52 protein-coding genes and 1 pseudogene (2 of these 53 cut by a window edge) are annotated in these 55,370 nt (G+C 74.4%); 26 read left to right on the forward strand and 27 right to left on the reverse strand.

Features of this window, described 5'->3' with window-relative positions; translation table 11 throughout:
* The 5 genes from ACWDD9_RS04485 to ACWDD9_RS04505 all read right to left on the reverse strand — a co-directional run.
* A protein-coding gene (locus tag ACWDD9_RS04485; protein WP_449810776.1) for an AMP-binding protein crosses the window boundary here: on the reverse strand, positions 1-88 show its 5' end (the start). Its footprint begins 1,544 nt before the window's first position; only the first 88 of its 1,632 coding nucleotides appear in the window; its start codon is at positions 86-88; the stop codon falls past the left edge of the window.
* Positions 89-229: 141 nt separating this feature from the next.
* Positions 230-469 (reverse strand): chaplin, encoded by a 240-nt coding sequence (locus tag ACWDD9_RS04490; RefSeq protein WP_082346034.1) that lies wholly within the window; start codon positions 467-469, stop codon positions 230-232.
* A 98-nt stretch (positions 470-567) separates the two neighbouring features.
* A complete protein-coding gene (locus ACWDD9_RS04495; RefSeq protein ID WP_449810777.1) occupies positions 568-933 on the reverse strand; it encodes a hypothetical protein in 366 nt (121 codons plus the stop codon).
* Complete coding sequence (locus ACWDD9_RS04500; RefSeq protein ID WP_449810778.1) at positions 930-3,500, reverse strand: Hsp70 family protein; 2,571 nt, start codon at positions 3,498-3,500, stop codon at positions 930-932. The genes ACWDD9_RS04495 and ACWDD9_RS04500 overlap by 4 nt, the downstream gene beginning before the upstream one ends.
* A gap of 31 nt (positions 3,501-3,531) precedes the next feature.
* Positions 3,532-4,287 carry a nucleotide exchange factor GrpE gene (locus tag ACWDD9_RS04505; RefSeq protein ID WP_449810779.1) on the reverse strand — a complete coding sequence of 252 codons (756 nt, stop codon included), beginning with the start codon at positions 4,285-4,287 and terminating at the stop codon, positions 3,532-3,534.
* Between the two features lie 159 nt (positions 4,288-4,446).
* On the opposite strand from ACWDD9_RS04505, the gene ACWDD9_RS04510 reads away from it, so the two are divergent.
* The gene (locus ACWDD9_RS04510) at positions 4,447-5,667 is read left to right on the forward strand and encodes an RNA-guided endonuclease InsQ/TnpB family protein (protein ID WP_449810780.1); all 1,221 of its coding nucleotides are present in this window, start codon (positions 4,447-4,449) and stop codon (positions 5,665-5,667) included.
* Positions 5,668-5,699: 32 nt separating this feature from the next.
* On the opposite strand, the gene ACWDD9_RS04515 is transcribed toward ACWDD9_RS04510, so the two are convergent.
* Positions 5,700-6,122 (reverse strand): hypothetical protein, encoded by a 423-nt coding sequence (locus ACWDD9_RS04515; RefSeq protein WP_449810781.1) that lies wholly within the window; start codon positions 6,120-6,122, stop codon positions 5,700-5,702.
* A 134-nt stretch (positions 6,123-6,256) separates the two neighbouring features.
* Entirely contained in the window at positions 6,257-10,459 is a 4,203-nt protein-coding gene (locus ACWDD9_RS04520; protein ID WP_449810782.1) for a hypothetical protein, read from the reverse strand.
* Between the two features lie 292 nt (positions 10,460-10,751).
* Between ACWDD9_RS04520 and ACWDD9_RS04525 the strand changes: the two genes are divergently transcribed.
* Positions 10,752-12,560, forward strand: a complete 1,809-nt coding sequence (locus tag ACWDD9_RS04525) for a protein kinase domain-containing protein (protein WP_449810783.1) — start codon at positions 10,752-10,754, stop codon at positions 12,558-12,560.
* A 46-nt stretch (positions 12,561-12,606) separates the two neighbouring features.
* On the opposite strand, the gene ACWDD9_RS04530 is transcribed toward ACWDD9_RS04525, so the two are convergent.
* On the reverse strand, positions 12,607-13,149 hold the full coding sequence (locus tag ACWDD9_RS04530; RefSeq protein WP_449810784.1) for a hypothetical protein: 543 nt from the start codon (positions 13,147-13,149) through the stop codon (positions 12,607-12,609).
* A gap of 173 nt (positions 13,150-13,322) precedes the next feature.
* Complete coding sequence (locus tag ACWDD9_RS04535; RefSeq protein WP_449810785.1) at positions 13,323-15,569, reverse strand: heavy metal translocating P-type ATPase; 2,247 nt, start codon at positions 15,567-15,569, stop codon at positions 13,323-13,325.
* Between the two features lie 272 nt (positions 15,570-15,841).
* Between ACWDD9_RS04535 and ACWDD9_RS04540 the strand changes: the two genes are divergently transcribed.
* Positions 15,842-16,123, forward strand: a complete 282-nt coding sequence (locus tag ACWDD9_RS04540) for a metal-sensitive transcriptional regulator (protein WP_049651130.1) — start codon at positions 15,842-15,844, stop codon at positions 16,121-16,123.
* Between the two features lie 74 nt (positions 16,124-16,197).
* The gene (locus ACWDD9_RS04545; protein ID WP_449810786.1) at positions 16,198-17,097 is read left to right on the forward strand and encodes a hypothetical protein; all 900 of its coding nucleotides are present in this window, start codon (positions 16,198-16,200) and stop codon (positions 17,095-17,097) included.
* A 140-nt stretch (positions 17,098-17,237) separates the two neighbouring features.
* Here the strand turns inward: ACWDD9_RS04545 and ACWDD9_RS04550 are convergent, their stop codons facing one another.
* A complete protein-coding gene (locus tag ACWDD9_RS04550; protein ID WP_449810787.1) occupies positions 17,238-17,939 on the reverse strand; it encodes an NAD(P)-dependent oxidoreductase in 702 nt (233 codons plus the stop codon).
* 123 nt (positions 17,940-18,062) lie between these two features.
* Here ACWDD9_RS04550 and ACWDD9_RS04555 point away from each other — a divergent pair, with 123 nt between their 5' ends.
* Positions 18,063-18,779 carry a TetR/AcrR family transcriptional regulator gene (locus ACWDD9_RS04555; RefSeq protein ID WP_375877140.1) on the forward strand — a complete coding sequence of 239 codons (717 nt, stop codon included), beginning with the start codon at positions 18,063-18,065 and terminating at the stop codon, positions 18,777-18,779.
* Between the two features lie 223 nt (positions 18,780-19,002).
* Here ACWDD9_RS04555 and ACWDD9_RS04560 read toward each other — a convergent pair whose 3' ends face one another.
* The 3 genes from ACWDD9_RS04560 to ACWDD9_RS04570 all read right to left on the reverse strand — a co-directional run bounded on the left by ACWDD9_RS04560 (position 19,003) and on the right by ACWDD9_RS04570 (position 21,519).
* Positions 19,003-19,506 carry an allene oxide cyclase barrel-like domain-containing protein gene (locus ACWDD9_RS04560; RefSeq protein WP_449810788.1) on the reverse strand — a complete coding sequence of 168 codons (504 nt, stop codon included), beginning with the start codon at positions 19,504-19,506 and terminating at the stop codon, positions 19,003-19,005.
* 155 nt (positions 19,507-19,661) lie between these two features.
* Positions 19,662-20,591 (reverse strand): SDR family NAD(P)-dependent oxidoreductase, encoded by a 930-nt coding sequence (locus ACWDD9_RS04565; RefSeq protein WP_387966848.1) that lies wholly within the window; start codon positions 20,589-20,591, stop codon positions 19,662-19,664.
* Between the two features lie 40 nt (positions 20,592-20,631).
* Positions 20,632-21,519 (reverse strand): SDR family NAD(P)-dependent oxidoreductase, encoded by an 888-nt coding sequence (locus ACWDD9_RS04570; protein ID WP_387966847.1) that lies wholly within the window; start codon positions 21,517-21,519, stop codon positions 20,632-20,634.
* 72 nt (positions 21,520-21,591) lie between these two features.
* Here ACWDD9_RS04570 and ACWDD9_RS04575 point away from each other — a divergent pair, with 72 nt between their 5' ends.
* Positions 21,592-22,530, forward strand: a complete 939-nt coding sequence (locus tag ACWDD9_RS04575; protein WP_449810789.1) for a LysR family transcriptional regulator — start codon at positions 21,592-21,594, stop codon at positions 22,528-22,530.
* A 12-nt stretch (positions 22,531-22,542) separates the two neighbouring features.
* Here ACWDD9_RS04575 and ACWDD9_RS04580 read toward each other — a convergent pair whose 3' ends face one another.
* The 3 genes from ACWDD9_RS04580 to ACWDD9_RS04590 all read right to left on the reverse strand — a co-directional run bounded on the left by ACWDD9_RS04580 (position 22,543) and on the right by ACWDD9_RS04590 (position 24,604).
* Complete coding sequence (locus ACWDD9_RS04580; RefSeq protein ID WP_449810790.1) at positions 22,543-22,866, reverse strand: hypothetical protein; 324 nt, start codon at positions 22,864-22,866, stop codon at positions 22,543-22,545.
* 50 nt (positions 22,867-22,916) lie between these two features.
* Entirely contained in the window at positions 22,917-23,081 is a 165-nt protein-coding gene (locus ACWDD9_RS04585; RefSeq protein ID WP_449810791.1) for a hypothetical protein, read from the reverse strand.
* 86 nt (positions 23,082-23,167) lie between these two features.
* Positions 23,168-24,604: an MFS transporter gene (locus tag ACWDD9_RS04590; protein ID WP_449810792.1), complete on the reverse strand. Its 1,437-nt coding sequence runs from the start codon at positions 24,602-24,604 to the stop codon at positions 23,168-23,170.
* A gap of 279 nt (positions 24,605-24,883) precedes the next feature.
* Here ACWDD9_RS04590 and ACWDD9_RS04595 point away from each other — a divergent pair, with 279 nt between their 5' ends.
* Complete coding sequence (locus tag ACWDD9_RS04595) at positions 24,884-25,789, forward strand: NADP-dependent oxidoreductase (RefSeq protein WP_380781831.1); 906 nt, start codon at positions 24,884-24,886, stop codon at positions 25,787-25,789.
* A gap of 105 nt (positions 25,790-25,894) precedes the next feature.
* On the opposite strand, the gene ACWDD9_RS04600 is transcribed toward ACWDD9_RS04595, so the two are convergent.
* Together ACWDD9_RS04600 and ACWDD9_RS04605 are read right to left on the reverse strand one after the other, a co-directional pair.
* Complete coding sequence (locus ACWDD9_RS04600) at positions 25,895-27,028, reverse strand: CU044_5270 family protein (protein WP_449810793.1); 1,134 nt, start codon at positions 27,026-27,028, stop codon at positions 25,895-25,897.
* A complete protein-coding gene (locus ACWDD9_RS04605) occupies positions 27,025-27,672 on the reverse strand; it encodes an RNA polymerase sigma factor (RefSeq protein WP_375877149.1) in 648 nt (215 codons plus the stop codon). Before ACWDD9_RS04605 ends, ACWDD9_RS04600 begins: the two co-directional genes overlap by 4 nt.
* Positions 27,673-27,801: 129 nt before the next feature.
* Here ACWDD9_RS04605 and ACWDD9_RS04610 point away from each other — a divergent pair, with 129 nt between their 5' ends.
* The 4 genes from ACWDD9_RS04610 to ACWDD9_RS04625 all read left to right on the forward strand — a co-directional run bounded on the left by ACWDD9_RS04610 (position 27,802) and on the right by ACWDD9_RS04625 (position 31,122).
* Entirely contained in the window at positions 27,802-29,388 is a 1,587-nt protein-coding gene (locus tag ACWDD9_RS04610) for a serine protease (protein ID WP_449810794.1), read from the forward strand.
* A 177-nt stretch (positions 29,389-29,565) separates the two neighbouring features.
* Positions 29,566-29,919, forward strand: a complete 354-nt coding sequence (locus ACWDD9_RS04615; protein WP_449810795.1) for a hypothetical protein — start codon at positions 29,566-29,568, stop codon at positions 29,917-29,919.
* A gap of 290 nt (positions 29,920-30,209) precedes the next feature.
* Positions 30,210-30,662, forward strand: a complete 453-nt coding sequence (locus ACWDD9_RS04620; protein WP_241852876.1) for a DUF2199 domain-containing protein — start codon at positions 30,210-30,212, stop codon at positions 30,660-30,662.
* Positions 30,663-30,720: 58 nt separating this feature from the next.
* A complete protein-coding gene (locus ACWDD9_RS04625) occupies positions 30,721-31,122 on the forward strand; it encodes a barstar family protein (protein WP_449810796.1) in 402 nt (133 codons plus the stop codon).
* A 91-nt stretch (positions 31,123-31,213) separates the two neighbouring features.
* On the opposite strand, the gene metF is transcribed toward ACWDD9_RS04625, so the two are convergent.
* Positions 31,214-32,146 carry a methylenetetrahydrofolate reductase [NAD(P)H] gene (metF, locus tag ACWDD9_RS04630; RefSeq protein ID WP_082346002.1) on the reverse strand — a complete coding sequence of 311 codons (933 nt, stop codon included), beginning with the start codon at positions 32,144-32,146 and terminating at the stop codon, positions 31,214-31,216.
* Positions 32,147-32,377: 231 nt separating this feature from the next.
* Here metF and ACWDD9_RS04635 point away from each other — a divergent pair, with 231 nt between their 5' ends.
* The 3 genes from ACWDD9_RS04635 (at position 32,378) to ACWDD9_RS04645 (ending at position 33,499) form a co-directional block, all read left to right on the forward strand.
* The gene (locus tag ACWDD9_RS04635; protein WP_049656141.1) at positions 32,378-32,698 is read left to right on the forward strand and encodes a heavy-metal-associated domain-containing protein; all 321 of its coding nucleotides are present in this window, start codon (positions 32,378-32,380) and stop codon (positions 32,696-32,698) included.
* Positions 32,699-32,776: 78 nt separating this feature from the next.
* The gene (locus tag ACWDD9_RS04640; RefSeq protein WP_449810797.1) at positions 32,777-33,097 is read left to right on the forward strand and encodes a metal-sensitive transcriptional regulator; all 321 of its coding nucleotides are present in this window, start codon (positions 32,777-32,779) and stop codon (positions 33,095-33,097) included.
* 99 nt (positions 33,098-33,196) lie between these two features.
* Complete coding sequence (locus ACWDD9_RS04645) at positions 33,197-33,499, forward strand: hypothetical protein (protein ID WP_449810798.1); 303 nt, start codon at positions 33,197-33,199, stop codon at positions 33,497-33,499.
* A 12-nt stretch (positions 33,500-33,511) separates the two neighbouring features.
* Here ACWDD9_RS04645 and ACWDD9_RS04650 read toward each other — a convergent pair whose 3' ends face one another.
* The gene (locus tag ACWDD9_RS04650; RefSeq protein WP_117487089.1) at positions 33,512-34,054 is read right to left on the reverse strand and encodes an MOSC domain-containing protein; all 543 of its coding nucleotides are present in this window, start codon (positions 34,052-34,054) and stop codon (positions 33,512-33,514) included.
* 91 nt (positions 34,055-34,145) lie between these two features.
* The gene (locus tag ACWDD9_RS04655; RefSeq protein WP_449810799.1) at positions 34,146-34,541 is read right to left on the reverse strand and encodes a DUF4345 domain-containing protein; all 396 of its coding nucleotides are present in this window, start codon (positions 34,539-34,541) and stop codon (positions 34,146-34,148) included.
* A gap of 101 nt (positions 34,542-34,642) precedes the next feature.
* Here ACWDD9_RS04655 and ACWDD9_RS04660 point away from each other — a divergent pair, with 101 nt between their 5' ends.
* Both ACWDD9_RS04660 and ACWDD9_RS04665 read left to right on the forward strand, forming a co-directional pair.
* Positions 34,643-35,281 carry a TetR/AcrR family transcriptional regulator gene (locus ACWDD9_RS04660; protein WP_387966834.1) on the forward strand — a complete coding sequence of 213 codons (639 nt, stop codon included), beginning with the start codon at positions 34,643-34,645 and terminating at the stop codon, positions 35,279-35,281.
* 102 nt (positions 35,282-35,383) lie between these two features.
* Positions 35,384-36,631 (forward strand): cytochrome P450, encoded by a 1,248-nt coding sequence (locus ACWDD9_RS04665; RefSeq protein ID WP_449810800.1) that lies wholly within the window; start codon positions 35,384-35,386, stop codon positions 36,629-36,631.
* Positions 36,632-36,732: 101 nt separating this feature from the next.
* On the opposite strand, the gene ACWDD9_RS04670 is transcribed toward ACWDD9_RS04665, so the two are convergent.
* Positions 36,733-37,959: a Dyp-type peroxidase gene (locus ACWDD9_RS04670; protein WP_375875559.1), complete on the reverse strand. Its 1,227-nt coding sequence runs from the start codon at positions 37,957-37,959 to the stop codon at positions 36,733-36,735.
* 40 nt (positions 37,960-37,999) lie between these two features.
* On the opposite strand from ACWDD9_RS04670, the gene ACWDD9_RS04675 reads away from it, so the two are divergent.
* A complete protein-coding gene (locus ACWDD9_RS04675; protein WP_449810801.1) occupies positions 38,000-39,352 on the forward strand; it encodes a right-handed parallel beta-helix repeat-containing protein in 1,353 nt (450 codons plus the stop codon).
* 58 nt (positions 39,353-39,410) lie between these two features.
* Here the strand turns inward: ACWDD9_RS04675 and ACWDD9_RS04680 are convergent, their stop codons facing one another.
* Positions 39,411-41,945, reverse strand: coding sequence for an SdrD B-like domain-containing protein (locus ACWDD9_RS04680; protein WP_449810802.1), 2,535 nt, complete (start codon positions 41,943-41,945; stop codon positions 39,411-39,413).
* Between the two features lie 292 nt (positions 41,946-42,237).
* Between ACWDD9_RS04680 and ACWDD9_RS04685 the strand changes: the two genes are divergently transcribed.
* The 3 genes from ACWDD9_RS04685 to ACWDD9_RS04695 all read left to right on the forward strand — a co-directional run bounded on the left by ACWDD9_RS04685 (position 42,238) and on the right by ACWDD9_RS04695 (position 45,131).
* The gene (locus ACWDD9_RS04685; RefSeq protein ID WP_449810803.1) at positions 42,238-42,972 is read left to right on the forward strand and encodes a sulfite exporter TauE/SafE family protein; all 735 of its coding nucleotides are present in this window, start codon (positions 42,238-42,240) and stop codon (positions 42,970-42,972) included.
* A 177-nt stretch (positions 42,973-43,149) separates the two neighbouring features.
* The gene (locus ACWDD9_RS04690; protein ID WP_449810804.1) at positions 43,150-44,421 is read left to right on the forward strand and encodes an MFS transporter; all 1,272 of its coding nucleotides are present in this window, start codon (positions 43,150-43,152) and stop codon (positions 44,419-44,421) included.
* Between the two features lie 122 nt (positions 44,422-44,543).
* On the forward strand, positions 44,544-45,131 hold the full coding sequence (locus tag ACWDD9_RS04695; RefSeq protein ID WP_074002449.1) for a hypothetical protein: 588 nt from the start codon (positions 44,544-44,546) through the stop codon (positions 45,129-45,131).
* Positions 45,132-45,225: 94 nt separating this feature from the next.
* Here the strand turns inward: ACWDD9_RS04695 and ACWDD9_RS04700 are convergent, their stop codons facing one another.
* On the reverse strand, positions 45,226-46,434 hold the full coding sequence (locus ACWDD9_RS04700) for an MFS transporter (RefSeq protein ID WP_449810805.1): 1,209 nt from the start codon (positions 46,432-46,434) through the stop codon (positions 45,226-45,228).
* 466 nt (positions 46,435-46,900) lie between these two features.
* On the opposite strand from ACWDD9_RS04700, the gene ACWDD9_RS04705 reads away from it, so the two are divergent.
* Both ACWDD9_RS04705 and ACWDD9_RS04710 read left to right on the forward strand, forming a co-directional pair.
* Complete coding sequence (locus tag ACWDD9_RS04705; RefSeq protein ID WP_449810806.1) at positions 46,901-47,119, forward strand: MbtH family protein; 219 nt, start codon at positions 46,901-46,903, stop codon at positions 47,117-47,119.
* Positions 47,120-47,223: 104 nt separating this feature from the next.
* Positions 47,224-48,234, forward strand: a complete 1,011-nt coding sequence (locus ACWDD9_RS04710; RefSeq protein WP_117487099.1) for an ArsR family transcriptional regulator — start codon at positions 47,224-47,226, stop codon at positions 48,232-48,234.
* 68 nt (positions 48,235-48,302) lie between these two features.
* On the opposite strand, the gene ACWDD9_RS04715 is transcribed toward ACWDD9_RS04710, so the two are convergent.
* Genes ACWDD9_RS04715 through ACWDD9_RS04725 form a run of 3 tightly spaced genes read right to left on the reverse strand, consistent with a single transcriptional unit; the run spans position 48,303 to position 51,751 of the window.
* Positions 48,303-48,863, reverse strand: coding sequence for a flavin reductase family protein (locus ACWDD9_RS04715; protein ID WP_380777703.1), 561 nt, complete (start codon positions 48,861-48,863; stop codon positions 48,303-48,305).
* Positions 48,860-50,170, reverse strand: coding sequence for a cation:proton antiporter (locus tag ACWDD9_RS04720; protein WP_449810807.1), 1,311 nt, complete (start codon positions 50,168-50,170; stop codon positions 48,860-48,862). Before ACWDD9_RS04720 ends, ACWDD9_RS04715 begins: the two co-directional genes overlap by 4 nt.
* A gap of 30 nt (positions 50,171-50,200) precedes the next feature.
* Entirely contained in the window at positions 50,201-51,751 is a 1,551-nt protein-coding gene (locus ACWDD9_RS04725) for a tryptophan halogenase family protein (protein ID WP_074002444.1), read from the reverse strand.
* Positions 51,752-52,045: 294 nt separating this feature from the next.
* Here ACWDD9_RS04725 and sbnB point away from each other — a divergent pair, with 294 nt between their 5' ends.
* The 4 genes and pseudogenes from sbnB to ACWDD9_RS04745 all read left to right on the forward strand — a co-directional run.
* Entirely contained in the window at positions 52,046-53,128 is a 1,083-nt protein-coding gene (sbnB, locus tag ACWDD9_RS04730) for a 2,3-diaminopropionate biosynthesis protein SbnB (protein ID WP_449810808.1), read from the forward strand.
* 310 nt (positions 53,129-53,438) lie between these two features.
* Complete coding sequence (locus ACWDD9_RS04735) at positions 53,439-54,239, forward strand: AfsR/SARP family transcriptional regulator (RefSeq protein ID WP_449810809.1); 801 nt, start codon at positions 53,439-53,441, stop codon at positions 54,237-54,239.
* A 13-nt stretch (positions 54,240-54,252) separates the two neighbouring features.
* Positions 54,253-54,636, forward strand: a pseudogene (locus ACWDD9_RS04740) (helix-turn-helix domain-containing protein); the annotation flags it as partial.
* 3 nt (positions 54,637-54,639) lie between these two features.
* Positions 54,640-55,370, forward strand: the 5' portion of a protein-coding gene (locus ACWDD9_RS04745) for a substrate-binding domain-containing protein (RefSeq protein ID WP_234348408.1). Its footprint extends 214 nt past the window's final position; only the first 731 of its 945 coding nucleotides appear in the window; its start codon is at positions 54,640-54,642; the stop codon falls past the right edge of the window.

The following is a 55,370-nucleotide window of genomic DNA, read 5'->3' on the forward strand; positions in this document are numbered from 1 at the left end:
GGTCGAGGTTCTCCCCGATGGTGTCGCCGAGCAGCGGGACGTCCGAGGTGCCGGAGGCGTAGCTGCGCGGGGTCGGCGTGGTCGGCACGGGCGGACTCCCTGGGGACGGCGGTGCGGGACGGGGTCCATGGTCGCGGGCGCCGGCCCCGCGCCGCCACCCCCGAACGGGGGTACGGACACGGCGCTGGGGCCGCCCGTCACGGTCGACGGACGGCCCCAGCGCGCGGGGTCACTTGTTGATGCAGGTGTTGCCGAACGCCGGGTTGAGGAGCCCGATGATGTCGATCGAGTTCCCGCAGACGTTGGCCTCCAGGTTGATCGGGACCTGGATCACGTTGCCGGACAGGATGCCGGGCGAACCGATGGCGGCCCCGTTGGCGGTGGCGTCGCCGGCGGACGCGGTGCCGGCCCCGACGAGGACCGTCACCGCGGCGAGGGCGGTGGCGGCGAAGGTGGTACGCATACGCATTGCGTCACTCCTTGTGAGCAGAGCGGGTCGAAGTGTGACGATCACACCTCGCCCACGATCACAAGGGATGCGCTCCTCCGCACGCCGGATTCGCCCGTCTAGGGCGTGTCGCCCTCCCGACCCACCGGCTCCCCGCCCTCGGGACCGGCGCCACCGAGCGATTCCAGCAGGTCCCGGGCCGGACGCAGGCCCGGCTCGGCCGCCACCGCGCGGTGCAGCAGCCCGAGGGCGAGCGGCCCCTCCCCGGCCGCCAGGGCCTCCAGTGCGCGGTTGTAGTCGATCCGTCCGGCGTAACGCAGCCGGAACAGCACGGACAGGTCCTCCCGGCAGGACGGGCAGCGCAGGGTCACCGGGTCCGCCGGAACCCTGCACAGCGGGCACGGCACCGGCGGGGCCCCAAGGGCCGCGACAGCGCCCCCGGCGCCCGGGACGGGCACGGCGTCCACGGCGTCCACGGCGCTCATCGCGGCCCCGCCTCCTCCGGCCGGACCGGGCCGAGCGACTCCTGGGCCGGCTCGCTGCCCAGCTCCCGCTGCGCCTGCGCGTACAGGGCCAGCAGGTTCGACATGTGGGTGTTCACGTCCGCCATGTTGGGCGCCTCCACGGCCTCGTCCAGGCCGCGCAGCTCGGCCATGATCAGCTGGGCCAGGGCGGGCGAGACCATGCTCTGGGTCACGTAGATGTTGCACATGGTCAGCATCCGCATGGTGTGCCCGAGCGAGTCGCACAGCTCGTCCGCCTTGCGGGCCGAGCGCACCGCGCCGTCCCAGTCGGCGGCCTCCCGGCGCAGCCGCAGCTCGGCGGCCACCGACCGCAGCCGGTCCAGGTCGCTCGGGTCGAGGAGCTTCTCGCAGTAGTGGATGAACAGGCTCAGGTACGCCTCGGAGCCGCGCACCCAGCGCTGGGCCTTGAGCTGCTGCTGGGCCCGCTCCAGCGCCGCGTCCACCGACTGGCCGCGGGTCTGCCCGGCCGCCAGGTCGTCCAGGGTGTCCATCAGCCGCTGCGCCTCGCGCATCTCGGCCTCGGTCAGCTCGCCGCCCCAGCGGTCGGTGAACGACTCGATCTGCCGCTGCTGCTCCTCGACCTGCACCTTCAGCTCCGGGTCGAGGGTGACCCGCTCCAGCTTGACGGTCTTCTCGGCGCCGCCCTGGATCCGCACCGACAGCGTGATGGTGCGGTCCCGGTCGAGGCCGAAGGCGACCTCCACCGGGGTGCGGCCGCCCAGGCCCTCGGGCAGCCGCAGGGTGAGGTGGCCGATCAGCTCGTTCTGCTGGGCGATCTCGTGCTCGCCCTCGTAGACCGCGACCTCCAGCCGCTGCCGGCCGCTGCCGGAGACCACGAACTCCCGGCTGACCGGCGAACTCGTCGGGTAGCTGGTGTTCTTGGGGATGATGACGGCGAGGCGGCCGTCGTTCAGCTCGATGCCGAGGTTCTTCGGGGTGATGTCGAACGGGTTGGTGACCTGCGCCAGTTCGCCGCAGCCCGGGCAGACCTCGCAGCCCGGCGGGTTCACCAGGCCGCAGGAGGCGCAGCGCAGGCCGACGTCCTCGGCGGCGGTGGTGGCCACCCTGGTGTGGCCCGGGGCGGCCGAGTTGAGCGGCTCGCCGCACAGCTCGCAGGCGGTGACGCCGGGGGCGGCCGGGGTGCCGCAGCGCGGGCAGTTGCCGCCGTGCACCACGGCGGTGGCCCGGGTGGCCTGCCGCGGGACCGTCCCGCCGCCGCCCGAACCGTCCAGCTCCTGCTCGCACTTGGGGCAGGAGGCCGCCCCGGCGTCGACCGGGAGGTGGCAGGTCGGGCAGGAGACCCGGTCGCCGCCGAGCAGGCCGGCGGCGCAGTTGGCGCAGTTGGAGGCGGACAGGTCGCCGGGGGCCCGGCACTCGGGGCACTCCACCTCGCCGACCAGCGCGGACTGCACGGCCGCGCCGAGCGCCACGCACTGCATCGGGTTGACGCCGCGCCGGATCCGCCGGGGGCCGAAGACCTCGCCGAGCCGGCGGGCGACCAGCGGGATCGCGGTCGAGCCGCCGACCAGCACCACCTCGTCGATGTCCCCGACGGTCAGGTTGGCCTGCATGATGGCCTTGTGGGTCAGCTCGATGGTGCGCTCGATCCGGGCCTCGATCAGCTCCTCGAAGCGGGCCCGCTCGAACTCCGTCTCCAGCACCAGCTGTCCGGCGCCCAGGCCCGGCAGGATGACCTCGGAGGACTCCTGGTGGGAGAGCTCGATCTTGATGGTCTCGGCGGTCGCGGCGATCTTCGGACGGTCGCGCAGGTCGGGCTGGTACTCCGCGCCGTACTCCTCCCGGATGTCCTCCAGCAGCGCGGTGGTGATCCCCCGGTCGAAGTCGTCGCCGCCGAGCAGGTTGTCGCCCTCGATGCCGAGCACCGAGACCGAGCCGGGCACCAGCAGCAGGATGGAGATGTCGAAGGTGCCGCCGCCGAGGTCGTAGACCAGGACGGTCTTCCCCTCGTCGCCCGCCTCGGAGGTGATGCCGTAGGCGAGGGCGGCGGCGGTCGGCTCGTTGATGATCCGCAGCACGTGCAGGCCGGCCATCCGGCCCGCCTCCTGGGTGGCCGCGACCTGCCGCTCGCCGAAGTACGCGGGAACGGTGATGACGGCGCGGTGGAAGGGCTCGCCGAAGCGCTGCTCGGCGTCCTCCTTGAGGCGGTGCAGGATGATCGCGGAGATCTCGATCGGCGTGTACGAGCGGCCGTTGAACCAGACGTTGACGTCGCCGTCGGTGCCCGCGGTGACCTTGTAGTCCACCTCCTTCAGGGCCGCCTGGACCTGCGGATCCTTGAACTTGCGGCCCATGAAGCGCTTGACCGAGCGGATCACGTTGGCGCCGTCGACGGCGATCCGGCTGCGCGCGGTGGAACCCACCAGCAGCTCACCCTTGCGGCCGCTGCCGACCACGGAGGGCGTCGCCTCCTGGTTCTGCCGGTTGAAGATGATCTCCGGCTCGCCCCGGCGCAGGTGGGCGACCACGGAGTTGGTGGTGCCCAGGTCGATGCCGAGTGTGCGGTACATGTCGTTCCCCTCTTGCCCCTCGTGGTCCTGGCTACTTCTTGCGCTTCATCTGCCTGGCCTGCTCGGCCACGGCCTTGGCCCGGCGGCGGGCCCGGGGCGGGGCCGCCTTGGGCTGGGCCCGGGTGACCGGCGCGGCGGCTTCGGGTGCGTCGTCCGCCTCGGGTGCCTCGGGTGTCTCGGACTTGACGGCCTCGGTGGCTTCCGTTGCCTCGAAGGCTTCGACGGTCTCGACGGTCTCGGCGGCCCCGGACGCCTCCAGCTCGGTGACCGCCGGCTCCGGGTACGGGTCCGGGTGCGGCTCCGACTCCGGTGCGGCGACCACCACTTGGGCCCGGCGCAGCACCTCGTCCCCCCAGAAGAACCCGGTCACCACCGTCCGCACCACCGTCTCCGGCGCCACCCCGGACCGGGCCTCGGTGCCCACGATCTCGGTCAGGTCCGGGTCGGCCGTCATGCCCTCCAGCCGCATCGGCCGCACCCTGGCCTTGGCGAGCTGCCCGAGCAGCCGGCGCCGGGTGGCCTCCAGGCCGGCGCCGCGCCCGAGCGCCACCAGCTCGCGGTCCAGGCCGAGGGCGGCGAGCGCGTCGTCCACCTCGACCAGGATGCCCAGCAGTTCGCGCTGCTCGGCCCGGGCTTCCTGCTTCTGCTCCGTCAGCTTGCTCCCCAGCAGGGACGCCCGGAAGAGCAGTCGGCCGAACGCCTGCTCCAGGTCGACGTCCTCGACGCCGGGCGGGATCTCCAGCGGCCGGTGGCCGTCAACCAGGGCTTCGGCAGGTGCGTCGGTCATCACGACTCCTTCGTGGATACCCCCGACTTTGGCCGAGGGAGGAAATGAAGCTCCCGCGCGGCGGGGCATGGATAGCCGGACCACCGTCAAGGCAGCGCGGAATCCCCGTAGATGACCTTCTGTCACATGGTCACAAACGTGAGTGTTAACGTGTGATCCGTGGCATCCACCCACGTGAAGCGGGCGTTCAAGTACCGCTTCTATCCGACCGATGCACAGGCGGCAGAGCTGTCGCGCACGTTCGGGTGCGTACGCCTGGTCTACAACAAGGCACTTGCCGCCCGCACGGAAGCATGGCTGCTGCACCGGGAACGGGTGAACTACAACACGACGTCGGCGATGCTGACGGCGTGGAAGAAGACCGAGGAGTTCGCATTCCTCTCCGAGGTCTCCTCCGTTCCGCTCCAGCAAGCCCTGCGGCACTTGCAGGGGGCGTTCTCGAACTTCTGGCAGAATCGCGCAAAGTACCCGACGTTCAAGTCCCGGAAGAAGTCCCGGAAGAGTGCCGAGTACACCAGATCCGCGTTCCGGCTCCGGGGCGGACGGCTCACCCTGGCGAAAATGGGGCAGCCGCTCGACATCGTGTGGTCCCGGCCACTCCCCGAGGGGGCTTCGCCGTCCACGGTCACCGTGTCGCAGGACGCGGCCGGCCGCTGGTTCGTCTCCCTGCTGTGCGACGACCGGCCGGTGATGGCCGCCCCGGCGAACGCGGCGGTCGGAATCGACGTCGGTCTCACCAGCCTGGTGACCCTCTCCACCGGGGAGAGGATCACCAACCCGAGGAGCGAACGCAAGGATCGCGGAAGCCTCGCCAAGGCCCAGCGCAACCTTGCCCGCAAGGCCGGGGGCTCGGCGAACCAGGAGAAGGCTCGGCGCAGGGTCGCCCGTGTCCACGCGAAGATCGCCGACCGACGCAGGGACTTCCTGCACAAGCTCACCACCCGACTCGTCCGTGAAAACCAAACGGTCGTGATCGAGGATCTGACGGTCCGCAACATGCTCAAGAACCGCGAGCTCGCCCGTGCCATCAGCGACGCGAGCTGGACCGAGCTGCGGACCATGCTGGAGTACAAGTGCGCCTGGTACGGCCGCGACCTGGTGACCATCGACCGGTGGTTCCCCAGTTCCAAGCTGTGCTCGGCCTGCGGAGTGATCCGCGACACGATGCCACTGAACATCCGAGAGTGGGCATGCGGCTGCGGAGCGTTCCACGACCGGGACGTGAACGCGGCACGCAACATCCTGGCCGCCGGACTGGCGGCAGCAGCCTGTGGAGACGGTGTAAGGCCTCAACGGAGTACTCCGGGCGGGCGGTCGTCGGCGAAGCAGGAAGTAGTCCCGACCATTGCGCGACGCGCAGCGGCTCAGCCGCGAGGCTGAGGGGAACCCCTTCCTTCGGAGGAGGGGGGAAGTCAATCGGGGACCTCGATCTGCGGCAGCACGGACAGGTCCGCCGCGTAGCGGGCGGGGACGGGCGGTTCGGGGTCGGCGCCGCCGGGGGCGGGCTCGGTGAAGTCGGCGGCCAGCTCGGCCCGGTGGAGGGCGGGCAGGGCGGCGGGCGGCAGCGGCGGGCGCTCGATCACCAGCAGCGGCTCGACGAGCGCGGGGGCGAGCAGCTCGGCGGCCTGGTCGACCGGCTCCGGCGGGAGGGGCCGCTGGAGGTCCGCCTCCAGGCGCCTGTCCGGGTTGCGCAGCAGCGCGGCGGCCTCCTGGATCTGCTGCCGGGTGTACCGGCCGGCCCGCATCGCCGGTCCGACGGCGAGGTTGATCTCGCGCACGCCGGCCGTGAGCGGGATGCCCAGGACCTCGTACGGCGACGGTTCGTGCAGTGGCATGGCGGGAGGTCTCTCTCCTCACGGTGGCGGTGGCGGTTCGGTCGGCGGTTCGGGTGACGGCTCGGGGCGACGGGGATCGGCCTGCGGTCTTCGGCGTACGGTCCAGGACGCTCCCGACTGCCGTGCGGTTGCCGTCAGTAGAGCGACCTGATCCGCATCTGCATGGCGTGCAGCTCAGGGTCGTCCGGGCTGTACTCGACGGCCGTGCGGGCCAGCTCCTTGGCCTCGCGCAGTTTCCGGGCGTTGGCCTGCTGGACGGCGAACGAGCCGTAGACGATGCCGAGTTCGCGGCACAGCTTGTCGGTGTCCTCCTGGGTGCCGGACAGTTCGAGCGCCTCCTCCAGCAGCTTGATCGCCGCCCGGTAGCGGCGGGCCTCGTAGTGGCTGATGGCCTTGCCGCGCCAGAGGCTGACCATCAGGCGGCGGATGTCGGTCGAGTCGTCGTAGGACCTGGCCTTCTCGAGCATCGCGGCCTGGTCGGCGAACGGCTTGTCCTGCATCGCGTCCACCACGTGGTTGGCGATCAGCACCGAGACCCGGCGCGGGGCCTCGTGCTCGACCCCGCCCTCCCATTCCGGGTCGGCGCGCAGCGCCTCGGCCATCCACGCGACGGCGCGGCGGTGGTCGTCGGCGAAGGCGGCCGAGCGGGCGAGCTGGCGCAGGACGAAGATCAGGCCGATCCGGTGGTCGGGGTCGGGGTTGAGTTCGACGAGCGCCCGCCAGGCGCCGACGGCCTCCTCCAGTTCCGCGTCGGTGGCGTCGGGGTGGCTGAGCTGGCCGGCCCGGTTGCCGAGGGCGGCCTCCAGGAAGTGCCGGGCGGTCGGGTCCCCGGGGACCAGCTCCAGGCTCTTCTCCAGCAGCCCGAGGGCGCGGGAGTAGTCCTTGTCCTCGTTGTTGATCTTGCGCGCCCACTGGGCGTAGGTGGCGCCGAGGTCGCCCCGCACCTCGGGGTCGTCGGGGGCCAACGCCAGGGCCTTCTCCAGGAGTTCGGCGGCTCCGGCCTGGTCGTCCAGGCTGTTCTTGAGCAGCGCGCGGGCGGCCCGGACCCCGGACTCGGCGGCGATCGCGGCGGCGTCGGCGGGCAGCCGGGCGCCGGGGACGGCCCGGGCGCGGGAGAGGCTGTCCAGGGCCTCGCGCCAGTCCTGGTTGCGGTGGTGCTCGCGGGCCTGGCTGACCAGGGACTCGCCGAGCAGTTCCTGCCAGTCCTCGCCGCGCCGCTGCTCGGGCACCGCGTCCAGGGCGGCGACGGCGGCGGCCTGCCGGCCCTGGAGCTGCAGGTAGCGCTGCGGGCCGAGTTCGCCGAACAGGCCGAGGGCCCGGGTGGGAGCGGGCGCGTCGGGGCCGGCCGGGCGCTGCCGCCAGGGCCGGACGGCCTGCTCGAAGGCCTCGGCCCAGCCGTCCGCTCCCGGCTCGGCGCGCAGCAGCCGGTCGAGGGTCGGGCCGAGCGCGAGGCGGCGGGCCGGGCGGCCGGGCAGGGTGATCCGGACGTCCTCCTGGGCGAGCGCGTCCGCGCAGTGGGTCTCCAGGCCGAGGCGCAGCGTCCAGGCGGTGACCTCGTCCCCGCTGCGCCCGGCGGCCCGGTCCAGGGCGCGCAGGTCGTCGCGGAGGCGGTCGAGCAGTCCGGTACGGGCGGCGGCCAGCCGCTGGGGCTCGGCGGTGCGGCCGGTGGTCCGGGCGGACTCGGCCCACAGCTCGGGCTGGTGCAGGGCGGCGACGAGGCTGCCGATCGTCCAGGCCCAGACCTCCTGGCCAGGGGCGTCGGGACCGTCGGCGGTGTCGGCGGCATCGGCGGTTTCGGCGGCATCGGAGGCACCGGCCGCGAGCCGGTAGCCGGCCAGGCCGAGCGCGTGCAGCACCCGGGGGTGGGCCGGGTCCCTGAGCAGCAGTTCGCGGTAGGCCTCCCAGGCCTCGCGGTGGCGGCCGTCGAGGACGGCCTGGTGCGCCTCGTGCTCGGCGAGCAGGGCGAGCGCGCCGGCCACCCGCTCACGGCCCGGCACCTCGCGCCCCGGCACCCCGTCGCCGGGGACGGGCTGGAGCGCCTGGCGCAGGTCGACGGCGGCCTGGCCGAGCCGACCGGCGGCGAGGGCGGCGCCGGCCCGGCGGACCAGGACGGCCGCGCGGGCCGCCCCGGCCTCGGCGGGCACCCCGGCCAGGGCCTCGTCCAGGCGGCCGAGTTCGGCGCGCAGCAGGGCGAGGTCGGTCCGGACGGGCACGGCGGCGGCGCCGTCGCCGAGCGCCACGGCCCAGCGGGCGAGCACCGGTTCGGCCTGCTCGGGGGTGCCGGCCCGGCGGGCGCAGTCGAGGACGGCGCGCAGCGCGGGGGCGGAGCAGCGGACGCAGCGGGGCGGGGCGGCGGCCTCGGGGGCGTGCTGGTGGTCGGGGCAGGCCTCGCGGCCGCAGCCGCCGCAGGTGCCGGTGGCGGGGCGGTCGCAGAGCGCGCAGTCGCCGGCCGGCTCCGCCGCGGCCGTGCCGGAGGTGAGGAAGTGCCGGTACCAGTCCAGGGCGGCAGCCCAGTTGCCGGCCCGTTCGGCGAGCAGGGCGCGTAGCCGGGCGGTCGCCGGGTCGCCGGCCGGGTCGGGCGGGCCGAGCAGGGCGATCGTCCGGGCCGGGCGGCCGGCCAGCAGGGAGACGGCGGCCAGGTGGTAGCGGTCGCGCGGGCCGTGGTCGGCGTCGAGCAGGGTGGCGATCGGCTCCGGGGTGCCCTCGGCCAGGGCGAGGGCGGCGCGCAGCCGGGCCTGGCGGTGGGTGAGGGCGCCGGGCAGGGTGTCGGCGAGGGCGAGCGCGGCGGCGGCGCGGCGGCGCGGTTCGGCGTGGTCGCGGCCGGTGACCAGCAGGTGGGCGGCCTCGCGCAGGGCGGCTTCGCACAGCGCGGCGCGGTAGCCGGGGGCGTCCGGGTGCTCGGCGGTGGCCTGCTGCCAGAGTTCGCGGGCGGCCGTCGGGTCGGTGTCCAGCCGGGTGCGGGCGAGCCGGTCGCGGGCCAGGGCCCGGCGGGGGCGCAGGTCCTCGTCGTCCAGCGCCTCCCAGCGGGCGAGGGCGCCGGCCGGGTCGCCGGTGCGGGCGAGGGCGAGGCCGTGGTGGAAGGCGGCGACGGCGGTCCAGCGGGTGCCCGGTTCGGTGCCGGCCCGGGTACCGGCTTCGGCCCCGGTGTCGGCCTCGGCGCGCAGGAGCGGCTCGGCCTCCTCGGCCCGACCGGCGGCGAGCAGGGCGGCGCCGAGCCGGACCCGGGCGGGGCGCCAGTCGGGGGCCGCGCCGAGGCCGGCCCGGTAGTCGGCGGCGGCCTCGGCGGGGCGTTCGGCGCGCTCGTGCACCAGGGCGAGGCCGAACCGGGCCGGGGCGAAGCCGGGCCGGACGGTCAGGGCGGCGGTGAACTGCTCCCGGGCCCGCTCGTCGGCGCCGAGCAGCAGGGCGAGCCGGCCGAGGGCGTAGCGGGGGCGGGGGTCGGCCGGGCTCTCGCCGGCGGCGGCCGCGAGGTCGGCCCAGGCCGCCTCGGTGGCGCCGAGGCGCTGGCGGGCCAGCCCGCGGAAGAGCAGGCCCTCGGTGCGCAGGGCCGGGCCGCGCCCCCACGGGGAGGGTTCGCCGGGGCCGCGGCGCAGCGCCTCGTCGAAGGCGGCGACGGCGGGTTCGTCGCGGTGCAGGGTGTAGAGCTGGGCGCCCCAGCGGAACCAGAGTTCGGCGCTGCCGGAGGGGGCCGCGTCGGCGAGCAGGGCCTCGGCCTCGGCGGCCCGGTCGGTGGCGCGCAGCAGGGCGGCCCGGGCGAGCACCGGCCAGTCCCGGCCGGGCAGGGCGGCGAGGGCGCGGGCGGTGGTGTCCTCGCGCTGCTCGGGGGCGCCGTCGCGGCAGCGGCGCTGGAGCCAGTCGACGGTGCGGGCGACGGTCTCGGCCTCCGCGCCGGGCTCGGGGCCGGCGGCGGTGGCCTGGAGGTGGGCGAACAGCGGGCCGAGGTCGCCGTCGGGGGCCCGCAGCCGCTCCTCGGCGAGCAGGCGCAGGCTCCACCGGGGCAGTTGCCGGGCCGGGTCGGCGAGCAGCGGGTAGGCCTCGCGGTGCAGGGCGAGGGTGGCCTCCTGGTCGCCGGTGGGGACGGTGGCCTCGGCCTGGCCGAGCAGGGCGAGGCCGCGCTGCGGGCCCAACTCCCCGGGTGCGTCGGCGAGTCGGCGGGCCAGCCGGGCGTAGCGGCGGCGGGCCTGGGCGTCCCGGCCGGCGGCGAGCCGGGCGGCGGCGGCGGCCAGTTCCCTCGCCACCGTCGCGGCGTCCAGGGCCCGACGGCGGCGGGCCAGCACGACGGCGGCCGCCGCACCGGCCAGCGCCACCACGACCAGCAGCACCGCTAACAGCGCCATGCACCGTCCCCCTGGGTTCGGACACCATCCATCCCATGACCAACTGGCTTCTGGAGATCATGAGTTGACGTCGTGTCGTGATGTTGCTCGGGCGCCATCAGAATAGGCCCTCGATCGGACAGCCGAACAGGAAAGCGCACTATCCTGGGCAGCGCGGCAGCCGTACGACAGCAGCACAGCAGCAGCTCGTCGGGAGCGGAACGGCAGCACAGCCAGCAGCGCGCCGGCGGCACCTGAACCGGCGCGTCAACAGCGGTCAACCGTCGGGGGTCGAGTGTCGGAGTCGCGTTGGGTGCCCGGGCTCCGGTTCGGGCCGGAGTTCGACCCCGAGCAGTACGAACTCCTGGAGTTCCACCACCGGGGCGGCGAGGCCGAGGTGTGGCGGGCGGTCCGCACCGGGCACAACGGGCGCAAGGAACTGGTCGCCGCGAAGATCATGCTGGAGCGCGACCCGGGCGAGGTGCGGCGCTGGCTCGGCCGCTGGGACGACGTCTCGCACAACGCGCACCGGCTGGGCGTCACCGACCTCGTCGTGCCCAGCTTCCTGCTCGGCCCCTCCCCGCACCGGCCCGGCACCCCGCCCGGCGGCGCGCTGCTGGGCTACCAGATCTCGCCCTGGGTCGAGGGCGTGCCGCTGCACACCTGGGCGCGCGGCCAGCGCGGCGGGCCGCCGGCGGTGGCCGAGGTGCTGGCCCGGCTCTGCCGGATCGTCGACGAGCTGCACCGCAAGCGCTGGGTGCACCGCGACATCTCCCCCGCCAACGTCCTGGTGGACGGCCAGGGGCAGGTCAAGCTGATCGACCTGACCTTCCTCGCCCCGCTGGACCACGCCCTGACCGTCGCGGTGTTCACCCCCGGGCACGTCCCGCCGGAGGCCGAGCAGGTCGGCGGCTTCCCGACCACCGCCAAGGACCTGTTCGCGGTCGGCACCCTCGCCCGCACCCTGCTGCTGCCCGACCACGGCCGCCTGGACCACCGGCTGGCCGCCGAACAGGCCCGCGCCGAACTGCTGGCGGCGGGCTACGGCGAGGAGTTGGCGCGCTGGGCCTGCGAGCCGCTGGCCCGCGACCCCGACCGCCGCCCCGCCCCGCTCGGCCCGTGGGCCGCCCGTGGCCGTGAACTGCTGCGCGCCCACCGGCCGGTGGCCCGTACCGCGGGCCTGGCCGTGCTGCCCGACCCGGCCGGGCGCCCGCTGGTGGTCACCGGCGGCGCCGACGGCACCGCGCTGACCGGGCCCGGCAGCCCCGGCCGGGCCCTCCCGGCAGGCCAGGGCCTCTCCGCCGTACGGGAGTTGACGGCCGGCTGGGCCGGACACCCGGGCGAGCTGGTGGTCTGCGCCGAGGACCGCGGCGGCACCCTGTGGGTCGGTACGGCCGCGGGCTGGTGGGAGGCCGCGCGCGGGGTCAACGGCCTGGCGGGCGCGGTCGGTTCGGCCGGGGAGATGACGGTGTGGGCGGCCGTCGGCGGCGCGCTGCGCTCGTACCGCTGGGCGCCCGGCCGCACCCTCACCGGCCAGGAGCACCCCGGCTGCCCGGCCGACCGGGTGCTCGCCGCCGAGGAGGAGCGGCCCGGCAGCTGGCTGCTGCTGGTCGAGCACCGCGAACGGCTGCTGAGCTGGCGGCCCGGCGCCGCCCGACCGCCCGTCCCGGTGGGCCCGGCCGGCCCGCTGCGCGCCGGGGCGCTGGCCCGCACCTCCGCCGGACCGCAGGCCGCCGTGCTGCGGGCGGACGGCTCCGTCCAGCTGCACACGCTGGGCACGGGGGCGGGGGCGGGGGCGGGGACAGCCGGGGCGGGAACGGAGGCCGGAACGGAGATCGGCGACGGCGAGCCCTCGCTCGGCCTCGCCATGGTGGGCCACCGCGGCGGCCCGACCGTCGCACTGGCCGGAGCGGGCGGCGTACGGCTGCGGCTGCCGGCCGGCGGCGCGTCCCGCCGGCCGCGCTGGTGGCGGCCGACGCTGCGCCCGGCCACCCGGGTCGCGCTGGCCATCGGCGACGACTGGCGGCTGTGCCTGGCGGCGGTGGTGGAGGGCGAGTTGCAGGTGTGGCAGGAGGACGCGGCGTACCGCTGGCAGGCGGTGGAGCTGCCGGAGGAGGGTTAGCGTCAGTGCGCTTCCGGGCAGCCGTGGAGCAGTTCGTCGGAGGGGGTCAGGCCGTGGCTTCCGGGCAGCCGTGGAGGAGCTCGGCGAAGGCCGCCCCGGCGGCGTCCCGTGGGAGGATCCGTTCCGCCCGGCGGCCGTCCGGCGTGCTGATCACGTAGCGCTCGGCGTGGTACGAGAAGTCGTCCCAGGGCTCCCAGGTGTGGGCGCGCAGCAGGGTCCGGCCGCAGCGGGTGCAGCCGATCCACGGGACGAGGACCAGGTCGGCCAGCTCCGGTTCGCTCCAGCCCGTCACCACCTCGGCCTCGTCGCGCTCGCCGTCCAGCAGCCGTACCGGGGCGGGCGCGCCGTCGCCCGGGCAGCGCAGCAGGCCGGGGGCGAGCCGCTCGCGCTCCCCCCACTCCTCGGTGAGCACGGAGATCTGCGCCCGGTCCGTACCGCCGATCGGGATCTGGCGGGCGAGCAGGCCCTCGACCAGCAGGCCGAGCCCGCTCTCCTGCTCGCCGATCGCCCGGCAGTCCTTGACGCCCTGGGCGGCGTCGGCGGGCAGGAGGTCGGCGATCCGGTGCCAGAGCGCGGTGTCTTCGTCCATGGGTCGGACTCTAGTCGCGGGTGATCCGCGCTGGTCGGCCAGGGTCTGCGGCGGCGGCGCGCACCGAGGCCCCGGAACCCTGGTGGGGCTCCGGGGCCTCGGCCCGGCGGTGCGGAGCGGCTCGGCGGCGCGGACCGGCTCGGCGGCGCGGACCGGCCCGGCGGCTCCGCGGCTCAGCGGAAGCGGCGCAGCCGGAGGCTGTTGCCGACCACGAAGACCGAGGAGAAGGCCATCGCGGCCCCCGCGATCATCGGGTTGAGCAGGCCGGCGGCAGCCAGCGGCAGGGCGGCGACGTTGTAGCCGAAGGCCCAGAACAGGTTGCTCTTGATGGTGGCCAGGGTCCTGCGGGAGAGCCGGATGGCGTCCGCCGCGGCCAGCAGGTCGCCACGGACCAGGGTGAGGTCGCCGGCCTCGATGGCGGCGTCGGTACCGGTGCCCATCGCCAGGCCCAGGTCGGCCTGGGCGAGCGCGGCCGCGTCGTTGACGCCGTCGCCGACCATCGCGACGACCTTGCCCTCGGCCTGCAGCCGCTTGACGGTGTCGACCTTGTCCTGCGGCATGACCTCGGCGATCACGTGCTCCGGCCCGATGCCGACCTCGGCCGCCACGGCCTCGGCGACCAGCCGGTTGTCGCCGGTGAGCAGCACCGGGGTCAGGCCCAGGGCGCGCAGCCTGCCGATGGCCTCGGCACTGGTCGGCTTGACCGCGTCGGCGACCTCCAGCACGGCCCGGGCCTCGCCGTCCCAGCCGACCGCGATCGCGGTGCGGCCGGCCGCCTCGGCGGTGCGCTTGGCCTCGGCCAGCGCCTCGGGCAGGTACTGCGACCACTCGTTCAGCAGAGCCTCCCGGCCGGCCACCACGGCGTGGCCGTCCACCACGCCCTGGACGCCCAGGCCCGGGACGTTCTCGAAGCCCTCGACGGCGGGCAGTTCGCCGGCCTTGGCGGCGGCGGTGGCGATGGCCCGGGCGATCGGGTGCTCGGAGGCGTGCTCCAGGGCGCCGGCCAGGCGCAGCACCTCGGCCCGGTCCACGCCCTCGGCGGTGTGCACGGCGAGCAGGGTCATCTGGCCGGTGGTGACGGTGCCGGTCTTGTCCAGGACGATGGTGTCGACCTTGCGGGTGGACTCCAGGACCTCCGGGCCCTTGATCAGGACGCCCAGCTGGGCGCCGCGGCCGGTGCCGACCAGCAGGGCGGTCGGGGTGGCCAGGCCGAGGGCGCACGGGCAGGCGATGATCAGCACGGCGACGGCCGCGGTGAAGGCGGCGGTCCAGCCTTCGCCGGTGCCCAGCCAGTAGCCGAGGGTGGCCACCGCGAGGGTGATCACGATCGGGACGAAGACCGCGGAGATCCGGTCCGCGAGGCGCTGGGCGGCGGCCTTGCCGTTCTGGGCCTCCTCGACCAGCCGGGCCATCCGGGACAGCTGGGTGTCGGCGCCGACCCGGGTGGCCTCGACCACCAGCCGGCCGCCCGCGTTGACGGTGGCGCCGGTGACGTTGTCGCCGACCCCGACCTCGACCGGGACGGACTCGCCGGTCAGCATCGAGGCGTCCACCGCCGAGGCGCCCTCGACCACCGTGCCGTCGGTGGCGATCTTCTCGCCCGGCCGGACCACGAAGCGGTCGCCCACGGCGAGGTCGGCGATCGGGATGCGCACCTCGGCCCCGCCGCGCAGCACCGTCACGTCCTTGGCGCCCAGTTCCAGCAGCGCCTTGAGCGCGGCCCCGGCGGTGCGCTTGGAGCGCGCCTCGAAGTAGCGGCCGGCCAGGATGAAGGCGGTGACCCCGGCCGCCGCCTCCAGGTAGATGTTGGACGAGCCGTCGCCGCGGGCGATGGTGAACTCGAAGCCGTGCCGCATGCCCGGCATCCCGGCGTCGCCGAAGAACAGCGCCCACAGCGACCAGAGGAACGCGGCGGTGGTGCCGAGCGAGACCAGGGTGTCCATGGTCGCGGCGCCGTGCCGGACGTTGGTGAACGCGGCCCGGTGGAACGGCCAGGCGGCGTAGGTGACGACCGGTGCGGCGAGGGTCAGCGACAGCCACTGCCAGTTGTCGAACTGGAGGGCCGGCACCATCGCCATCGCGATCACCGGCACCGCGAGCGCCACGGCGGTGAACAACCGCTGGCGCAGCGGGGCCAGTTCGTCGGCCGGCTCGGCCTGCCCGGCACCCGAACCCCCTTCCGCGGCCGGGGGCTTGGGCAGCGCGGCGGTGTAGCCGGTGGCCTCGACGGTGGCGATCAGGTCGGCGACCTCGACCCCGCCCTCGAAGGAGACCTTCGCCTTCTCGGTGGCGTAGTTGACGCTGGCCGTGACCCCGTCCATCCGGTTGAGCTTCTTCTCGATCCGGGCCGCGCAGGAGGCGCACGTCATGCCGCCGATCGAGAGTTCCACCTCCGCTGAGGCGGGTGCCTGCGTAGTCATCGTCGCTCCTCGTGACGTCGTCGTGCGGTACGTTCGGCGGCCGGGCCCTCGTACCCATGGGGGGTATCGGGCGGTGCCGGGTTCATTTATACCCCTGAGGGGTATCGGCCGCAAGCCCTGACGGATACCCCCTGCCCGTATTTTTGGAGAGGCGGAGACTGCTTGACTTGATACCCCCATGGGGTATTCACTCGTGGGCATCGAGCGGCGCCGAGCCGCATCGAGGCGCATCACGTCGCACCGAGCCCCCGCCGGAACCCGAGGAGGACCCCATGGCCGGCTACCACAACGACAAGGACCAGCTCCTGCGCCGCCTGCGCCGCGTCGAGGGCCAGATCCGCGGCCTCCAGCGCATGGTCGACACCGACACCTACTGCATCGACACGCTCACCCAGGTCTCCGCCGCCACCAAGGCCCTCCAGTCCGTGGCGCTACAGCTGCTCGACTCCCACCTCGCCCACTGCGTCCACGACGCCATCGCGGGCGGCGGGGCCGAGGCGGACGCCAAGGTCGCCGAGGCCACCCAGGCCATCGCCCGGCTCATGCGGGCCTGAGCGCCCGGCCCGTCCCCCTTCTGTCCTGCCGTCCTGCTGTCCTGCCGTCCCGCATCACGAGGAGAAACGCCGCCATGAACACCCCGCTGCGCATCACCGCCTTCACCGCCGGACTCGCCGCCGCCTTCGGCCTCGCCCTCGGCGTCGGCCACGCCACCGGCAACGGCCCCTCCCCCAAGCCCGCCACCACCGCGCACGGCGGGCACGCCGGGCACGGCGCGGAGCCGACGGACGGCGGCGCCGAGCACCTGCCCGGCGGGCTGCAGGTCTCCGAGCGCGGCTACACGCTCAGCGTCGAGAACCCGTTCGTGACCGCCGGCTCCCCCACCGACCTGCGCTTCCGCATCCTCGGCACGGACGGCAAGCCCGTCACCGCCTACCAGCAGCAGCACGAGAAGGACCTGCACCTGATCGTCGCCCCGCGCGACCTGTCGACCTTCCAGCACCTGCACCCGACCCTCGCCGCCGACGGCACCTGGAGCGCCCAGACCGCCGTCCCCGCCGCCGGGGAGTACCGGGTCTTCGCGGACTTCACCCCAGCCGGGGCCAGCGAGGGACTCACCCTCGGCGCCGACCTGCACGCCGCGGGCGACCTGCGGCCCGCCCCGCTGCCGGAGACCGGACGGACCGTCACCGTCGACGGCTACACCGTCACCCTCGGCGGCGACCTCACGCCCGGGCGCAGCGGCACGCTCACCCTCACCGTCAGCAAGGACGGCCGGCCGGTCACCGACCTCCAGCCCTACCTCGGCGCGTACGGCCACCTCGTCGCCCTGCGCGCCGGCGACCTCGCCTACCTGCACGTCCACCCGGACACCGGCACCCCGGGCCCGGAGATCGGCTTCACCACCACCGCCCCGAGCCCCGGCAGCTACCGCCTCTTCCTGGACTTCAAGCACCAGGACACCGTCCACACGGCGGCCTTCACCGTGACGACGGACGGCGCCGCCGCCCCGGCCGGCCATCAGCACTGAGCGGGCCCGTACGAGAGGTGCCGGGCGATCCCCTCGCGGGATCGCCCGGCACCTTCTGCTGTTCACCCGATCGGGTGCGGAGCGGCTTGCCGGAGCACGGCCAGGAGAGAGGTTCCCGGACGGATCTCGACTACGACCTTTCAGTACCCGACCGTGAAGCGGCGCTGGACGAAGCGCGGCAGCTCCGCCTCGTCGACCAGGGCGACCGCGGCGTCCTCCACCGAGATGCGACTGCGTCCGTCCGCGTCCAGGACGAATTGGTCACCACCGGTCCGGAAACGGCCGGTACGCTCGCCGGGAGCGATGTCCTCGGCCGGGCTGAAGTAGGTCCACAGCCGATTCGAGGTTCGCAGGACGGTCAGGGCGTCCCGGTGGCCGCGCACGGCGGCCGCGTACTCCCGGGGCAGTCCGAGCGCGTCGAGGCTCTCATGGATCAGCTCGTCATGGTCGGCGCGCACCACGCCCGGTTCGACCTCCAGGCTTCCGGCACCGCCGATCACGATCAGGCGCGTCCTGGGGTGGCTCTCCAGTGCCGTCAGCAGCGCGCGGGCGGCAGTCGCGTAGACCGTGGGGTCGGCGATGGAGCGACGGACGGTGTCGGCGAAGTCCTTGGCGGCGTTGCCCGGCTGGAATCCGCTGATCAGCACGTCCAGGCCGGGCAGCACGGCCGCGATGCTCGCCGCGTCGAGGACGTCGACGTCGGCCCAGGTGATGTTCTCGCGGGTCTCCTTGATCCGTGAAGTGTCCCGACCGAAGGCCGAGACCAGGTGTCCGCGCTGAAGTGCCTCGGTGACGACCCGGCTGCCGATGCCGCCAGTGGCGCCGATGACTCCGATGTGCATGGTTCTCCCCTCAACCTGCCTGCGAATACGGCGACATGACGGACCGTCGGTCGCTGCGGCGAAAACTATACGGCGTGAAGTTTCGATACGCCAACCAATCTGGTGACACTGTAGAGTGTCCGCATGGCGGCTACCGGGACCACAGGACGACGCGAGCGGCTGCGCGCCGAGACGACGGCCGAAATCAAGAGCGTGGCATTGGCGCTGATGGCCTCAGGCGGCCCCGACGCCATCACGCTGCGGGCCATCGCCCGAGAGATGGGCATGACCGCCAACGCCATCTACGGCTACTTCGCCACCCGCGACGATCTGGTCACCACGCTCATCAACGACGTGTACACCGCGCTGGCCGACGCCGTGGACGCGGCCTGGGAGGCCGCCCCCGCCAAGGACCCGGCGGTCCGGATCCAGGCATGGGCCACCGCCTTCCGGAACTGGGCCGTCGCCAACCCCGAGGGCTTCCGCCTCGTCTACGGTGACCCGGTCCCCGGCTACCACGCCCCCGAGGGCGGCGCCGCCCCGGACGCCGCGCGCCGGGTGTGCACAGGACTCGCCGCACTCGCGGCGGCTGCCTGGCCCCACACCGAACACCTCTACCGAGACAGCACGTTCGAGTGGCCCGACTTCGACCCCGGGCTCCGCGACAAGGTGCGCGAGGCCTTCCCGGAGCTGCCCCCCGCCGCCGTCGCACTCGCCCTGCGCGTCTGGGGACACCTGCACGGCCTGGTGTCACTGGAGATCTACGGCCACCTCCACACTCAGATGGCCAGCCCTGACAAGCTCTTCCGCGAGGAACTGGCCCAGCTCGTCCGAGCACTGGGCATCCCTCACCAGGGCTGAGCGGCTCCGCCGCACAGCCCGGATCGGGCTTGTCCCGCGGCCCGGTGAGGTGAGGAGGAGCGGAACACCGGCTCAGGACCTCGTGCGGGTCGGGGGCCTCACACCTGTCCGCAACCACCAACACCTGAAAGCAGTTGCGCGAGAAGTCGGCCTGGCCGACTTCTCGCGCAAACCTTCCCGCCTCACACCACCTGCCCTTTGACGGGCCGGAGCCCTGGCCCGATCAGCGCTGGATCTCGGCCCGCGCCCGCTCGTCCGGCGTGCCGATGTCCCAGAAGCGGACGATTCCGTGCGCGCCGGCGTAGGCGCCCGTACCGCCGGTGACGGCCATGTCGAGCGGGGCACTCGATCCCTTCGTCCAGAGCGACTGCATGGTCAGGGAGCCGCCCTCGACCTCCATGGTGATGAGGCACTGCTTCGTCACCTCCCCACCGTGGAGCTGGACGACCTGGCACGATCCGCCCCCGCGTCCGACGCTGTGGCCGCCCTGGACGGTGGCGCCGGAGTAGACGTCCATGTCGCCCAGGCTCGGCCCGGCCGCGCCGAGGTCCAGCACCTCGTACTGGTCGTTCTGGACCTTGAGTTCGAGCACCTCGACGCGCCCCTTCCGCAGGCTGTCAGCGTCCGCGGTGCCCACCGCGGCGAATCCGATCGCGGCCGTGGCCAGCGCGGCGGCGACGAACCTCCTGGCCGTCAGGTACCTGCTGCTGCTTCCGTTGGTGCCCATGGAGGCTCCCCCTTCGCTGTGAACTCGTGCGCGAACTCCCTCGACGCTATGACCCGCGAGCCGGCCTTTTCCAAGACCAATCCCGTTATCGCGCCATACCCTCGCGGGCATGATGGGCTCACAGCGGACCCGGTCCGGTCCGGTCCGAGCGGCGGTCAGCCGGAGGACTTCACCGACTCCTCCGACAGGTCCCAGAGCCTCCGGGCGTTCTCGCCGTCCAGCGCGTAGCGTGCGACGCCTTGCAGCGGGACGCCTCGGCGGTCGAGCACCTCGGCCTCGTCGCAGTCGGCGAAGTAGCGGCCGCCGACGCCGTCCAAGAGGGGTGAGACGGCGAGCAGGACGGAGGTCGCCGCTCCCTGGGCGACCGTCTTCATCAGCTCGGGCGGGATGGTCCCGCTGCCCTGGCCGTCGGTGTGGCGCTGGAGGTTGGTGAGGATCGCGCCGGGCATCAGGGCGTTGGCGGTGATGCCGTCGCCGGCCCAGCGGCGGCTCGCCTCGACCGCGAACAGGACGTTGGCGGTCTTGGACTGGGCGTAGGCGAGCCACGGGTCGTACGGGCGGAAGGCGAAGTGGACGTCGTCCCAGACGATCGGCGACCGCTGGTGGGCGCTGGAGCTGACCGAGACGATCCGGGCGGCGCCGTCGGCGGCGAGCGCGCGGTGCAGGCCGGTGGCGAGGGCGAAGTGCCCCAGGTGGTTGGTGGCGAACTGCCACTCCCAGCCCTGCTCGGTGTACCGCTCCGGGCAGGCCATCACGCCGGCGTTGTTCACCAGGATGTGCAGCGGGCCCTGCCAGGCCTCCGCGAACGCGGCGACGGAGGCCAGGTCGGTGAGGTCCAGCCGGCCGACGTGCACCTCCCGGTTGCCGGTGGCCGCGGTGATCTCCTCGGCGACCCGCCGCCCGGCCGCCACGTCGCGGACGGCCAGGGTGACGGCGGCGCCGGTGCCGGCCAGCACCCGGGCGGTCTCCGTGCCGAGGCCGGAGGCGGCGCCGGTCACCACGGCGCGGCGGCCGGTGAGGTCGACGCCCTGCGCGACCTCGGCGGCGGTGGTCGCGAAGCCGTACGGCGTGCTGATCGCGTTCATCGGTGAACTCCTCTTCGGGGGACGGGTGTTGTCGACGCCCTCACGGTACGAGCAGGCGGTCCTGCTCGGTCGGCGGCGTGCCGCCGTACCAGTCGAGCGGGCGGCCCGCGCGGACGAGTTCGCCGTACAGGGCCGGGTCGACGGGCTCGGCGAACACCAGGTCCAGGATGTCCGCGGCCGCCACCGCGGGCGGGCGCGCCTCGCGGTAGTCGCCGAACCAGGGGCGCGAGGTCGCGGTGTCGACCATGCCCGGGCAGACGGAGGCGATCAGGATGCCGGCGGCGAGGTCGCGCTCGCGCCGCTCGGCGGCGACCGCCCGGACGGCGGCCACCTGGGCCACCTTCGAGGGCACGTTCAGCCAGCGCGGCCAGCCCGCCTCCTCGGCGGTGCCGTGGTGGATCGCGGTGCGCCAGGACTCGACGGCGTACTCCACCTGGTCGAGGGTCGCGCCGTCGAACAGGTGCCGCAGCCGGGGGTCCAGGTGGCCGAGGGTGCCCAGGCTGCTGGCCACCACGAGCAGTCGGCCGCCGGGGCGCAGCACCGGGGCGAAGTCGCGCAGCACGGCGTGGGTGGCGGTGTTGGAGACGTCGATGAACTCGTCGGCGCGCTCGGACTGCGACTCGCCGGGGAGCAGCCGGGCGACGGCGTTGGACAGGACGATGTCGACGCCGCCGTGCCGCTGCCGGAGTTCGTCGGCGAGGCGGGCGAGGGCCTCGGTGTCGGTGACGTCCAGGACCCGTCCTTCGACGCGGCCACAGGTGCCGGCCGACCGGGCGACCTGGTGGGCGGCCTCGGTGACGCGCTGCTCGCTGCGGCCGGTGAGCAGGACCAGGTCGGCCGGCCGCAGGCGGGCCGCCAGCCCCTCGGCGAGGGCCCGGCCGAGGCCCTGGTTGGCCCCCGTGACGAGGGCGGTGCGGGGATCGCTCATACCGACCACGGTAGGAACCGGCGCCTCCATGAGTCCAACGAAACTCTCGCACCTCTGCTATGCGTAGACGTCATGGACTTCACGGACGTCTCGCTGACCGCGCTGCGGGTGTTCCGGGCCGTGGCCGAGCAGGGCACCTTCACGGCGGCCGCGCAGGCGCTGGGGTACACCCAGTCGGCGGTGTCCCGGCAGATCGCCTCGATCGAACGGGCCGCGGGCGCGGAGCTGCTGGAACGGCGCCGCGAGGGCGTCCGGCTGACGGCCGCCGGGCGGGTGGTGATGCGGCACGCGACCGTCGTGCTGGAGGAGATCGACGCGGCGGCCCGCGAACTGTCCGGTAGGCCCGAGGAGGGCGGGACGGTCCGGCTCGGCTGGGTGCCGACCGCCGGCACCACGCTCGTCCCGCAGGCCCTCGCCGCGCTGCGGCGCAGCGACCCGGGGGTACGGGTGACCAGCCGCGAGGGCGGCACCGCGACGCTGGCGCGGGCCCTGCGGGCGGGCGGCATCGACCTCGCCCTGCTCTCCTCGGCCCCGCCGTTCCGCGCCCCGGACACCGAGTCGCCGCCCCTGGTGCTGCAGACCCTCACCGAGCGCGCCCTGTGCCTGGCCGTGCCCGCCGCGCACCCGCTGGCCCGCGGGGAGTACGTCGACGTGGCCGACCTGCGCGGGCAGCGGTGGATCGCCGGGCCGTCCGCCGGGGCCGACCGGCTGATGGGAGTGTGGCCGGGGCTGGACGAACGGCCCGAGATCGCCCACACCGCCCGCGACTGGCTCGCCAAGCTGCACCTGGTGGCGGCCGGCGGCGGGCTGACCACCGTCTCCCCCGCCATGGCCGCCGCCGCACCGCCCGGCGTACGCGTCCTGCCGGTACGCGGCGGCCCGCAGGAGGTGCGGCGCCTGCTGCTGGCCCGCCTCCCGCAGCCGCCCACCGACCCGGTCCGCCGCCTGGCGGCGGCGCTGCGCGCGGCAGCGGTGGCGGAGGCGAACGGCGGGCCACAGGACGGCCGTTGAGCCCCGCGCAGGTCAGTCCGAGGCTCGTCGGTCCGCCCCGGGCGGCGGGACGGGCCCGAGGTCGGCCTCCGGCTCGCGGGTGAGGACGGCGAGCAGGGCCGGGTCCGCGTACACCTCGGCGCTGTGCTGCCACTGGGTGAGCAGGAGCTCCACCGGGGCGAGGTCGTCCGGGGCCACCGCGCCGCGCGCCGTGTCGAACAGTTCGGTGATCAGGGTGTCGAGGTCCCCGTCGGGCAGGACGGTGCACCAGGGCAGGGCTACGGGCAGGGCCTGCCGCAGTGCGGCGGCGTCTCCGGCCCGCGCGAGCTCGGCGAGTGCTTCGGGGGTGAAGTCCACGACTGAGGAGCGTACGTGAGGAGCGGAGGATCGAGTGCGGGCGCGAGTGGTCAGCGGCCCGGGCGGCAGGGGGCGGGGGTGCCACGGGCCGGGTCGGCGGTGACGGCCGCCGCGACGGCGCCGGCCAGGCAGGCGATCAGGCAGCGGGTGACGGGGTGGCGTACGGCGCGCAGCAGGGCGGGCGGGCGTGTGGCGGGGGCCGGGTGGTGCGTCATCGAGGGCTCCTTCGTGGGGGGTACGGCCGTCGGGGGCCGCGTCGGTGGACGCGGCCCCGGCGGGGCGGACGGGGTGGTGGGCGGCCTCACGCGGCCGTCGCGGACTTCGTCCCGGTGGCGTCCGGGCGCCCGGGGCGCGGGGTGCGCAGGGTGGCCGCCGCGAGCAGGCCTCCGGCCACCGCGATCGCCGCGGCGCCGAGGAAGGCCGCGGAGAAGCCCGAGGTCAGGCCCTGGACGGTGGCGTCCGGGGTCCGGGCGCCGGCCAGTGCGGTCATCGCGGCCAGGCCGAGCGCCGAGCCCACCTGGTAGCCGGTGTTGACGATGCCGGAGGCGAGGCCGCCGTCCTCCGGGGGCGCGCTGGAGATCGCGGTGCCGAGGGAGGGGATGAAGGCGAGCGCCATGCCGGTCGCGGCGAGCAGGGAGGCGGGCAGCACGTCGGTCCAGAAGTTGCCGTCCGGGCGGGCCAGCGAGAGCCCGGCCAGGCCGGCGCCGAGGGCGAGCATGCCGGTGACGACCAGTGCCTTGGGGCCGAAGCGGGCGATCAGCCGGGGCGCCAGGGTGATCATGATGCCCATGATGGCGACGGTCATCGGCAGCAGGGCCGCGCCGCTGGCGAAGGCGCCGAGGTGGAGGACCTGCTGGAGGTAGAGGTTCAGGAAGAACCACATCGGCACCCAGGCCGCGGCCAGCAGGAACTGGGCGAGGTTGGCGGCGCCGAGGTTCGGCACCCGGAAGATGCCCAGCCGCATCAGCGGCTCGCGGCGCCTGCCCTGGACGACCAGGAAGGCGGCCAGCAGCACGGCCGCGCCGGCCAGGGTCAGCAGGGTCGACGCGGAGGCCCAACCCGCCTCCGGGGCGCGGACGACGGCGTACACGGCGGCGGCCAGTCCGGCGGTGACGGTGAGCGCGCCGACGAGGTCGATGCCGCCGCGGCGCCGGGGCGCGGAGGGCATCAGCGCGGGAGTGGCGAGCAGCGCGACCGCGGCCACCGGGATGTTGATATAGAACACCCAGGGCCAGCTGACGTACTGGGTGATCAGGCCGCCGAGGAAGACGCCCGCGGTGCCGCCGGCCGGGGCCGCCGCGCCGTACAGGGCGAAGGCCTTGGTCAGTTCCTTCGGGTTCCCGCCGAAGAGCGTCATCAGCAGGGTGAGCGCCGAGGGGGCGATGAGGGCGGCGCCGAGGCCCTGGACGCCGCGGCCGGCCAGCTCGGTGGGCACGTTCCCGGCGAGGCCGGCGAGCAGTGAGCCCGCGCCGAGGACCGCCCAGCCGGCGCTGAACAGGCGGCGGGCGCCGAGCAGGTCGGAGAGCCGTCCGCCGAGCAGGAGCAGGCCGCCGAAGGCGACCACGTACGCGTTGAACACCCAGGACAGGTCCTCCTGGCCGAAGCCGAGGGCGTCCTTCATCCTGGGCAGGGCCACCCCGATGATCGAGGTGTCCATGATCACCACGAACTGCGCGGCGGCGATCAGCGCCAGTGCGCGCCACCTCCGGGGGTCGGGCCCGGTGCTGTCGGTTGCCATCTCTTGCTCCCTGTCTGTGAGGGGTATCGGCCGGGGGCGGTGCCTCGCGGCGATCGCCGGGGATCGTCAACTCGCAGGACGGGCACGGTGGATGTGCCGGTCGACGACCCCGGTGAGGACGACCGAGAACATACCCTAGGGGGGTAGGGTTTAGTCAACGGAGCCGGGGCGGCGGGGAACGGGGCCCGGCGGCGGGAGGCAGCCCGCGAAGGCGGGGAATCCGGCATCCACCGGCGGGGTTTCACCAGGCGTCAGCACCCGCCTCGTGAAGGGCCCTCCGTGCGCGCCATCCAGATCGACCGTTTCGGCACCCCCGAGGTCCTCGACCTCGTCGAGACCCCCCGGCCCGTGCCCGGGCCCGGGGAGGTGCTGGTCCGGACCGTCGCGAGCGGCATCAACCCCGTCGACGACAAGACCCGGGAGGGGGCCATCGGCGAGGGCGCTCCCCCGCTGCCGACGACGCTCGGCTGGGACCTGGCCGGCGTCGTGGTCGACGGCGGCGACAGCCCGCTGGAGGCGGGGGAACGGGTCATCGCCATGTCCCACCAACTCGGCACCACCCGCGGCACCTGGGCCGACCTGGTCGCCCTCCCCGCGGCGGCGGTGGCCGTCGCGCCCCGGGCGGTCAGCCTGGTCGAGGCCGCCACGCTGCCGCTGCCCGGGCTGACGGCCCTGCAGACGCTGGACTGGCTGGCGGTGTCCGCCGGCGAGCGGCTGCTGATCGCCGGTGCCGCCGGCGCGGTCGGCGGGCTCGCCCTGCAGATAGCCCGGGCGCGGGGCGTCGAGGTCGACGCCCTGGTCTCCCGCGACGCACAGGCCGGCTTCGCCCGCGAGCACGGCGCGGGGCTCGTCTCCACCGACCCCGCCGCCTTCCGGGGCGGCGGCTACCACGCGGTCTTCGACACCTTCGGGGCCTTCGTCACCGACGCGGTCGCGGACGGCGGCCGCTACGCCTCGATCGCCACCCAGGCCGGCCCCGTCCCCGACCTCTCCGCCCGGGGCGTGCGCACCACCGTCCACCAGGTGCGCGAGGACGGCGCCGGGCTGGCCGAGTTGGCCCGGCTCGTCGACGCCGGCGCCCTGCGGCCGCGGGTGCACGCCACGTACGGGCTCCAGGAGATCCGGGCCGCGCACGAGCGGTTCCGCGAGGGCGGCCTGGCCGGGAAGATCGTCGTGACGTTCTGACCGCCGCCCTCGGCCGCCTCACCCGCGAGCGGCCCTCGGCCGGGCCGCGCCCACCGCACCGGGGCCCCTCGTGAAGGAACCCGGCGGGGGTGGGCCGACACCGGACTACCGGACTGGCGGCGGGAGTTCGCCGACGCCGTCGGCGGCGGCCCGGGCGAGGACCGCGGAGATGCCGACCACCGTCCCGGCCGGGCCCGCCTCGCCGTCCTCGGCGAGGACCGTGCGCTCGCCGAGGAACGCGTACGTGCTCCGGTCGAAGACCCACTGCGTCTGCCGCCCGTACGCCGTACGGGCCACGGCGACGCCCTCACGCCCGGCGGCGTCGACGGCCGAGGCGACCACCGTGACCCCGGGGATCCGCTCGGCCGCCCGGTAGAGCGCGGCGCCGACCTGCGGCGGCGCCCAGGTCTCGGCCAGCAGGTCGCCGATCGCCGTGAACGCCCGCTGGTCCGGGTCCTGGCCCTGGCCCCGGGTCTGCTCCCTGACCAGCCGCAGCAGGGCGTCCGGGTCGGTGGGCAGCGCGGCGACGAAGGCGTGGGTCGGTTCGCCGACCGCCGGGCCGCCTCCCCCGCCGGGCGCCTCGGGCCGGGCCGTCGCCCCCGGCTGGTCGAGGTGGAGGACCGGCCCGTCCTCGCCGAGACGGCTGTCCGGCCCGCCCTCCTCGCGCAGCAGGCCGGGGCGGCTGCCGTCGGCGGACAGCCACACCTGCCGGGTGTGCGCGGGCGCCATCGTCACGGGGCCGCCGCCCGCGCTCTGCGCCGTGTAGGCGACCCTGCTCTCGATGTAGACGAACTGGTCGGCGCGGACCGCCGGTTGCTCCGATCCGGCGGCGGCGAGGGCGATGCGGTCGAGCAGCCGTACGGCTTCGGAGCCGCCGGTCGGACCGCCTCCCGCCACCGCCGCGTGGTCGCGCCCGGGCGTCCCCGTGCCCCCGAGGTCCGACGCCACGACGCCGACCACCGCCAGGGCGCAGGCGAGCGCAGGCACCGCGATCCGGAACCGGACCGAACGCCTGGCCGGGCGCCGGAGCAGGCGCCCGGCCGGACGCCGGAGCGGGGCTCGCGGAGCGGGGCGGCCCTGCGGCTCGGCGGCCTGGCGCAACAGCGCTTCCCTCAACAGCAGTCGGCGGTCCGCGTCCAGGCCGGGCACCGCCGGCGGGGGCAGCAGCCCGGCGAGTTCGCGGCGCTCCGACTCCTCGGACGCCGGGCGCTGCGCGGCTCGCCGTGGGGTGGCGTTCATCCGTGGCTCTCCTGGGTCGACGGCCGGAGCGCGGGGAGGCGGCCCGGTACGGGCAGGGCGGGGGCGGCGGCGCGGGCCCTGGCTTCGGCCTTCGCCTTCACCTTCGCCTCCGCCCTGGCCTCGGCCTCGGTGAGTTCGCGCAGCCGGGCCCGCGCCCGGGACAGCCGCGAGCGGACGGTCCCGACCGGCGTGCCGAGCGCCTCGGCCGCGCTCGCGTAGTCCAGTCCGGCCCACACCACCAGCGTGAAGACCTCCCGGTCGCGCCGCCGGAGCCGGGCGAGCGCCCGGCGCGCGGCCCGCAGCTCCTCGACGTCCGCGAGGTGCGCGACCAGGTCGTCGGAGAAGTCCGGGACGGCGCCGCGCTCCGGGATCCGGGCGAGCGCGAGGTCGCGGCGCCGCCGGGCGCGGGCGTTGCGGCGCATGACGTTGGTCGCGATCCCCAGCAGCCACGGGCGCAGGCCGTCGCCGTCGGGGTGCAGCCGCTCCCGGCCCCGCCACGCCTCCAGGAAGGTCGTCGAGACGACGTCCTCGGCCTCCGCCCAGTCGCCCGTCACGCGCAGGGCGTAGCGGTACAGCACCTGGGCGTGCTCGTCGTAGAGCTCGCCCAGGACGTCGGGGTCGCCGCGGCGCAGACGCGTTCTCATGAGTGCTTCCACACTCTGCCCTGCCCGGTCCGGCACCCGGGTTCCGGTGACGTGCGTCACAGGCCCCGACCCGCCGTCGATGTGGCCCGGCTCACAGGAACTCCGGTGCCCCTCCGAGCAGTACAGGACATGACCACAGCTTCCGCTCCCCGTTCCGTTCCCCGCCGGAACGCCCTCCGGGCCCTGGCCGTCGCCGTCGCCCTGGTCGGCGCCTCGACTCCCACCCTCGGCGGCCCGGCCTTCGCCGCCGAGCCGGAGACGTACACCCTCACCGTCCGGCACCTGGACCGCGCCGGCCAGGCGACCGCGCCGTACCGGACCAGCGTCACCGGGATCTCCGGCCCCGGCGCCGACACCTCGGTCCGGCTGGACGCCCCCTCCGGCGTCACCACCGTGCGGCTGCCCAAGGGCCGGTACGTGCTGGACAGCAACCTGACCTCGGGTCTGGAGCCGGGCGGGACGATCTGGACGGACTGGATCGTCCAGCCGCGCCTCGACCTCGACCACGACACCACCGTCACCGTCGACGCGCGGACCACCGCCCTCGTCGACGTCCGGCCCCCGGACGGGTCCGCGCGCTTCCGGCACAGCGGGATGTTCGTCGAGGTCACACACGAGGGTGCCACCAGGACCGTCAACGTCGCCAACGGGTCGCCGAACCTGCGCGTCGCCCACCTCGGGCCGGAGACCGAGGCCGGGGCGGTCAAGCAGTGGTTCGACGTCAACTGGGACACCGACACCGGCGGCTACCTGCTCGGCCGGACCTCCACCGGCACCCGCGCGCTGACCGGGCTCAGCAAGCACTACTCCGCGCAGGAGCTGGCCACCGTGAACATCCGCGGCGCCGCCGGACCGGGCGGCGCCGGGACCGCGCTCGTCAGCCTCCAGCCCAGCGACGGAGCGAGCATCGGCGAATCCCGGAGCGTCACCACACCCGGCACCGCCACCTTCCACGTCGCACCCGAACGCGGCACCTGGGACATCGGCGTCACCGTCCCCCGCGCCGACGGCAGCCGGCCGACCTACTACACCGAAGACCGCGTCGCCGTACGGGCCGGGGCCACGACCACCCGGACCTTCGACGGACCGGTCTTCGGCCCCGCGCTCACCGACCGCCCCGCCGTCTCCCGCGACGGCGACCGGATCACCGCGGACGTCCCGCTGCTCGCCGACGGCGACGGCCACGTGCCGTGGACCCCGTCGTTCGACACCGCCTACACCTCGCTGTACCGCGACGGGGTGCTGGTCGGCGCCGCCTCCGACGCCGCCGGGCGCGGCGAGTTCACCGTCACCCCGGGCACGGCGGGCTACCGCCTGGCCACCACCGTGACCCGCAAGGCCGCGGCCGGCGCGACCACCCGGGTGACCGCGTCCTGGACCTTCGCCTCCGCCACCACCGCCGCCCCGACCGCGCTCCCGGTCAGCGTCGTACGGTTCGCCCCCGAGCTCGACCCGACCGGCACCGCGACGGCCGGCAGCGCGCTGCGCGTCCCGGTCACCGTGCAGGGCGCCGCCGCGGACGGCCGCGTCCGCTCGCTCACCGTCTCCTCCTCCACCGACGGCGGCGCCTCCTGGACCCGCCTCCCCCTCGAGGACGGCGCCGTCACCGTCCACAACCCCCCGGCCGGCACTGCCGTCTCCCTGCGCGCCGAACTGACCGACACCGACGGCAACACCCTCGACCAGACCATCACCGAGGCCTACCGCACCCGCTGACCGTCCCGTTGCGACGAACCCTGAGCGATCCTCACCGAGGCCTGACGGATCACACCGTGTCTCATCGAAGGTCAAGCAGGCAGGGCAGGGCCCTGCTGTGCCTACCGGATCCGAGATCGGCTCGGCCGGGATCCCGGCCGAGCCGGTTCGCTCACGCCTCTGGCCACGGTGGAGTCGGTGGAGGACAGGGTTCGCGCGCCTGCCGGCCCACAGTCGGTCGGCCCCGTGGTCCTTGAGAAGATCTCGTTCATGAGTGAGGATCCGAGGGCCCGAGAAGCCGTGTGGGCGGATGGAAGGAACCTGTACGACGTCGTCCCCGCTCTCGACGCTGTCATCGGGATCATCGGGCGGGATCTGGTCCTGGGCGAGTACTCGCTGGCGCATGCCACGGCGCACATGGCAGCGGAAATGATCGTGGAGCAGAGGGAATCGACAGGGATCCACGACGAGGGGACGGCATTGCTCGTCGTCCGTGCACTCGCCGAGTCGGCGGCTGCTACGGAACGCGCGAATGATGGACTCCGTTCCTAGCGAGGCGCCCTCCGGCCTGTGGCACAGCCAGTGCTCGGGCTTCGGTGAGACTGCCGAGGTTCCGTGCAACAGGACACTGACCCCGGCCCACAGCCGACGCCTGACCGCCTGCCGGGAACCGTAGGTCGGCACCGGCTCGCACGGGCCTGATCGCACACGCCTCGTTGGTGGTCGGACCACTCCCGGGTCCGGCCACCACCGCGTGGGAGCGGATCTGTAGTCTCTGCCGCATGTCGGCCGATCTTGGATTCACCTGCACCTGCTGCGGCGAACGTCACGCAGAGACACCCATGAACTTCTCCAGCCCTGCGCCCGCCTACTGGCAGCCGGACATGGAACAGGTGCGGGACTGCCTCCTCTCGTCCGACCAGTGCGTGATCCAGGGCGAAGCCTTCTTCGTGCGAGGACTGATCGAGCTGCCCGTCATCGGCCGGGACGACGTCTTCTCCTGGGGCGTGTGGGTCTCGCTCAGCGAGAAGAACTTCGAGCGGGCGAGCGAGCTGTGGGAGACCCCCGGCCGCGAGTCGGAGCCCGCGTACTTCGGCTGGTTGTCGACCGACCTGCTCCCGTACTCTCCGTCGACGATCAACCTGAAGACCATGGTCCACACGCGTCCCGTGGGCGAGCGCCCCTTCATCGAACTGGAGCCGACCGACCACCCGCTCGCGGTCGAACAACGCACGGGCATCACCATGGACCGCGTACGGGAACTCGCCGAGGCCGTCCTGCACCCCAAGCACTGAAGCCCTACCGTCGCCCTGTCCCGCTCACCCGCTGAACCTGCTGTCGAATCGGACGGACATGACCGTGTACTGGACCGGCGAGGCCCCCTGGGTCCACCACCTCGGAGCGGACACCCGGCCCTCCGGACCCGACCTCCTGCCGCCCTCCGGCACCACCTTCGTCGCCCGCCTCGACGGCGCCGAACTCGTCGACGAGCAGCGGCTCTTCGAGCAGCTGAGCATCCACCTCCGCCTCCCGGCCTACTTCGGCTGGAACTGGGACGCCCTCGCGGACTGCGTGCGCGACCTGGCCTGGGCGCCCGCCGACCACTACCTGCTCGTCGTCGAGCGGTCGGCGCTGATGCTGCGGGACCACCCCGAGGACCGCGCCACCCTGCTCAGGATCCTCGACACCGCGGGCCGCCACTGGGGCCACAGCCTCGACCGGCCGGGCCGGTCCTTCAACACCCTGCTCCTGTAGGCGCGGAGACCGACGGGCCTGTCCGGCGCCGGCCTCCTCGGGTGGGGAGGCCGGCGCCGGACTGGTTCGGCTTCGCCGTTCGCCGCAGGGGTCAGGCTGCGGTGGGGGTCAGGGGGCGGGGGGTCGGGGTGGTGAGGGCGAGGTTGCGGTGGATCTCCAGGGCGGCGGTGGAGCGGTTCAGGGTGATGTAGTGGAGGCCGGGCGCGCCCTCGTGGAGGAGGCGTTCAGCCATCCTGGTGGCGTGGTCGACGCCGATGCGGTGGGCGGTCGCCCGGTCGCCGCGGGCCGCCTCCAGTTGTCGGGCCAGTCCGGTGGGGAAGGAGGCGCCGCTGAGTTCGGCGAAGCGGCTGATCTGGCGTACGTCGGTGGCGGGCATGATCTCGGGGATGACCGGGGTCGCGCAGCCGGCCGCGGCCAGCCGGTCGCGCAGCCGCAGGTAGTGCTCGACGTCGAAGAACATCTGGGTGACGGCGTAGTCGGCGCCGGCCCGGCACTTGGCGACGAAGTGCCGGATGTCGTCGTCCCAGTCCGCCGAGCGCGGGTGGCGCTCGGGGAAGGCGGCGACGCCGACGGTGAACGCGCCGCACTCCTTGACGAGTCGGACGAGTTCGGCCGCGTAGCGCAGGCCCTGCGGGTGGGGCTCCCAGCGGCCGTTGGGGTTGCCCGGCGGGTCGCCGCGCAGGGCGAGGACGTCGCGGATGCCGACGTCGGCGTAGCGCCGTAGGACGGCCTGGAGTTCGGCGGTGGAGTGGCCGACGGCGGTGAGGTGGGCCACCGGGCGCAGGGTGGTCTGGGCGGCGATCAGTTCGGTGGTGCCGATGGTGCGGTCGCGCGAGGAGCCGCCGGCGCCGTAGGTGACCGAGACGAAGGTCGGCGCGACCGCCTCCACCCGCCGGATCGCCGCCCACAGGGCGCGTTCGCCGGCCTCGTCCTTGGCGGGGAAGAACTCGAAGGAGTAGGTCCGTTCGCCGGCCGCGAGGATGTCGCGCAGGCCGCGCGGGGTGCGCCGGGTGGTGTGGTCCATGGGTTCACCTCAGGTGGTGGGGTCGGTCGTCCGGGGATGCGGGGGAGCTCCTCCACCCTGCCCCGGCACCCGCAACAGGACTGTCACAGCGGGTCGTTGACGGCCCCGTCCGGGCGGCGGAAGGTGCTCCGGCAGCTCTAGCAATTACCCTAGGGGGGTATGGTATGTTCGAAAGGAAGCAGCCGCCCGGGCAGTCCGGCCGGCGCCGGGCACCACGACAGGAGCACACCCATGAGCGAGACCACCGTCACCGTCGAGTCCGCCGCCGCCGAGGCCACCTCCTGCTGCGGCTCGTGCGGCACCGGCGCCGGCGCGGCACCGGCCGCCGAGTCCGGCCGGACCTCGGTCTTCCAGGTGAAGGGCATGACCTGCGGCCACTGCGTCTCCTCGGTGACCGCCGAGTTGAAGAAGCTCGACGGCGTCGAGGAGGTCGCCGTGGACCTCGCCACCGGCCGGGTCACCGTCGGCAGCACCCTGCCGCTCGCCGACTCCGACGTGGCCGCCGCCGTCGACGAGGCCGGCTACGAGCTGGTCGGCCGCGTCGAGGCCTGAGCCTCCGACGTCGGCCCGGACGGGAGGGCTCCACCCCGCCCGTCCGGGCCGACTCCCCCTCGGCACGCCCCCGGTAGAGTGAGCGCACGCCTCACCGCACAGGAACCGGAGACGGCCATGGCCGGCTACAGCTCGCACAAGGACGACTTCCGCAAGCGGCTCCGCCGCATCGAGGGCCAGATCCGTGGCCTCCAGCGCATGGTCGAAGAGGACACCTACTGCATCGACGTCCTCACCCAGGTGTCCGCCGCCAGCCGCGCCCTCCAGTCCTTCGCCCTCCAACTCCTCGACGAGCACATCGAATGCTGTGTCCGGGACGCCATCGCCGAGGGCGGCCAGGAGGCGGGCACCAAGATCCGCGAGGCCAACCAGGCCATCGCCCGCCTGGTCAGGTCCTGACCGCGTTTCAGCGGTGACGGTTCCTCCGACGGCCCCCGGGAGCCGTCACCTTTACGGGGTGGGGGTATCTCGCCGGGGCATTCCAGGAGGGGATCAGCCGTGTCCGCGATCGAGTTCGTCCGCCGCCTGGACGGCCTGGTCTACCGCTTCGACCTGAACGGCGCCGCCAACGGCCGCCCGTCCTACCGGCGGCGGGACCTGGACCTGTGGTGCCGGTGGACGCCGGAGCGGGGCTGGTGCGTCGTCGACGCCGAGGGCGTGCCCAACTCCGGTCCGCTGCTGGGCGAGGACCGGCACCGGGAGCTCCCGCCGACCGGGCCGTGGCGCAGCTGGAAGGCCGGCCGGTCGTACCTCTACGACCTGCGCCGCGTCGACGGGCACCCGGACGACAACGCGCCCTGAGGTGCGCCGTCCTCAGACCCGGTCGAGCGGGCGGTGCGGGCCGTCCGGCAGCTCGACCGCGACGGCGTCGCCGGGCCGGACCGGGCCGCCGGTGCGGACGACGCCCATGATGCCGGCGCGGCGCACGATCGTGCCGTCCTCGGCACGGCCGACGACCTGCTTGAGCAGGCCGGGCCGGTAGGCGTCGATCTGGGTGCACGGGTTGCGCAGGCCGGTGATCTCCACCTCGGCCTCCGGGCCGATCCGCAGCACCGCGCCGACCGGCAGGCCGAGCAGGTCGACGCCCTCGGTGGTGATGTTCTCGCCGAGGGCGCCCGGCGTGACGTCGAAGCCCGACTCGCCGAGTTCGGTGAGCAGTTCGCGGTGGATCAGGTGGACCTGGCGCAGGTTGGGCTGGGTCGGGTCCTGGGCGACCCGGGACCGGTGCCGGACCGTCACCCCGGCGTGCACGTCCCCTTCGACGCCCAGACCGGCGAGCAGGGTGATGCCGTCCCGGTTCGGCTTGGTGAACGAATACTCGGCGTTGCTGCTGACCGCCACCACGGTGCCGCTCATGCTCCGGGCCCTCCTCGCGGACGTACGTTCGATCGCAGGGGCAGCATAGCCTCCGCTGACGACCGGCCCCCGATGACGGAACCGGGGGAGCTCAGGACCGCCGCTCCGCGTGCGCCCGCTCGTCCGCGTCGGCGACCCACAAGTACACGGGTGCGAGCCCGAGTTCGATCCCCATCAACACCAGCTGGAACCAGTGCGGACGGCCGTCCGCGACGAGCGACAGCACCCGCGCGAGGCCGCCCAACAGGAGGACCGCCGCCAGCCACCGCACCGGCCGGGCGGGCACCGGCGCCTGCCGGGCGGCGTGGATCCAGGCCGCCCCGTACCCGGCGAAGACCGCGCCCATGAAGCGGCCGAAGCTGCCGACCGTCGGGCCCGCGTCCGCGATCCCGGGCATCGCGGAGTTCCCCAGCAGGATGTGGAGGAAGCCGATCGCCACGCAGGCGATCCCCATCGTCCACGCGAGCACCCGCAACGCCTTGGCCATGGCCCGTCCACCCCTCACAGAGGTCTGGTTGACACGTGTCTACTACGTTGCCCACCACGCTAGCGCTGGCAAGTAGACACGTGTCAAGTAGCCTGGCCCGCATGCCAGTCCACGAACGGCGCCGCCGGCTCTCCCCCGCCGAGCGACGCGCCCAGCTGCTCTCCGTCGGCGCCCGGCTGTTCGCCGAACGACCGTACGAGGGGGTGCTGATGGAGGAGGTCGCCGAGCGGGCCGGGGTCTCCCGCGCCCTGCTCTACCGGCACTTCGCGAGCAAGCACGAGCTCTTCGCCGCCGTCTACCGGGAGGCCTCCGCCGACCTGCTCGCCAGGAGCCGGTTCGACCCGGGCGACACCCTGGTCGAGCAGCTGGTCGAGGGCATGGACGCCCACCTCGACTACTTCATCGCCAACCGGCACGCCGTGCTCGCGGCCAACCGCGTGCTGGCCGGGGACCAGGTGATCCAGACCATCATCACCGAGGAGCTCGACGCCCTGCGCGGCCGGCTGCTCGGCGTCCTCCCGCTCGCGGACGAGCGGGCGCGACTGGCGGTGTCGCAGGTCCTGCGCAGCTGGCTGGTGTTCGTCCGGGTGCTGGTCATCGACTGGCTGACCGAGGAGAGCTGCTCCCGCACCGAGCTGCGGGACGCCTGCATCGGCGCCGTGCTGGGCGCGCTCCGGCCGCTGCTGCCCGTCGATCCGGCACCCGGCTGGGGGCACCGAGGGCATACCATCGGGACGTAAGGGGAGAAGCTCCGCAAGCGCCCAATTCCTCATGAACATATGACAATTGGATGCTCTGACTCCCCTCGACCAGCCGGACCTCCGAACCCCGCGAAGGGACCCATGGACTCCGCCGCAGCCGACACCGGGACCACCCTCCCCCCACTCCACCGGCTCCCCACCACCCCCGCCCAGCCGCCCCACCCCACCACCCTCCCGGACGGCACCCCCGCGTGGCTGATCACCCGCTACCACGACGTCCGGCAGGTCCTCGGCGACCCCCGGGTCACCCGGGCCGACCTGCATGACGTCGGCACCGCGGGCGCCACCGCCGACGTGGCCGCCAACCCGGCGTCCCTGTTCAACCAGGACGGGCCCGCCCACCGCCGGCTGCGCGGCACCGCCCAACGGGCCTTCACCCCGCGCGCCATCGCCGGCTGGCAGCCGTGGGTCGCCGCCGCCGTCCAGCAGTCCGTGGACCGGCTGGTCGCCGCCGGCCCGACGGCCGACCTGGTCCCCGCCTTCGCCCGGCCGGTGCCGTTCGCCGTCACCACCCGGCTGATGGGGCTCGACGGGGACGGGCCGGACCACCTGGACGAGGAGCGGCTGCAGCGCTGGACCCGCGCCCTGCTCGCCCAGGGCGAGGACCAGGGCGGCGAGCCGGGCGGCGGTCAGAACGGCGGACAGCAACCGGGCACGGACCCCGACCACGACGCCACCCTCGCCGAATTCGGCTCCTTCATGGGCGAGTTGGTCGCCCGCCGGCGCCGCGAGCCGGGCGACGACCTGGTCAGCCGGCTGGTCCGGGCCGCCGACCAGGACGGCGGCGTCCCCGAGGAGTCCCTCGTCTTCCTGGTCGCCGGGCTCACCGCCAGCGGCAACGAGAGCGTCGCCGGCGCCCTCGCCAACGCCCTGGTCTACGTGCTCGGCGAACGCCCCGAGCACTGGCCGCGCCTCGCCGACCCGGACACCGCCGAGCGCACCGCCGAACGGCTGCTGCACTACATCCCGCTCGGCGACGACGAGGCCACCATCCGCCGCACCACCGCGCCGGTCGAGGTCGGCGACGTGACCATCCCGGCCGGCTCGGTCGTCGCCGTCAGCCTCGGCAGCGCCAACCGCGACCCGGCCGTCTACCCCGAGGGCCTCGACGCCGACCTGGGCCTCCCGCTCCCCGCCCCGACCCTCGCCTTCAGCTCCGGCCCGCACTACTGCATCGGCGCCTGGCGGGTCCGGCTGGAGATGCGGGAGTCCCTGCACCGGCTCGCCACCGCCCTGCCGGGCCTGCGCCTCACCACCCCGGTAGCGGACCTCGCCTGGCAGCTCGGCGGCACCACCCGGAGCCCGGCCCGCCTCCCGGTCGACTGGTAGGTCGGCCGGGAGGCCGCACCGGCGGTCGACCGGGAGCCGGCACCGGCGGTCGCCCGCCCGGCCTCAGCCGTCGGGCGGGGCGGCCGACCACCGCCCCCGGCTCACCCGAACAACCCCTCCCCCAGCGTCCCGCCCTCCGGCGCGCCCGGCAGGACGTAGGCCACGGCCGAGGCGGTGTGCTCGATGAAGGTGTTGAGGGCGTCGCGCGCCGCCAGGCGGTTCTGGACGCGGGTGAACTGGGCCGGGTCGCGCATGAAGGCGCAGAACAGCAGGCCGCGGTCGCCCGGGCCGTCGTCGTAGTTGTAGCCGCGCCGCAGCATCCGGGCGCCGCCGTCCAGCCGGGGGCTGGAGAGGCGGACGTGCGCGGTGGCCGGGATGAGGTACGAGCCGTCCGGGTTCTTGGCGTAGATGTCCGGCTCGTCGTGCTCGGCCGTGCCGGTGAGCGGGGCGCCGTCGCCGGCCCGGCGGCCCATCACCTGCTCCTGGTGGTCGACGGGGAGGGCGGCGAAGGCGGCGGTGTCCATCCGGATCCGGCGGTAGACCAGCACCGTCCCGTGCTCGTACGGCCCCGGCGGGCCCCAGACCCACTGCCCGCTCTCGGTGCCGTCCGGGTTCGCCGTGCCGTCCTTGAAGCCGAACAGGTTGCGCGGGGTGGCGCCGCCGGCCGTCCGGGCCAGGAAGCCGGACTGCGTCCACCGCGCGGTCGCGCCCGCCGCCCGGGCCGCCGCGTCGACCTGTTCGGCGACCACGGACAGCGGCCAGCGGTCGGCCGCGCACAGCTGGACCACCAGGTCGCCGCCGCCGCGCGCCGGGTCGAGCCGGTCCCCGGGGAAGGCGGGCAGCTCGGTCAGCAGGGCCGGCGGAACGTTCAGCCCCAGCCGGGCGGCGAGGCCCGGGCCGACGCCCACCAGGCTGCTGAGCCGGGCCGGTTGGCCACCCTGCAGCCGGGCGTCGGCCGGGCTGCCGCCGGTCGCCCCGGCCAGCACCCGGGTCAGCTCGCCGAGCAGGCCGCGCAGGGCGGCCCGCCCGTCCGAGGTCGCGGCGGGCGCCAGGTCGAGGGCCAGCAGCTGGGTGGCCGGCTGCTGCGCGGTCGTCACCCCGGCCTGCCGTTCGCCGTGGAAGGGGACGGCCGGTGGCTCCGGCGCCGCCGCCGGTCGGGCGCCGCGGCCGTGCCCCCGGACGCCGCCGGTGCCCATGGCCAGTGCCGTGACCCCCGCGCCGAGCCCGGCGGCCACCACCGCCCCGCCCGCGAGCAGCCCCCTTCGATCCACCCCGGCGCCCCGCGCGGTCGGTGGCTGGTCCTGCGCCTTTCCGGTTTCGGCATGCATGGGCGACATTGGAGACGATAGAACACGCCGTATGCAACTTTTGACCACACGTCACCCGCGGTCCGGCACAACGCCCCCACCCGGGGCCCGCGTCGCCAGGCGCCTGCCCGCCCTGCTCGCCGCCGCCGTCCTGGCGCTGGCCGGCTGTTCCTCGGGCGGCTCGTCCTCCTCCGACGCCAAGCACCCGGACGGCACGGTCATCCGCGTCCCGCAGCACTTCCCAACCATCCAGCAGGCCGTGGACGTCGCCCGCGAGGGGGACACCGTGCTGGTCGACCCGGGCACCTACCGGGAGAGCGTGCGCCTCACCAAGCCCCGGATCGTGCTGCGCGGCACCGACCGCAACACCGTGGTGCTGGACGGCGGCCTGCGGCTGGTCAACGGCATCACCGCCTCCGGCCCCGGCTCGGTGGTGGAGAACCTCACCGTCCACGGCTACCTCGCCAACGGCGTGCTGTTCACCGGCGTCACCGACGAGAAGCTCCAGCAGCACGGCGCCGGCGGCTCCGCCTACAACCCGCTGGACACCGTGCGCTTCCCGGTGGTCGAGGGCTTCCGCGCCAGCAGTGTCACCGCCTACAACAACGGCCTGTACGGGATCTACGCCTTCGACGCCCGCGGCGGTGTCATCGAGGACTCGTACGCCTCCGGGGGCGCCGACTCCGGCATCTACGTCGGCCAGTGCAAGCCCTGCGACACCCTGGTGCGGGGCAACACCGTCGAGCGCAACGCCGTCGGCATCGAGATCACCAACGCCTCCGACGGGCTCACCGTGGTCGGCAACCGGGTCACCGGGAACCGGGTCGGCGTCACCGTCAACTCCAACGACCTCGAAGCCCTCGCCCCGCAGCACGGCGCGGTGATCGTGGGCAACGTCGTCACCGACAACAACGCCACCGACACCCCCCAACAGGCCGACGGCGCCTACGGGATCGGGATCGGGATCGGCGGCGGCACGGCGAACCAGGTGCAGCGCAACCTGGTCCAGGGCAACCGCGCGGCCGGCATCGTCATCACCGACCCGCCCGGGCACCCGGCGAGCGGCAACCGGGTCGAGGGCAACCGGGCCACCGGCAACGGCACCGACCTGGTGCTGGCCTCCGTCGACCCGGGCAACTGCTTCACCGGCAACCAGCCGGCCGTCCAGAGCCCGGACGGCCTGGAGACGCTGGCGGGCTGCGCCGCCCAGGGCCGGAGCGCCCCGCCCTTCGGCCGGACCAGCCCCGTCCAGGCACCGCCCGGCATCCCGTTCAGCCAGGTGCCCGTCCCGCCCGCGCAGCCCTCGCTGCCGGACCCGACCGCGCCCGGCCGCCCGGCGACCGACCTCCCGGGGCCGGTCGACCCCGGCGCCTACCCGCTGCCGGAGTCCGCGGACGCCGTCCCGAAGCACTGACCGGCCGCACCGGGCGGGCCCGCGGACTCCTGCTCCCCGCGGGGCCGCCCGGCGCCGGTCACCGGTCGTGCGGCAGCCAGGGGCCGGGGATCAGCCGGTTGACCACCGTCACCGTGATCCCGTCGCCGAGGTTGTCGCAGGTGAGCACCAGCGGTCCGAAGACCGTCCGGTCCGCCGCGTAGCCCTCGGGCGGCCTCAGCTCCACCCAGTAGTACGTCCCCGGCCCGCCGCGGCCCCGGCAGACGCCGTCGGTCCCGGTCGTGCAGGGCTCGCCGACCGGCGTGTCACCGCGCTCGCGGCCGGGGCCCGGCCAGCCGAGCCACCCCGGCCACCCCGGTCCGCCGCTGACCCGCCACAGCTGGAACGTCGCCCCGGCCAGCGGACTGCCGTCCTGGTCCACCTTGACCAGGGTCAGCACGCCCCTCGTCGGGCGGAAGCCGAAGTCGAGGGTGTGGTCGTTCTCGCCCGGTCCGCCGGTGGTCAGCTCCCGTTCGGCGTACTTCCCGCCCCTCGGGACGACGCCCTTGGAGTCGACGAACGGGTCGTCGCCGACGTCGTGCCGGGTGGGCGCCCACTCGAACAGCGGGCCGCCCTCGGCGTAGTCGGCCGGCTCGTCCAGCCGGAGGGTGTACCGGGTGCGCGGCGCGAGGCCGCCGGTGACGTTCGAGTCGTCGAAGTAGTACTCGCCGCGCGCCGAGGTCCTCGTCGTGCCGACCAACGCGCCCGCCCCGTCGTACAGGTGCACCGTCACACCGGGGACCGGGCGCCCGCCCGGCCGCTGGATGCCCGTGCGCCCGGGGTCGTACCAGACCCGGTTGCCGATCTGCAGCGGCGCCCGGTCGCAGAGCACCTCCAGGTCGCCCATCGAGGCGCCCTTGCCGAACGGCGCGGGCACGTCCACCGGGTTGAGCCGCAGGCCGGTCCCCGGGGCCTGCCGGCCGTCCGCCCGCTGGACGAAGGCCGTCCCGTAGCCGAAGGCCGTGTTGTTGGGGTCGTACCCGGAGATCCCGATGGTGCTCTCGACCTTGGACAGCGCCATCCCGGCGTAGTCCGCGTTGTGGTGGACGCCGAACCGGCTGGTGTCGAAGAAGCGGGTGCCCCGGGGCGAGAGCCCGCACCCGTTGTCGGTGTCCAGCACGTACGTGCCGTTCTCCGCGCAGGCCTTGTCCAGGTCACCGCCCGACAGCACCTCGCCGACCGCGGCGCCCGAGGCCGACTGGCCCGTCGCCCGGTCGGCCAGGCGGTCGCGGAAGGCCAGCAGCATCGAGCCGTCCGTCTCGAAGCCGACCTCGGCCAACTCCGGTTCCGGCTGGGCCCGGTAGCCGGAGCAGGCCTGGCCGTTCTGCGAGGTCGGGTAGGTGTCCGTCCACGGGAACCAGCCCGCGCCGTCGCACGGGCCGCTGCCCACGGTCGACTGCCGCGGGTAGTCCAACGGCTGGTCCAGGACGGCCGGTTGGAACAGCCCGGTGGCGGGGTCGAAGGGCAGCACGACCGCCCGCAGGTCCGAGGCCCGGCCCGTCGACTCGCCCGAGCAGACGCCGCCCAGGTAGCCGACGCCGTCCTGGAGACCCAGGCCGAACGGCCGCCAGTCCCCGGCCGAGGGGCAGCCCGGGTCCGGGACCGGGTAGACGGCCGTCGGCGCCGCGGCCGTCGCCGCGGTGGCGTCGTAGCGGTACAGCGCACGGGAGTTGAGGTTGACGACGAACAGGTCCCGGCCGTCCTCGGTGACCTTGAGCCCGCCGAGGCTCTCCTTGCCCGGCACGGTCAGGAACGCGTCGTCCGACCCCGGCACGTGCGCCGTACCGCCGGCGTCCGGGACGGTGGCGAACAGCGTGGTGGTCTTCCGCGCCGGGTCCGTCACGTAGATCCCGCCGGCGCCGCCCGGACCGTAGTCGGTGGTGCGCTTGGCCGCCGCCGAGGAGAACACCCGCCGGTCGGCCTTGTTCCACGCGATGCCGAACAGCGTGCCCGTCTGCGCGTCGGTGGCGATGCCGGTGACGTTGACGTCCACGCCGTCCTGGCCGCGCGCACTGTACGGGAACGACACCAGCGTGCGCTGCGCCCCGCCCTGCCAGGTGGTGTTCTGACAGGTCGTCACCAGCGGGGCGTTCTTCTGGCAGTAGTCGCCCGGGTACCAGAACCCGGTGGTGTACGCGACGTTCCGGCCGTCGGAGAGGTCGACGAACTCCTCGTTGGAGCTCAACTGGTTCGGCGCGCCGTCCAGGCCCTGGCGCGAGGCGAAGGCCGGGAAGAGCGTGCCCGGCTTCGGATTCACCACCCGGACGCGGTACTTGCCGTCGGTCGCCGTGCTCGCGGCCGGGGCCAGCGTCACCGTGCCGTCGGTGCCCGTGGTGCCCGCGGTCCTGGTGCCCGCGTCATCCGTCAGCGTCACCGTCACGCCCGCGATCCCCGGTTCCAGCGCGGGCGTCCACACGCCGGTGGCGTCCACCGCCCGGACCACCCGGACCGTCACCGCCCCGACACCGCCCTGCGCGGAGGCCTGAGGGGCCGCCACGAGTCCTCCGCCGGCCAGCACGACGGCGAAGGCCGCCGTCAGCGCGGCCCGGCGCGTCCGTCTTCTCGTCCTCTTCAAGGTTCCGTCTCCCCTCACCGACGGGCGCAGGCCCGATCCGGACAGGACCCCCAGGACAGCGGCCACCGGTCGTCCACGTCCCGCCCTCATCGCACATTCACCGGCGCGGGTGACGGAAAGCGCCGGGAAATCGCATCGAGTTCGGACACGGCCTCACTAGTTCGCATACTTCCCGACCACATCTCCGGGGCGTCCCCGATGAGACCGACGGCACGCCCGACCCGCCTGTGCGGCATGATCGGTACGCACCGCCCGCCGACGGCGGAGCCCGCCGAGAGGGAGGCCGCGCCCGATGCCCGACGGCTTGACCACCGACCTCGTACTGGCCTGCACCGTCCTGCTGGGCGCCTCCGTCCAGCGGCTCGCCGGGATCGGCTTCGCCCTGGTCGCGGCGCCCGTCCTGGTGCTGCTGCTCGGGCCGGGCGACGGCGTCACGCTGTCGAACCTCGCCGCCGGGGCCATCAGCGCCGTCGGCCTGCTGGGCAGCTGGCGGCAGGTACGGCTGGCGGCGATGCTGCCGCTGATCCTCGCCGCGGCCTGCACGGTGCCGGCCGGGGTCTGGGTCGCGGCGACGGTTCCGACGCCCGGACTGCTCGTCGGCATCGGCGCGCTGGTCACCCTGGCCTCGCTGCTGGTGCTGCGCGGGGTCCGGGCGGCCGCGCTGCGCGGGGTCGGCGGCGCCCTGGTCGCGGGCGCCACCAGCGGGTTCATGAACTCGGCCGCCGGGGTGGGCGGTCCGGCCGTCTCCCTGTACGCCGTCAACACCGGCTGGACGGCGCGCGAGTTCCTGCCCAACGCCCAGTTCTACGGCGTGGTGGTGAACGCCTTCTCCCTGGCGGGCAAGGGGCTGCCCGCGCTGTCCGGGACCGCCTGGTGGCTGGTGGCCACCGCGCTCGCGGGCGGCGCGGCGATCGGCCGGCTGCTCGCCGCCCGGGTGCCGGAGACCCGCGCCCGGCTGGTCGTGCTGGGCCTGGCCCTGGCGGGCGGGCTGACCACCCTCGCCAAGGGCGTCTCGGGGCTGGGCTGAGCGCGCCCGGCCCTCCGCCGCCGGTCGACGAACCACCGGAAACCGCCTGAAACCCACCGGACACTCCGGACGCCCCCGGATGAGCCCGACACCCGTACCGACACGGACAGTTCGGGACGCCCCGGGCACTTCGGAAACCGCCCGAACGGCCCTCCGCGGACATGACATACTGCCTCGGTGACCTCAGCAGACCTGGCCGCGAAGCCCTCCAAAAGCCGTCCCCAACTGGGCCGGAAGTTCAACCTGCTGTGGTCCGCGTCGGCGATCTCATCGGTCGGCGACGGCATGCGGGACTCCGCCCTGCCGCTGCTCGCGGTGGCCGTCTCCGACTCCCCCAGCGCGGTCTCCGTGGTCTCCGTCTCCGCCTCGCTGCCCTTCCTGCTGATGTCCCTCTACGGCGGGGTGCTCGCCGACCGGGCCGACCGGCGGCGGCTGATGTGGACCATCGACGCCGCGCGCGCCGTCGTCGTCCTCGGCTTCGCCGCCTGGGTCTTCCTCGCCGACCCGCCGCTGGTCGCGCTCGCCGCCCTGGCCTTCCTGCTCGGCTGCGGCGAGACGGTCTTCTCCAACGCCGCCACCTCCGCCGTCCCCGAGCTGGTCCGCCCCGACCAACTCGACGCCGCCAACGGCCGGATGCAGGCCAACATGCTGGTCGGCGGCAACCTGATCGGCCCGCTGCTCGGCTCCGCGCTGTTCGCCGTCGCCGCCGCCCACCCCTTCGCCGTGGACGGCGTCTCCTTCGCGCTCGCCGCCGTCCTGGTCGCCGCCACCGGCCGCTCCACCGCCCCCGGCACCCGGGCCGACCGCCGCCCGGTGCTCACCGAGATCCGCGAGGGCGTCGACTGGCTGCTCCGCCACCGCGACGTGCGGATGCTCGCCGTGCTCTCCACCCTCGGCGCGCTGGCCTGCTTCATGGGCACCACCATGATGGTCCTGATGGTCACCAAGGTCATCCACGCACCCGCCGCCTCCTACGGCATCGTGCTCGCGGCCGGCGCCATCGGCGGCACCGCCGCCAGCACCCTGGCCGGCCGGCTCAGCCGGCTGCTCGGCCGGGGCACCCGGATCGCCCTCGCCTTCCTGCTGATGGGCGTCTCGCTGATCCTGATGGGCCTGAGCACCTCGGTGGCCGAAGTCGCCGCGCTGTACGGCGTGATCGGCTTCGGGATCGTCACCTGGAACATCCAGGCGATCTCGCTGCGCCAGCAGGCCGTACCGAAGGAACTGCTCGGCCGGGTCAACAGCTGCTACATGCTGCTGAGCCGCCTCGGCATCATGGCCGGCGCCGCCCTCAGCGGCTGGATCGCCTCCGTCGTCAGCATCCGCACCCCGCTCCTCGTCGGCGGCGGGCTGCTGCTGGTCCTGCTGGTCGCGGTGCTGTTCCTGCTCCCGCGGATGACGGCGCTGGAGACCGTCCCGGCCGCCTCGGAGCCGTCCGACGCCGAGTAGTCTCCGCCGGGCCGTTGCGCGTCTTCCCGCCCAACGGCCGCTGTCCGCCGGTATGGTGACCGCGGGGGGTGTGCCGGGAAGTCTGGTCGGCGGGCAGCTGCTCGCCCGTCCTGAGGAGAGCCATGAACACCGACCGCCCCGCCGCCTCCGGTACCGCCGCGCCGCCCGTCGGGGCCGGCCGCGACCTCGGTCCCGGGCTCGGCCCGCTGGTGCGGGTCGACGGCAGCTGGTACATCGGCGACCACGAGAGCAAGGCGTATCTCGCCGTCCTCCCCGAGGGGTTCGAGCACCGCGTCACCGGACGGGAGCCCTTCCTGGTCCCGTGGAAGCGCCTGATGAGCCTGAAGCTCGGGGTCACCAGCGGCCGGTTCCTCAGCACACCGGCCGGCGGACTCCTGACCGGTCACCACGCGCCCCACGAGGCGATCGGCACCCACGGCTCCTGCCTGAGCGCCATGGTCCGGCACCCCTACGACCTGTGGAGCCCCCGGTTCGTCCACCACCGGCGGTGGTACCCGGCTCCCGAGATCACGCTGCTGCACCAGCTGCTGGGGAACATCGTCGACCTCGGCCGGGTCGAACGGCTCGGCGACGACGCCTGGCTGACCTCCGTCGTCGAGGAACTGGCGGCGGACCGCCTCCTCCGGAAGTGGCGCACCAGCAAGGCCGTCGCGGACGGCGTACGGGAACTCATCGCGCGCGGGGCGTGACCGCCGGGTTCACGCGCCGCTCCGTACTCCGATGCGCCGCCCAGGCCCCGGAGGCCGCGCGGGCGGGTGCTGCCGCCCGCGCGGTGGCCCGGCATCAGGCGGGCAGGCGGTCGGGCGGGGTGGTGGGACGGGGCCGGGCGGTGCTGAGGGCGGCCAGGGCCGGGGTGGCGGCGAGGGCGAGGCAGAGGGGCAGCGGCAGGTGGTCGGCGAGCAGGCCGGCCAGCGCGGTGCCGCCCGAACTGCCCGCGTTGAAGCACGTGTTGACCCAGGCGCCGGCGCGCGTCCGGTGGCCGGGCTCGGCGAGTTCGTCGGCGAGCAGGTAGGCGGTGGTGAGGGTCGGGGCCACGGTGAGGCCGGCCAGAGCGGCGACGGCCGCGAGGAGCGGGACCGTCGGGGCGAGGGCGGTCAGGGTCAGAGCGCCGGCGAAGGCCGCGGTGAGGACGGCGAGCCGCCGCCGGGCCGGGGCCCGCCAGTCGAGGGCGCCGAGGGCGAGGCCGCCGGTCGCGCTCCCGGCCGCCAGCGCCGCCTCCACCCAGGCGGCGTCGGCCGCCTGCCCGTGCCGCCGGGCGAAGACCACCGTCAGCAGGGCGAACGCACCGAGTCCGGCCCCGGCCCCGGCGGCCGCGGCGAGCGGCAGGCCGGTCCGGGCCGGCGGCCGCCAGGGGCGCGAACGGCCGCCGGTCGCGGCGGAGTCGGCCTCGGCGCGGTCCGGCCCGACGGCGCGGACCGAGGCGGCCAGGGCGAGGGAGCCGGTCAGGACGAGGGCGGCGCCCAGCACCAGTCCGAGCGCCGGGCGGGCCGTCGCCGCGATCACCCCGGCCAGCAACGGGCCGGTGACGTACAGGAGTTCCTCGGCGACGGTGTCCAGACTGTAGGCCCGGCGGCGCAGCCCGGGATCGGACAGCAGGGCGCTCCACCGCGCCCGGGTGACCGGGCCGAGGGGTGGCGCGAGCACGCCGGCCGCCACGGCGAGGGCGAGCAGGACGGGGTACGGGACGCCGGGGCGCCAGGTGGCGGCGGCCAGGCCGAGCAGCACCAGCGCGTACCCGGCCGCCATCGGCGGCAGTGTCCGGCGCGGGCCGTGGCGGTCGACCAGCCCGGCCCGGGCGGGTGAGAGCAGCACGTTGGAGGCGGCGAAAAGCGCCGTCAGCCAGCCGGCCCGGGCGTACGAGCCGGTCGTGGCGGTGACGGCCAGCAGGAGCGAGAGCGGGACGACACCGTAGGAGAGGCGGCCGGTCAGGGCCGCGCTGAAGAGCCGGACCGCGCCGGGGGTGCGCAGGACCGTCGCGTAGGACGAAGACATGGAGGGGTTCCTCTGGAGCTGGCGCGCGCCGCGCGCCGGTGGACCGGGACGCCGAAGGACCGCACCACCGGGGTGCGGTCGCCGCGCGGGGCCCTAGTCACGGAAGAGGAACACGGGGCCATGGTAGGGCACGTCCGTGCGGGGGCCGTCCGTTCGGGGGCACGTCCGTGCGGGCGCCCGTCCGGGACGTCGGCCGCAACGGCTCCCCCGGCCGGGCTCCGCGCCGCCGGCCGCAACGGTGCGGAACGCCGGTATCAGAGCGGACGGTGTGTCATATTCATTGTGACCAAGGAGAGTTCACCGCCCCTCCTGGGTTCCGGCGGGCTCGCCGGAGCCCCATCAGGGTGCGGTCAGCACCATGTCAGCGAGCCGAGGGAGCATGTGCGGAGCGGGCCCACCCGGTTGTCCCGCGTGCGCCGATGACCCGAGGGCCGCACCGCGCCCTACCCGGAATGGAGTGTGCGACATGTCGAACCCCTTTGACGACGCGGACGGGACCTTCCTGGTGCTGGTGAACGACGAGGGCCAGCACTCACTGTGGCCCGCGTTCGCCGAGCGGCCGGACGGCTGGACGGTGGCCCTGGCCGAGGGGCCGCGCGAGGAGGCGCTGGCCTACGTCGAGGCCAACTGGACGGACATGCGCCCGCGCAGCCTGCGCGAGGCCTCCACCGCCCGGGCCTCGTAGCGGCGACGTCCGATCCATCCGAGGAAGGGCCCGGCCTGCCCGCGTGGCGGCGGCCGGGCCACGTCGATTTCTCCCTCATCGACACGGAAACGGGGACCTTCATCGTGCAGAGGATTCACTTCACCGCAGCCGACCTCGCCAGAACCCGACTGAAGAGCACCATGGGCCCGCTCGTGGAATCGGCCTTCGCCTGCGACCTGCTGGACCGCGGCGTGAGCGCGCCGTACGCCCGGTGGCGAAAGCAGGTGAACGAGCGCCTCCCCCGGCGGCCGGTGCCCCGCCCGCGCAGCCGTCCCGAGCACGACGTGGACTCGCTGCTCCGGCAGGCGCTGCGGTACGCGGAGGCGCCCGACGCGCCGCCCGAGCCGTCCGGGCCGTTCGACGCCTCCGAGGCCGCCGAGCTGCCGCAGCGGCCCGGGGCGGGCGTGGACGCCTGCCTGCTGGAGGCCTGGCAGCTGGCCGTGGCGCCGTTCTGGCAGCACCTGCACGCCTACCTGGTGGCCGAGTGCGAGGCGCGCGGCCGGATCGTGATGGCCGGCGGGGTGGAGCTGCTGCTGTCCACCGCGCACCCCCGGATGACCTGGCGGGCGCCGGTCCTGGAGATCCCCGGCGGGCCGGACCAGGACATCCGGCTGGGCGGCCGGGGCCTGGTGCTCACCCCCTCGGTGTTCCTCAACCACCGGCCGGGCCTGGCGATCGACGCCGAGGGGCCGGACGCGCAGGTGGTGCTGGTGTTCGCGGCCCCGCCGCACGCCCGCAAGGGGGCCCAGCTGTGGCAGGAGCGGGACAGCGGCTCGCGGCCGCTCGGCGCCCTGGTGGGCCAGACCCGGGCGGCCGCCCTGCGTACGCTGCGGGCGAGTTGCACGACCAGCCAGCTCGCCGACCGGCTGGGCATCTCGGCGGCCAGCGCCAGCCAGCACGCGGCGGTGCTGCGCCGGAGCGGGCTGATCACCACCCGCCGGGTGCGCAACACCGTGCTGCACTCGGTGACGCCGCTCGGGATGGCGCTGCTGGACGGCGGGCCGGTACGGCCGGCGGCGACGGGCTGCGACCGGTCCGAGCGGCCGGCCCGCGGGGCCCGGCCGCGGAGCGCCTCGCACCTCCTCGCCTCGTAGGCACAACGGGCTGGACCCCCGGCCGCCGTCCGGTGCCGGGGGTCCTCGCCCTTCCCGCCGTTCCGGGATCAGCTCCGCGGCCAGGCCCGGAACTGGCGCAGCCCGTACAGCAGCGGCCGCGGGTGGTGGCGCCGTACGACCCGGCGGATCTCGCCGTAGACGGTGACGTGGTCGCCGACCCGCTGGGCCAGCACCACGTCGCAGTCGGCCACCGTGTGGGCGTCGCGCACCAGGTGCGGGCCGGCCGCCTCCGGGGCCTGCTCCCAGGGGAGCAGGCCGAACCGGTCCGGGTTGCCGGAGGCGAACAGTTCGGCGGTCCCCTGGGCGTCCTCGTGCAGCAGGTTGACCGCGAACAGGCCGCTGTCGGTGACCGCTTCGAGCGTGGGGCTGCCGTCGCGCAGGCAGACCAGGAGGGTGGGCGGGTCGAGTGAGACGCTGCACACCGCGGAGCAGGTCATGCCCCTCGGGGCGCCGTCGGGGCCGGTGGCGGACACCACGCTCACGCCCGTGGGGAATCCGCTCATCATGGCCCGGAACTCGTCGGGGGTGGCTCCCGCCGTCCCCACGGCTCCGGACGCCCCGGAGGCCCCGGCCCGTAACCGGGCCCGGTCGCCCGCGTACTCGGTCATCTCGCACCGCTTTCTGTCTCGACGGACTCCACCGGCGCCATGGCCGTCGCGCTGATCCCCTCGGCCGCCGGGCGGCCCTCCATCCGGTCGAACAGCTCCAGCAGCGGCCCGGTGGCCGCCGTGGTGACCAGTGCCATCACCACCAGGGCCAGGACCAGCGGCGCGGGCAGCACCCCGGAGGCGAAGCCGGCCTGGAGGACGATCAGTTCGGTGAGGCCGCGGGTGTTCATCAGCGCGCCGATCCGCCGGGCGGTCCGGGGCGGCTGGCCGCCGATCCGGGCCCCGAGGTAGCCGCCGAGGCCCTTGCCGAGGAAGCCCAGCAGGACGGTGCCGGCGATCAGCACCCCGGAGGTGGCCGAGAAGGCGCCGGTGAGCACGGTGACCCCGGTGACCACGAAGAAGGCGGGGGTCAGGAACTGCCCCGACCGGGAGACCGTGGACACCACCCGGGTCCACGGGCCGCCGTCGTCGTGCGGGACCGCCAGCCCGGCCAGTGCGGCGCCGAGGATCGACGTCATGCCGAGGTGCTTCATGGCGAAGGCCACCGCGAGGGCGGCCACCGCGACCAGGACCGCCATCGCCCGGGGCGAGCGGCCGCAGAGCCGGGACGCGGTCCGGGTGCCCAGCGCGTAGCGGATGGCCAGCGCGCAGACCACGCCGACGGCCAGGGCGCGCAGCGAGTGCAGCGAGCGTGCCGGGTCCCCGGCGCCCAGGCTGATCGCCAGGGAGAGCAGCAGCCAGCCGCAGGCGTCGATGACGACGGCGGAGGCCAGCGAGAGCCGGCCCGGGACGCCGTCGCTCATCCCGCGGTCGGCCAGGATGCGGGCCATCACCGGGACGGCGGTGATGGACATGGTGACCGCGACCATCAGGAGGAAGGCCGGCAGCGGGGCGCCGCCGCGGGCCGCCCGGTCGCCGGTGAGGGCGATCAGCCCGACCAGCAGGCCTCCGGTGGCCAGCGGCGGCACCAGCGCCCCGACGGTGATCCAGGTGGTGGCGCGCCGGGGCAGCCGGTCCCGGCCGCGGCGCAGTTTGTGGGCGAGGCCGACCAGGAAGAGCACCAGGGCGGCCTCGGCGACGGTCTTGACGAGGTCGAACACCGGCCCCGGCAGCACGGCGTCGAAGGCGGGCCGGCCGGCCAGGGCGATCACGGCGGGCCCGGCCAGCAGGCCCCCCGTGATCTCCCCGATCACCTCCGGCTGCCGGAGACGGCGCGCGACTCTCCTGCCCGCCACGGCGATCAGCAGCACGACGCCGAGGACGGCGGCCGCGTGCACGACGCGTGTCAGGAGCTGGAGGACGTCCATGACGAACGGGCCCCTTTCCCGGGATCGTGGTCAGCGCATCCGGGCGAAGTAGTCGTACGCCTTGGGCAGCGTCGCGACGAGCCGTTCGGTCTTCTCCCGGATCTGGGCGAACTCCCGTTCCGCGGCGGCGCCGTCGGAGAGGTCCAGGGCCGGGGAGTGCGCCACCTCGATGCCGCCCATCCCCAGCAGGACGCTCATGTAGGAGTACGGCGGCAGGCCGTGGTAGTAGGGGAAGACCGTTTCGGAGTCCGGGAGTTGGGCCTTCCAGAGTTCGAGCCGCTCGGCCAGCGAGTCGGGGATCTTCCGGGTCTTGGTGTCCCGCCAGTACTGGGTGTCGGTGCGCTTGGCGGCGACGTAGTGCAGGACCAGGAACTCCCGTACCCCGTCCATGACATGGGCGACGGCCCGGTTGTAGAGGTCGCGCCGGACCGGGTTCCAGTCCTGCGCCGGGAAGTACTTGACCAGTTGCTCGATGGCGTGGTGGATGAAGAAGATCCCGGTGGACTCCAGCGGCTCCACGAAGCCGCTGGCGAGGCCGACGGCCACGCAGTTGCGGGACCAGGAGTTGCGGCTGCGGCCGATCCGCATCCGGATGTGGTTGGCCTCGACGTCGGCGGCGGCGGGGCCGACGAAGGCGCGCAGGGTCCGCTCGGCCTCCTCCGGCGAGAGGTAGTCCTTCGCGTAGACGTACCCGGTGCCGACCCGGCCCATCAGCGGGATCGTCCAGATCCAGCCGGCGTCCTGGGCGGTCGCGGTGGTGCAGGGCAGCACGCCGCGCTTCGCCATGTCCATCGGCACCTGGAGGGCGACGGCGCTGTCGTTGGGCAGGGTGTCCTGGTAGGAGATGAACGGCTCCTCCAGCGCCTTGTTCAGCAGCAGCCCGCGGAAGCCGGTGCAGTCGATGAAGAGGTCGCCGGTGAGCTCGCCGTGCTCGGCGGTGCGCAGTCCGCTGATCCAGCCGCGGTCGTCGAGCCGGACGTCCTGGACGTCGTCGACGATGCGCTTGACGCCTCTGTCGGTGGCGTACTGCGTCAGGTACTTGGCGAGCAGCGCGGCCTCGAACTGGTAGGCGTACGGGAACTGGGTCTTGCCCTGGTGCTCGGACATGGTGAGGCCCTGCATCTCGTCCGCGCCCTCGTCGAAGGGCTGGTCGATGAGGGCGCCGTCGAGGTGGCGGGGGCTGAGGCCGGCGTCGATGACCGAGGCCATCACGAAGCAGTCCTTGTCGAACCGGCTGGTCGGCCCCTGCTTGAGCCACCAGTCGGTGAGCGGGAAGCCGTTGACCGAGCGCATCTGCTCGAACGGGTGGTAGAAGTAGTGGCCGGGCTCGCGCCAGTCCTCGAAGCGGACGGCGAGCTTGTACGTCGCGTTGCAGGCCGGCATCCAGTCCTTCTCCTTGAGTCCGAGGAACTCGAAGAAGTGGCGGATGTCGCTGAAGGTGGCCTCGCCGACGCCCACGGTGGAGATGTTGCCGGATTCCACGAGGGTGATGTCCACCCGGTCCTCGAACGCGGCCTTCAGGTACGAAGCCGTCATCCAACCCGCTGTTCCGCCGCCTACGATCACAACCCGGTCGAGCACTGGTGACTCCTCTTCGGTGGTCCACGTGTTTCCGGCAGGGGAGGTGCCGGATACCGGCCGAGGTGGCGCCGTCGGTCGTCACCCCGCTGGTAGAAGCTGAGGGCGGCGCCACCAGAGAGTGACTCTAGGCATCCTCGTAAGGTCCGACCAGGTCATTTGGCACTGGTCGAAAGTCGCAGGTCGGGTTGACCCGTACCTGTCGGACCATTCGAACGCCTGACGGGTCATCAGCGCGGTGTCAGCGCAGGTCAGCCACACTGCTGTGGCCAGATCTCCCCCGAGACGGAGCCACTCATGACGCAGCAGAGGCAGATCCCGCAGTTCGCCGTCGTCCCCGGCGCGCAGGTGCACGGCGTGCTGTCCGGCAACGAGAAGCAGACCGTCGACCTGGTCGCGGCGACCTACCGGGTGCACGGCGAGGGGGACACGGTCAACCCGCCGTCGTACTTCCTGCGCTTCCCGGACCGGCCCAGCTCGCGCATCATCGCGCTGCCGGCCTCGGTAGGCGGCGGCACGCCGGTCGACGGGATCAAGTGGATCTCCAGCTTCCCGGAGAACGTGGCCGCGGACCTCCCCCGGGCCTCCGCGGTGCTGGTGCTCAACGACCCCGCGACCGGCTACCCGATCGCCTGCCTGGAGAGCTCGATCATCAGCGCCGCCCGCACCGCCGCCTCGGCCGCGCTCGCGGCCGACCGGCTCTCCGCCGGCCGGCCCCGGCCGCGGCGGGTCGGCTTCATCGGCACCGGGCTGATCGCCCGGCACATCCACACCTATCTGGCCCGCACCGGCTGGGAGTTCGACGAGGTCGGGGTGCACGACCTGTCCGCCGAGCACGCGGCCGGCTTCCGCTCCTACCTGGAGCGCGCGGACCCGGAGCGGGCCGACCGGGAGCAGGGCGGTGCCTCGCCCCGGGTCACCGTGCACGGGAGCGCCGAGGAGCTGGTCCGCGCCTCGGACCTGGTGGTCCTGGCGACCGTCGCCGCGAAGCCGCACCTCACCGACCCCTCGTGGTTCTCCCACAACCCGGTGGTGCTCAACGTCTCGCTGCGCGACCTGGCGCCCGAGGTGCTGCTCGCCTCGGCCAACGTGCTGGACGACGTCGAGCACTGCCTGAAGGCCGAGACCTCCCCGCACCTGACCGAACAGCTCACCGGCAACCGGGACTTCATCGACGGCACGCTCCACGAGGTGATGGCCGGAAAGGTCCGGGTGCCGACCGACCGGCCGGTGGTGTTCTCGCCGTTCGGGCTCGGCGTGCTCGACCTCGCGGTCGGCCGGTACGTCTACGACGCGCTGGCCGCGCGGGGCGAACTCGCCGTCGTGGACGGCTTCTTCCACGAGCTGGACCGCTACGGCCGGGGCGCCGGGCAGCCGTAGCCGCACCTCCGACTTCCCATGGACAGCTCAACCCGCCACCTGTAGCATTCTTCTGACAGGTCGACAGATACGGGCCCGCCGTCACGGTGCGTCCCCGTCGGCCCGTCCCGGGTGGCGCGGCGAGGCCGCACCCCCGCCTCCGAGCCGGGCGCCGGATCGCTCCCCCGTCGATCCGGCGCCCCTCCGGGTGTCATGCACAGGGCGTGTCATACCATCCGCCCCCGGCCGCCCCGCCCGGCTGGTATCTCCCGGTCCGCACCGGCGTCGCGCAGACTCACCTGGACGGCTCGGAAAATCATGGGGTGCTGCTGTGGAAATCAAGCTTCTCGGTCCGCTGCTCCTGTCGCACGAGAACGTGCACTACACCATGGCGTCGAAGCGGACCAGCGTCGTGCTGACCCTGCTGGCGACCTCACCGGGGATCCCGGTCCCGTTCGACGAGATCGTGGACGAGTTATGGGGCGACCAGCCGATGGCCAATGCCCGCAACGCCCTCCAGGCGAATGTCGGCCGACTGCGCCGGCTGCTGGAATCCGTGACCGGCCGCAAGGGCGACGAAACCCTCCGCACCGCCAACGGCGGCTATCTCCTCGACGTCCCGACGGACGCGATCGACGCGCACCGTTTCCTGCGGCTCGCCGACGCGGGCGGCGACCTCGCCCGGCGCGACCCGGACCGCGCCATCGCGACCCTGGAGGAGGCGCTCGGCCTGTGGCGCGGCGGCGCCCTGATGGACTCCTGCGACGGGCTGCGCTGCCGGATCCGGGCGGCGCACCTGGAGGAGCGCCGGATCAGCGCGTACGAGGACCTGACCGCCGCCAAGCTCGCCGTGGACTCGGCCCGGGTCCCGGTGTCCGAACTGCGGCAGCTCGCCGTCGAGCACTCCGAACGGGAGCGCCTGAGCGAGCTGTTGATGCTCGCGCTCTACCGCGACGGCCGGCAGGCCGAGGCGCTGGAGGTCTTCCACAGCACCCGCCGCCGGCTCGCCGACGACCTGGGGCTGGAGCCCGGCCGCGCGCTGCACCACGCCTACCAGGCGATCCTCCGGCAGGCCGACCTGCTCGGCGAGCCGCGGCGGGTGCTCGACTTCGCCGGACCCATACCGGCCTGATCCCGCTCGGCATATGCCCGTTCCGGAAAATCCCGGAATACCGGTTTCCGATCACCGGCCGCGCCGCGCATTCCCCCCTCCCGACCCCCGTCCCGTTCCGGCCCGTTCACGCCGCTTCCGACTGTGGACGGTCAAGGATCACTCTGTTAGCGTGGCGACCGCCTTGGATTTTTCCTGGTGGCTACGCGAGGAAGTCGGAATCGCGGACGGGGGCCCAGTGGACGTTGAGTTGAGGCATGCCAAGATCGTTACCACCATCGACCGGCTGGGCAGCATTTCCAGAGCCGCCGCCCAATTGAGCCTTCCCCAATCGAGCCTCACCGCACAATTGAAGCGGATCGAAAGAGCCGTGGGCGGCGAGCTGTTCGTACGGACCAGAACCGGAACCATTCCGACCGCCTTGGGGGAAAGGCTCATCCCGATTCTGGCCGAACTCGTCCAGCACGCGGACCGGGTGATCGCCGAGGCGGCCGCGCACTTCTCGGAGGTGTTCCGGTTCGGGAACGCCGAGTGGACGCCGCCGTCGCTGCGCAGCGCGCTCAAGTCCGCGCTGCCGGTCAAGGAGGTGCAGACCGAGACGCTCAGCCCCGACGCCGCCATCGCGCAGGTGTCCCGCGGCGCCCTGCACGCCGCGATGGTGCCCGGGGTCGCGCTGGCCGCCTCGGCCGAGGCGGACGAACCCGCCCTGGCCAGTACGGTGATCGTGCGGGAGCCCGTCTGGGTGGCGCTCCCGCACGACCACCACCTGGTCGGCCAGGAGGCGGTGAGCCCGGCGCAGCTCGCCTCGCTGCGGTGGGTCCGCTACACCCGCGACCACTGGTTCCACCCGATCGAGAAGCAGCTGTTCGCCGCCGTCGGCCGGGCCGACCTGGAGGTGCTGCACTACGTCGACGGCCACCACGAGGCGATGAACTGGGTCCGGGACGTCCGGGCCGCCGCGCTGACGCCGCCCACCGGCGTCACCCGCGAGGTGCGGCTCGTCCCGGTCTCCGTCGCCGAGGGCACCGACATGCTGCTGGTGTGGCGCAGCGACTCGGTGACCGACGACATCCAGCGCAGACTGCTCACCACGCTCCGGCGCTACTACTGCGAGTACGCCCGCACGATCCCCGGGTACTGGTCGTGGGTCAT

It is taken from the genome of Kitasatospora sp. NPDC001119 (assembly GCF_053598475.1).

Bases quoted from the DNA above. Each gene is read 5' to 3' on its own strand.
- ACWDD9_RS04600 (WP_449810793.1), bottom strand. From the start codon at position 27,028: ATGAACGCCACCCCACGGCGAGCCGCGCAGCGCCCGGCGTCCGAGGAG.
- ACWDD9_RS04490 (WP_082346034.1), bottom strand. From the start codon at position 469: ATGCGTATGCGTACCACCTTCGCCGCCACCGCCCTCGCCGCGGTGACG.
- ACWDD9_RS04670 (WP_375875559.1), bottom strand. From the start codon at position 37,959: ATGCATGCCGAAACCGGAAAGGCGCAGGACCAGCCACCGACCGCGCGG.
- ACWDD9_RS04545 (WP_449810786.1), top strand. From the start codon at position 16,198: ATGAACACCCCGCTGCGCATCACCGCCTTCACCGCCGGACTCGCCGCC.
- ACWDD9_RS04570 (WP_387966847.1), bottom strand. From the start codon at position 21,519: ATGAGCGATCCCCGCACCGCCCTCGTCACGGGGGCCAACCAGGGCCTC.
- ACWDD9_RS04610 (WP_449810794.1), top strand. From the start codon at position 27,802: ATGACCACAGCTTCCGCTCCCCGTTCCGTTCCCCGCCGGAACGCCCTC.
- ACWDD9_RS04650 (WP_117487089.1), bottom strand. From the start codon at position 34,054: ATGAGCGGCACCGTGGTGGCGGTCAGCAGCAACGCCGAGTATTCGTTC.
- metF (WP_082346002.1), bottom strand. From the start codon at position 32,146: ATGGACCACACCACCCGGCGCACCCCGCGCGGCCTGCGCGACATCCTC.
- ACWDD9_RS04695 (WP_074002449.1), top strand. From the start codon at position 44,544: ATGAACACCGACCGCCCCGCCGCCTCCGGTACCGCCGCGCCGCCCGTC.
- ACWDD9_RS04705 (WP_449810806.1), top strand. From the start codon at position 46,901: ATGTCGAACCCCTTTGACGACGCGGACGGGACCTTCCTGGTGCTGGTG.
- ACWDD9_RS04540 (WP_049651130.1), top strand. From the start codon at position 15,842: ATGGCCGGCTACCACAACGACAAGGACCAGCTCCTGCGCCGCCTGCGC.
- ACWDD9_RS04700 (WP_449810805.1), bottom strand. From the start codon at position 46,434: ATGTCTTCGTCCTACGCGACGGTCCTGCGCACCCCCGGCGCGGTCCGG.
- ACWDD9_RS04720 (WP_449810807.1), bottom strand. From the start codon at position 50,170: ATGGACGTCCTCCAGCTCCTGACACGCGTCGTGCACGCGGCCGCCGTC.
- ACWDD9_RS04575 (WP_449810789.1), top strand. From the start codon at position 21,592: ATGGACTTCACGGACGTCTCGCTGACCGCGCTGCGGGTGTTCCGGGCC.
- ACWDD9_RS04495 (WP_449810777.1), bottom strand. From the start codon at position 933: ATGAGCGCCGTGGACGCCGTGGACGCCGTGCCCGTCCCGGGCGCCGGG.
- ACWDD9_RS04500 (WP_449810778.1), bottom strand. From the start codon at position 3,500: ATGTACCGCACACTCGGCATCGACCTGGGCACCACCAACTCCGTGGTC.
- ACWDD9_RS04620 (WP_241852876.1), top strand. From the start codon at position 30,210: ATGAACTTCTCCAGCCCTGCGCCCGCCTACTGGCAGCCGGACATGGAA.
- ACWDD9_RS04715 (WP_380777703.1), bottom strand. From the start codon at position 48,863: ATGACCGAGTACGCGGGCGACCGGGCCCGGTTACGGGCCGGGGCCTCC.
- ACWDD9_RS04535 (WP_449810785.1), bottom strand. From the start codon at position 15,569: ATGACTACGCAGGCACCCGCCTCAGCGGAGGTGGAACTCTCGATCGGC.
- ACWDD9_RS04560 (WP_449810788.1), bottom strand. From the start codon at position 19,506: ATGGGCACCAACGGAAGCAGCAGCAGGTACCTGACGGCCAGGAGGTTC.
- ACWDD9_RS04625 (WP_449810796.1), top strand. From the start codon at position 30,721: ATGACCGTGTACTGGACCGGCGAGGCCCCCTGGGTCCACCACCTCGGA.
- ACWDD9_RS04505 (WP_449810779.1), bottom strand. From the start codon at position 4,287: ATGACCGACGCACCTGCCGAAGCCCTGGTTGACGGCCACCGGCCGCTG.
- ACWDD9_RS04585 (WP_449810791.1), bottom strand. From the start codon at position 23,081: ATGACGCACCACCCGGCCCCCGCCACACGCCCGCCCGCCCTGCTGCGC.
- ACWDD9_RS04550 (WP_449810787.1), bottom strand. From the start codon at position 17,939: ATGCACATCGGAGTCATCGGCGCCACTGGCGGCATCGGCAGCCGGGTC.
- ACWDD9_RS04665 (WP_449810800.1), top strand. From the start codon at position 35,384: ATGGACTCCGCCGCAGCCGACACCGGGACCACCCTCCCCCCACTCCAC.
- ACWDD9_RS04565 (WP_387966848.1), bottom strand. From the start codon at position 20,591: ATGAACGCGATCAGCACGCCGTACGGCTTCGCGACCACCGCCGCCGAG.
- sbnB (WP_449810808.1), top strand. From the start codon at position 52,046: ATGACGCAGCAGAGGCAGATCCCGCAGTTCGCCGTCGTCCCCGGCGCG.
- ACWDD9_RS04605 (WP_375877149.1), bottom strand. From the start codon at position 27,672: ATGAGAACGCGTCTGCGCCGCGGCGACCCCGACGTCCTGGGCGAGCTC.
- ACWDD9_RS04655 (WP_449810799.1), bottom strand. From the start codon at position 34,541: ATGGCCAAGGCGTTGCGGGTGCTCGCGTGGACGATGGGGATCGCCTGC.
- ACWDD9_RS04660 (WP_387966834.1), top strand. From the start codon at position 34,643: ATGCCAGTCCACGAACGGCGCCGCCGGCTCTCCCCCGCCGAGCGACGC.
- ACWDD9_RS04530 (WP_449810784.1), bottom strand. From the start codon at position 13,149: ATGGACGAAGACACCGCGCTCTGGCACCGGATCGCCGACCTCCTGCCC.
- ACWDD9_RS04685 (WP_449810803.1), top strand. From the start codon at position 42,238: ATGCCCGACGGCTTGACCACCGACCTCGTACTGGCCTGCACCGTCCTG.
- ACWDD9_RS04520 (WP_449810782.1), bottom strand. From the start codon at position 10,459: ATGGCGCTGTTAGCGGTGCTGCTGGTCGTGGTGGCGCTGGCCGGTGCG.
- ACWDD9_RS04515 (WP_449810781.1), bottom strand. From the start codon at position 6,122: ATGCCACTGCACGAACCGTCGCCGTACGAGGTCCTGGGCATCCCGCTC.
- ACWDD9_RS04590 (WP_449810792.1), bottom strand. From the start codon at position 24,604: ATGGCAACCGACAGCACCGGGCCCGACCCCCGGAGGTGGCGCGCACTG.
- ACWDD9_RS04555 (WP_375877140.1), top strand. From the start codon at position 18,063: ATGGCGGCTACCGGGACCACAGGACGACGCGAGCGGCTGCGCGCCGAG.
- ACWDD9_RS04635 (WP_049656141.1), top strand. From the start codon at position 32,378: ATGAGCGAGACCACCGTCACCGTCGAGTCCGCCGCCGCCGAGGCCACC.